This is a genomic window from Vibrio sp. SG41-7 (assembly GCF_014164465.1).
Taxonomy (GTDB): domain Bacteria; phylum Pseudomonadota; class Gammaproteobacteria; order Enterobacterales; family Vibrionaceae; genus Vibrio; species Vibrio splendidus.
Window position 1 is genome coordinate 1 of record NZ_JACJFF010000031.1, and the last position, 48,548, is coordinate 48,548.

Sequence of the window (48,548 nt, forward strand, 5' to 3'; positions counted from 1 at the left end):
AGCTGGTATCGATATCTACAACCTAACTAAGTACACGCGTTCGAACCAAAACACATGTATTAACCAACGTCCAACTGTACTTCCTGGTGAACCAGTTGCACGCGGTGATGTTCTTGCTGATGGTCCTTCAACTGACCTTGGTGAACTTGCTCTTGGCCAAAACATGCGTATCGCATTCATGCCTTGGAACGGTTACAACTTCGAAGACTCGATCTTAGTATCTGAGCGCGTAGTTCAAGAAGACCGTTTCACGACAATCCACATTCAAGAACTATCTTGTGTGGCTCGTGATACTAAGCTGGGTTCTGAAGAGATCACAGCTGATATTCCAAACGTAGGTGAGTCTGCTCTGTCTAAACTAGACGAGTCAGGTATCGTTTACATTGGTGCTGAAGTTAAGGGTGGCGACATCCTAGTTGGTAAAGTAACCCCTAAAGGTGAAACTCAACTGACTCCTGAAGAGAAGCTACTACGTGCTATCTTCGGTGAGAAAGCATCTGATGTTAAAGATACTTCTCTACGTGTACCAAACTCTGTTTCGGGTACTATCATCGATGTACAAGTCTTCACTCGCGATGGCGTAGAGAAAGACAAACGTGCACTTGAAATCGAACAGATGCAGCTTAAAGAAGCTAAGAAAGATCTAACTGAAGAGTTCCAAATTCTTGAGGGTGGCCTTCTTAACCGTGTTAAAGCTGTACTTCTGTCTGGTGGTTACTCTGAAGCTAAGCTTGATACTATCGGTCGTAAGCAATGGCTAGAGCAAGTTCTAGAAGACGATGCGCTACAAACACAGCTTGAGCAACTTGCTGAGCAGTGGGATGAGCTAAAAGCAGACTTCGATAAGAAGTTTGAAACTAAGCGTCGTAAAATCACTCAAGGTGATGATCTAGCGCCTGGCGTTCTTAAGATTGTTAAAGTTTACCTAGCTGTTAAACGTCGTATCCAGCCTGGTGATAAGATGGCCGGTCGTCACGGTAACAAAGGTGTAATCTCTAAGATTAACCCTGTTGAAGACATGCCATACGATGAGAAAGGTCAGCCTGTAGACATCGTACTTAACCCGCTGGGTGTACCATCGCGTATGAACATCGGTCAGATCCTAGAAGTTCACTTAGGTTTGGCTGCGAAAGGTATCGGTGACAAGATCAACCAAATGGTTAAGGAACAACAAGAACTGCATAAGTTCCGTGAGTTCCTACAAAAGGTTTATGATCTTGGTGATACTCGTCAGAAAGTTGATATTGCTGAACTGTCTGATGATCAAGTTCGTACACTGATTAAGAACCTACGTGGCGGTCTACCGATTGCTACTCCTGTGTTCGACGGTGCTTCTGAGTCTCTAATCAAAGAACTACTTAAACTGGGTGATCTGCCAGAATCTGGTCAGCTTAAACTGTTTGATGGTCGTACTGGTGATTCGTTTGAGCGTCCTGTAACTGTTGGTTACATGTACATGCTGAAACTGAACCACTTGGTTGATGACAAGATGCATGCTCGTTCAACTGGTTCTTACAGCCTAGTAACTCAGCAACCACTTGGTGGTAAAGCTCAGTTCGGTGGTCAGCGTTTCGGTGAGATGGAAGTATGGGCACTAGAAGCATACGGTGCTGCATATACTCTACAAGAAATGCTAACAGTTAAGTCGGATGACGTTAACGGCCGTACTAAGATGTATAAGAACATCGTAGATGGCAACCATAGCATGGAACCTGGCATGCCAGAGTCGTTCAACGTACTGTTGAAAGAGATTCGCTCGCTAGGTATCAACATCGAGCTAGAAGACGAAGAGTAATCCCTCTTTTTTATAAAGAAGATTGGATTACTTGGTAAAGGGGGCTCACTTTAGTCGGTGAGCTCCTTTAACTCCTTACAGGAGCTGAACGTGAAAGACTTATTAAACTTTCTAAAAGCACAGCATAAGACCGAAGAATTTGATGCAATCAAAATCGGTCTATCTTCACCAGACACGATCCGTTCGTGGTCTTTTGGTGAAGTTAAAAAGCCAGAAACAATTAACTATCGTACGTTCAAACCTGAACGTGATGGTCTGTTCTGTGCACGTATTTTTGGTCCAGTTAAAGACTACGAATGTCTTTGTGGCAAATACAAGCGCCTGAAGCACCGTGGTGTTATCTGTGAGAAGTGTGGCGTTGAAGTTACACAAACTAAAGTTCGTCGTGACCGTATGGGCCACATCGAGCTTGCTTCACCAGTTGCTCACATCTGGTTCCTAAAATCACTACCGTCTCGTATCGGTCTACTAATGGATATCCCTCTGCGTGATATCGAACGTGTTCTTTACTTCGAAATGTACGTAGTAACTGAACCGGGTATGACTGATCTAGAAAAATCTCAGATGCTTACTGAAGAAGAGTATCTGGATCGTCTAGAAGAGTGGGGTGACGAATTCACTGCTAAGATGGGTGCTGAAGCGATCAAAGATCTGCTTTCAACAATGGACCTTCATCAAGAAGTGGAAGAAATGCGCGAAGAGTTGGAAACAACTAACTCTGAAACTAAGCGTAAGAAAGTTACTAAGCGTTTGAAGCTAGTTGAAGCGTTCATCTCGTCAGGCAACAAGCCTGAGTGGATGATCCTAACTGTACTTCCAGTGCTACCGCCAGATCTTCGTCCTCTAGTACCTCTAGATGGCGGTCGTTTTGCGACTTCAGATCTGAACGACCTTTACCGTCGTGTGATCAACCGTAACAACCGTTTGAAGCGTCTTCTAGAGCTAGCGGCTCCAGACATCATCGTACGTAACGAAAAGCGTATGTTGCAAGAGTCTGTTGATGCCCTTCTAGATAACGGTCGTCGCGGTCGTGCGATCACAGGTTCTAACAAGCGTCCTCTGAAATCTCTTGCTGATATGATCAAGGGTAAACAAGGTCGTTTCCGTCAGAACCTTCTAGGTAAGCGTGTAGACTACTCTGGCCGTTCTGTAATCACAGTAGGTCCATACCTTCGTCTACATCAGTGTGGTCTTCCTAAGAAGATGGCACTTGAGCTATTTAAGCCGTTCATCTACAGCAAGCTAGAGACTCGTGGCATGGCTACGACAATCAAAGCTGCTAAGAAAATGGTAGAGCGCGAAGAAGCGATTGTTTGGGATATCCTAGACGAAGTTATCCGTGAACACCCAGTACTGCTTAACCGTGCGCCTACACTTCACCGTCTAGGTATCCAAGCGTTTGAACCAGTACTAATCGAAGGTAAAGCGATTCAGCTTCACCCACTAGTGTGTGCGGCATACAACGCCGACTTCGATGGTGACCAAATGGCTGTACACGTGCCTCTAACTCTAGAAGCACAGCTTGAAGCTCGTACCCTAATGATGTCGACGAATAACATTCTGTCGCCAGCATCAGGTGATCCGATCATCGTACCTTCTCAGGACGTTGTATTGGGTCTTTACTACATGACACGTGACAAGATCAACGTGAAAGGTGAAGGTATGTACCTTGCTGGCCCTGCTGAGGCTGAAAAGGCATACCGTACTAAGACTGCTGAGCTACATGCTCGCGTTAAAGTACGTATCACTGAAACAGTAGTAGATGAAGACGGCAATAGCACAACGAATACTGGCCTAGTAGATACGACTGTAGGTCGTGCAATGCTATGGCAGATCGTTCCTAAAGGCCTTCCGTACAGCATCGTTAACCAAAAGTTAGGTAAGAAGCAGATCTCTACTCTTCTTAACGAGTGTTACCGTAAGCTTGGTCTAAAAGATACAGTAGTATTTGCTGACCAAATCATGTACGCAGGTTTCGCATACGCGGCTCTTTCTGGTGTTTCTGTAGGTATCAACGATATGGTTGTTCCTCAAGCGAAATACGACGAGATTGAATCTGCTGAAGAAGAAGTTCGCGAAATCCAAGAGCAATTCCAATCTGGTCTTGTTACTGCGGGTGAGCGTTACAACAAAGTTATCGATATCTGGGCATCTACGAATGACCGCGTTGCGAAAGCAATGATGGATAACCTATCTTCTGAAACAGTTATTAACCGTGACGGCGAAGAAGAACAGCAAGAATCGTTCAACAGCATCTACATGATGGCCGACTCGGGCGCACGTGGTTCTGCAGCTCAGATTCGTCAGCTAGCAGGTATGCGTGGTCTGATGGCGCGTCCAGATGGTTCAATCATCGAAACGCCGATCACTGCGAACTTTAAAGAAGGTCTAAACGTCCTTCAGTACTTTATCTCAACGCACGGTGCTCGTAAGGGTCTTGCGGATACAGCACTGAAAACAGCAAACTCGGGTTACCTAACTCGTCGTCTAGTAGACGTTGCTCAAGACGTTGTAGTACACGAACATGACTGTGGCACGCATGAAGGTATCGACATGATGCCTCACATCGAAGGTGGTGACGTTAAAGTTGCACTTTCTGAGCTTGCTCTTGGTCGTGTTGTTGCTGAAGATGTTCTTAAGCCTGGTACTGAAGATGTACTGATTCCACGTAATACTCTGATTGATGAGAAGTGGTGTCAAATCATGGAAGACAACTCAGTAGATAGCATGAAAGTGCGCTCTGTTGTTACCTGTGATGCAGACTTCGGTTGTTGTGCACAGTGTTACGGTCGTGACCTAGCACGTGGTCACCTAGTGAACCAAGGTGAAGCAGTTGGTGTTATCGCTGCACAATCTATCGGTGAACCGGGTACACAGCTAACGATGCGTACGTTCCACATCGGTGGTGCGGCATCTACTGCAGCAGCAGAGAACAGCATCCAAGCTAAGACAACTGGTACTGTGAAGCTTCACAATGCTAAGTTCGTAACTAACAAAGATAAGAAACTGGTTATCACTTCTCGTGCATCTGAGATGACGATTATTGATGAGTTCGGCCGTACTAAAGAGAAGCACAAACTTCCTTACGGTTCGATGCTAACCAAAGGCGACAACGCAGCAGTTACTGCTGGTGAAGTTGTAGCTAACTGGGAAGCGCATACCATGCCAATCATCACTGAAGTGGCAGGTCGTATCCAATTCGTAGATATGATCGATGGTATTACAGTTTCTCGTAACACTGACGATCTAACGGGTCTTTCTTCAAGTGAAGTTACAGACGCAGCAGCTCGCCCAGCAGCAGGTAAAGATATGCGTCCAGCTATCAAACTTGTTGATGAGCAAGGTAACGACGTAATGATCCCTGGTACTGATATGCCAGCTCACTACTTCCTACCTGGCAAAGCGATTGTAAACATCGAAGATGGCGCTGAAGTTGGCATTGGTGACACACTATCTCGTATCCCTCAAAAATCGAGCGGAAACAAAGATATCACCGGTGGTCTACCACGCGTAGCTGACCTATTCGAAGCTCGTAAGCCTAAAGAGCCTGCGATCCTTGCTGAGCACACAGGTACTGTGTCTTTCGGTAAAGAAACGAAAGGTAAGCGTCGTCTAGTAATCACTCGTGAAGGCGGTGACGCTTACGAAGAGATGATTCCTAAGCATCGTCAATTGAACGTGTTCGAAGGTGAGAAGATTGAACGTGGTGATGTAATCGCCGACGGTCCTGAAACTCCACACGATATCCTGCGTCTACGTGGTATCCACGCAGTAACTCAGTACATCGCGAACGAAGTTCAAGAAGTTTACCGCTTACAAGGCGTAAAGATTAACGATAAGCACATTGAGACTATCGTTCGTCAAATGCTACGTAAGTGTACAATCACTCATTCTGGTGACTCTCCGTTCCTACCTGGCGAACAAGTTGAGTACCACAATGTTAAGATTGCTAACCGTAAGCTAGAAGCTGAAGGTAAAGAACTAGTACGTTTCGAACGTGATCTACTAGGTATTACTAAAGCATCTCTTGCAACTGAGTCATTCATCTCAGCTGCATCGTTCCAAGAAACGACTCGCGTACTAACAGAAGCTGCGGTTTCTGGTAAGCGTGATGACCTTCGCGGTCTGAAAGAGAACGTAATTGTTGGTCGTCTGATCCCTGCTGGTACTGGTTTCGCATACCACCAAGAGCGTCAAAAGCAACGTGAAGAAGAGCAAGAAGGTCCTTCAGCTGAACAAGCTACTGACAATCTAGCAGCACTTCTAAACGCTGGTTTCTCTTCAGAAGAGTAAGCTCTACGAGTAGTCTCTAAGAGATAAGAAAAGGCACCTTCGGGTGCCTTTTTTGTATCTGGCGTATAGGTGTTTAACGAGAGGTTTATAGATTAGAAGTTGATAGGTATGCTTGCTTACAGATTGCTTGGCTGGTGGACTTAGTCGATAGTACTTTCTCGAAGGCAGCTTGCGTGTTAACAGGGAGGCAGTTTAAGTGTTTACAGGAAGGCGCTGAGGATGAAACCGGTGAGAAGTGTTACGTCGGGTTATCTCAAAACATCAGGGTAGGGACGAACCAATAGGCTCTGGTAGAAGAGTTGGGTGTAACGCTACAGACAAAACAAAAAGCTTGCACAGAGGCAAGCTTAGAAGATGTTAAGCCATTAAGCTCCTGGTGGAACCGCTAGGCTGTCGGCAATTTGTTGTATCAGTTGGTCTTCAACCGCAAACCTAGCCTCAAGAATCTCACCTACGAGTGACAGTTCACTATCAAAGCTTTCTAATGTATCACTAGCTTCAATGGCGGCGTACTTGTCGGTGAAGTTGAGCAGAGGGTCCGTGGTAAGGACGATATGACCATAAGACTGGTTGATTTCGTCTGTTGCTTTGAAGCCAGTAGACTGCCATCTGTCCATCACCATGTCATAGATTTTGAAATGACCTTCGGAGATGTAATCAACAAGATGTTGGCTGAATTTTTGGAGTTCTTCTGGAGAAGGCAGTTCAGTGATTGCAGTTGCTTTCGACGATGAAGGCTGTAGAGCGGCAAGCTTACAATACTCAACGATTAGAGACTGTCGAGTTTCGAGCCAATGATCGATGACCTCATTAGAGCCACCCCATTGTTCTTGTATTTGTTTGAATTTATTTAGCATGACCATGTCCTCATGATCTGATCACAACCTTGTGATCAAGTAATTGCCTAAGCAAGGTCCATTTATTGGTATCTACTAAAAGTAATAGTTTGAATTATTCTCTGCTACAACTCTAGTATGAAATTAGATTGCCAGTAAAATGAACGAACTGCAAGCAATGAGGCATAGGGATGTTAAAAAAAAGTGATAACAAAATGACAGAGCAAGCTTATTGGTGCGTCGTTTCAGGTAGTGATATTTGGGTTAATAATGATCAGTTTCCTTATGGCTCAGCTGAAGAGCTAGGGCTGAGTGTCGAGCATGCAATCTGTATTGGTCAGCATCAAGGTCGTAAGGTGTATTGGCTCAACGATTGTGATGTTGAGAGTGAACTGACCATGATAAACCTACGTGAGTTATTGCACTGGCCTGAATCGAGTTTTCTGACAGCAAGCAAAGCCATCCAGTATGGGCACATGACGCAAAGTATGCGTTTTTGTCCTCAGTGTGGCGGTCGTAATCACCTCAACCATAATCAGGTGGCGATGCAATGCGGAGACTGCCGAACACTTCATTATCCTCGCATCTTCCCGTGCATCATTGTCGCTGTACGAAACGACAACAAGATATTGCTTGCACAGCATCCAAGACATAAAACAGGTATGTATACCGTGATAGCGGGCTTCCTAGAGGTTGGAGAGACCTTAGAGCAGTGCGTGGCAAGAGAAGTCAAAGAAGAGACAGGCATCGATGTCAGTAATATTCGTTACTTTGGCAGCCAGCCATGGGCGTTTCCGTCGAGTATGATGATGGCCTTTCTGGCAGATTATGCTGGTGGTACGCTTAAACCCGATTACAGTGAACTGTCGGATGCCCAATGGTTTGATGTAACAAGCCTGCCTGATGTAGCTCCAGTAGGAACGATTGCGAGACAATTGATTGAGAAAACTGTGGGTGACGTGATGAAAGATGGTGTGACGGAGCAGACGATAGAGTACTAATTTACCTATGATAGTATTTGGCCTATAGGTGGTCAAAAGCTAAAAAAAACCCTCCACAAGTGGAGGGGGTAAGTAAGATGTCGTTATGAGATGCTGAGTAGTGACTACTCAGATGTTATAATTGTAATTTTCGCTAGCGAACAAATTTTTAACATGCTCCTGCAATTGGGTGCAAATTAAGCATTGATTTAAAAGTTAATAACTTGATCTAGGTTGCAAAGCACACAGCTTTTACCCTTCAATCAGTGTTAGAATACTTGCCATCAAAACTAGACAAGATTGAATTGGAATTTACGGAATGACCGAATTAAAAAACGATCGCTATTTACGCGCACTTTTAAAACAGCCTGTTGATTACACACCAGTATGGATGATGCGCCAAGCTGGCCGCTATCTTCCAGAGTACAAAGCAACGCGCGCTGAAGCGGGCGATTTCATGTCTTTGTGCAAAAACGCTGAACTGGCATCAGAAGTAACACTTCAACCTTTACGTCGTTTCCCGCTTGATGCGGCAATCTTGTTCTCTGACATCCTAACTATCCCTGATGCAATGGGCTTAGGCTTGTACTTTGAAACTGGTGAAGGTCCTAAGTTTGAACGTCCTATCACATGTAAAGCTGACGTAGAGAAGATTGGCCTACCTGATCCAGAAGGCGAGCTTCAATACGTAATGAATGCTGTTCGTCAGATCCGTAAAGATCTGAAAGGCGAAGTGCCATTGATTGGTTTCTCTGGTAGCCCTTGGACACTGGCAACTTACATGGTTGAAGGCAGCAGCTCGAAGGCGTTTACTAAGATCAAGAAGATGATGTACGCAGAGCCACAAACACTGCATTTACTTCTAGATAAGCTGGCTGACACCGTTATTGAATACCTGAACGCGCAAATTAAAGCGGGTGCACAATCGGTAATGGTATTCGACACATGGGGTGGTGTACTTACTCCGCGTGACTACAACCTGTTCTCACTACAGTACATGCACAAAATTGTCGATGGCCTAATCCGTGAAAACGAAGGTCGCCGTGTACCGGTTACTCTGTTCACTAAGAACGGTGGCATGTGGCTAGAATCTATCGCAGCGACTGGCTGTGATGCGGTGGGCCTAGACTGGACAATCAATATTGCGGATGCAAAAGCGCGTATTGGCGATAAAGTGGCTCTACAAGGCAACATGGACCCATCAGTGCTTTACGCACAACCTGAGCGTATTCGTGAAGAAGTCGGCACTATCCTTGAAGGTTTTGGTGACGGCGGTACTGGTCACGTATTTAACCTTGGCCATGGTATTCACCTAGATGTGCCACCAGAGAATGCTGGTGTATTTGTGGACGCAGTTCATGACCTATCTAAGCCATACCATAAGTAATTAAGATATGTTTTCAAAGCCCCTAGATATGTTAACTAGGGGCTTTTTTGTTTGTGCTGTTGGCATTTTATTCTTATCGTTAGTTAGTTTTCTACTATGCTGAACATAACAACCTCTAACGGAAAGTTTTATGTTTAGACTTAGGTATTTATTCTTTACGCTATTGTTGCTCTTACTTGGCTGTGCTTCCGACGTTTCTACTGATTATGATTCGTCAGTCAGCTTCGCAGGCTTTAAAACTTATCAATATGATGAACCCAAGCAATCACCTTTAACACTTGATGCTGCTCGAATTAAAAAAGCCGTAGATGAAGAAATGAAGTTCCGAGGAATCAGTTTCTTAGAGAGTGATGCACAACTTACGGTTTATTACGAAATTCTTGAGGAATCCGAGTTACTTGCTGATGGGCCTACTTTTAGCTTTGGTTTCGGAACTGGGAGTATCAACAACGTCTATGGAGCAGGAGTTAGCACCCCCACTCGTGTTAAAGAGAAAAAGTATGGAAAACTGAGTATTAGCATAGTTGAAACTCAGTCCAACGATGTGATTTGGCGTTCCATATCTCAAAGACAACTCACGGAGACAATGGACACGGAAGACCGGAATGAGTTTATCTTAGATCAAGTGAAACAAATGTTCGAAGACTATCCCGTTCCTTCTTCGAATGTCGAATAACAAGGCTAATAGCCTTTATCAAAATCGATGACATGGTTCAGTTTAAAGCCATCTCGCCACTGTTGGTAATTCTCGGCGAAGATCTCTACCGCCTGCCTTGGCTCACTCAGCGCTGCAATGTGCGGGGTGATGGTCACTTGCGGTAATGTCCAGAAAGGGTGCTCCTGCGAGAGGGGCTCACTTTCAAACACATCCAAGAAAGCATGCTCAACCCACTTATTCTTAATCGCAAGCAGCAAGGCTTTGTTATCTAAGCTCTCTCCTCTTCCAACATTAAACAGCAGCACATTCGAGCAGTAACCTAAGGTCGTTTGATTGAGTAATTGATAGGTTTCAGTTGTTGATGGCAAGGTGTTGACCACAATATCCGCTTGCTTAAGGGCAGCCTCTATCTCATTGATGTGGAAAGTGTCTTTAAAGGTCTCTTGCTTTGATGGGATGCCGGTACGGTTGACTCCAATGGTATGAATACCAAAGGCAGCTGCGGTTTTCGCTAAATGACTTCCGATTGAACCGGTTCCTAAAATCACCATGGTTTTGTCAGTTAGGCTAGCATATAGCTGTGGCTGCCAGCTTCGTTGTGCTTGTTGCTGGTGGTAGTGAGGGAAGTGTCTACAGTGGCTGATCGTGTAACCTAACACGTATTCAGCAATCGCAGGGCCGAAGATGCCTTTGACGTTGGTCAGCGTATAATCTTGACGAAGATCCGGCTGAGTGAGTTTATTGATTCCTGCGTAGGTACTTTGCACCCAGTCTAGATGTTTAAACTCATTAAGTCGCTCCGCGATTAAAGGAGGAGAAGCCAGCACGATCTCAGCTAATTCGGGGTTTTGAGTGATTTCGAGGTCAGGTAACCCTTGGTTTAGAATCAGTTGCGTATAAGTATCGTCATGCTCAGTAAGAATATAGAGCTTATTCGTAAAATTGTTCATCGGCCTACCTTTTCCATCCTAGGTTTATCAAGTACACTTTCGCTGTCTTTTTCTGCAATTATTGAGTGACTATGCTTCAGAATCCACTGCAGGTTCGTCTAGAAAAGTTAGAACCTTGGCAACAAATTACCTTTATGGCGTGTCTATGTGAGCGTATGTACCCTAACTATGCCATGTTTTGTGAGAATACAGAATTTGCGGAAGCTCGAATCTATCGTGATGTTTTGGATAGCATTTGGGAAATCTTAACCGTTAAAACGGCAAAGGTGAATTTTGAGCGTCAGCTTGAGAAAGTCGAAGAGCTATTCCCAAGTGGAGATGATTTTGATTTCTACGGTGTTTACCCTGCGATGGACGCGTGCCAAGGCTTAGCAACGTTAATCCATGGCTTACTTGACCGTGAGCATCTGCTTGAAACTGTAATTAAAGTGAGTCAACAATCGGTGAAGACGGTTGCTGAGCTTGAGTTTGCTCAAGGCGCTGAAGAAGTGACAAACGAAAACCAGAAAGAAAACGAAGCGGTGTGTGAAGAGTGGGACGTTCAGTGGGCCATCTTCCGACCTCTACGTGAAACGACTGAGCGTGACCTAGAGCTGATCAAAGATCTACGCCACGAACTGCGTGAAGACCCAGTAAGTAACATTGGTGTAGCGTTATAATTCGCTATCGCATCAAAGTACGAATAAAAACAAAGGCTCCCTAGGGAGCCTTTGTTGTATCTGACGTTATCAAATTGAGATTAAGCGTCTTTTTTGTCTTCTTTTTGAACCCTGTCTTCATCCGCTGACTTTGAGTCTGAGGTGTCGTTGTCTGTTAGAGTTTTTTCCTCTAGCTCGTCCTCTTCATCGCGGTTTTCGATAACACCGTGTGTTTCTTTCCACTGTTCCCAACGCTGAAATGCCAGTTCTTGCATGTCAGTCGTCTTATCTGCCTCGTCGACGATCTCTTCGCCCACTAGGTGCTCAAAGATATCTTCTAGGGTGATGATGCCCTGAATCGTACCGTACTCGTCAACTACTAAGGAAAGCTGCAGGCGGTTTGCCATCATTTGGTCAAAGGCTTTAGCCAAGCCCATGTTGTTCAGCAACACGTGGATAGGGCGCATTACTTCACCCAGAGCTTTCTCGCCACAACCCGCCTGTTGCAATCTAAACAGCTCTAGACGGTGTACAAAACCAATGATGTTGTCAGTTTGCTCGCTGTAAACTAATGGGCGCGAGAATGGTGTGTCTTTGTGCTGCTCTAGGAACGTATTCACGCTCATTTCGGCATCGACGCGGAATACAACAGGGCGCGGTGTCATCACCTGCGTCACAGGCACATCTTGAATGCCTAATAGGTTGCTCAGAATTTTTGATTCGCCTTCAGCAAACTCACCACTCTCTTTTGCCAAAATAGCCATTGCAGACAGCTCATCACGCATTTTTGGTGCTTGGTGGCCACGAGCAAGACGTTTGGTGATCTGTTCTGAGAACCAGACAAACGGTGTTAGAAAGAAAACCATCCAGCGAAGTACGTTTGATGATGCTGGAGCCAGTTGACGCCAGTAGGTTGCACCAATAGTTTTTGGAACAATCTCAGACAAAACCAAAATACCCAAAGTCAGTACGGCAGAGAATACACCTAACCATTGGCTACCAAAAACCACAGCCGCTTGTGCACCTGCCGTCGCAGCACCGATTGTGTGCGCGATGGTGTTGAGCGTTAAAATTGACGCGAGCGGGCGGTCAATGTCTGTTTTCAGTTTGTCTAAAGACTCTGCTGCAGGGTGCCCATTTTGTTTTAGTTGAGCAATGTAGCTCGGACTAATACTCAAAAGTACAGCTTCTAAAACAGAACAAATGAAAGAAACTCCAATAGCAATGGAGACGTAAATAGTTAGCAGCAGCATGTTTGCCCTTAAATTAAATTGTACGCTTTAACAGCGATTCAGCGTGGATTATAGAGATAAAGTAGTGGCTAGGTCATCATTAATTTGCCTCTCAGCCCCTTTTAAACAAGGGCTTACTCAATAAAATCAGTAACAAATTGTGAGTTATTACTCATATTATGGCTAAAACTACGGCATTAGAGCTAAAGATCGACGACAAACCTTTGCCAGATGGGGCATTTATGTTTTAGAGTAAATTGAATTCAAAAATACAAAGAAGGGAAACCTAAAATGAACAAGACTCAATTAATCGACTTTATTGCTGAAAAAGCGGACCTTTCTAAAGCACAAGCTAAAGCTGCTCTAGAAGCGACTCTTGGTGGTGTTACAGATGCTCTTAAAGATGGCGATCAAGTTCAGCTAATTGGTTTTGGTACTTTTAAAGTAAACCACCGTGCAGCTCGCACTGGTCGTAACCCAAAAACTGGTGATGAGATCCAAATCGCTGCTGCAAATGTTCCAGCATTTGTTGCAGGTAAAGCGCTGAAAGATTCAGTGAAATAATCTAACCTGTACCGAGGTAGTCGTATTCCACCTCGGTACAGGTTTTTATGAAAAAAGCATTTCTTCTCGTTTCACTATTATCTACATTCCTCATTGGCTGTTCATCGACCAGTCCCAGCAAAAACCTAGAGCAATTTGAAACTCACACCGGCGGCCAAGTCATGGGCGACGCGACAAGTTTTTACTGGGTTACTAATAAACTAACACAACCTCATTCTTCAGCTGACTATGTCACTGTCGGCGATTACGGCTGGTACCAAACTGACTATGCTTGGTCGGAAGGTATACTTCGTGAATTCGTTCGTGAAGGCGAACAGCGTAATTCATCGAATAAGTTGGTGCCTTATCGTGTTCATGTGCGTTTCAACAAGTCAGGCGAGGCTGTGTATCAGCAGTATCGTATTGACAGCAAAATCTTACCTATCCAAGCCAAGCAGCTTGAAAACTATCAGAAAGAAGCGACGTCGGTTCTAGAGACCACAACGAAGCAGCATGATGAAGGGCTTAGGCTGATTCAGGGTTACTGGAATGGCAGCTCTTTTAAAACGTGCGCTGGTGGTGAGTTTGATCGCATTGAATTTAACCAGACCTTACCAGGCTTCGTGATTGACCGATTGGCGTCTGTGGAAAGCTATGCGGCGTTTCTTGGCAGTGACTTACTCGGTAAGATGAGCGTAGAAGAATTACTGATGCTGGCTGAAGACAGTCATGATTGTGTCGTAAGGCCATCGTTGCTGAAAGAATAGAAAGCAATCAAAGAATCAAGAGTATTTGGCCTACTGTAGGCTAAGTGCTTATTTGCCTGTACAAATACAGTTTCTTGTATAGATGAGATAATAAAAAGGCGCCTATTGAGGCGCCTTTTTCTGTTATTCACTTGCTGTCATTTGCTTACTGTTATTGGAAAGTAAGCGAGCAACAAGATTGTTTACTGCTCTTGTTCGCGCGCAATCGCACGGTAACCAATGTCATTGCGGTGGAGCATACCATTCCAGCTAACTTGCTTCGTCAACGCGTAAGCGCGCTCTTGAGCCTCAGAAACCGTATTGCCCAGTGCTGTTGCACAAAGTACACGACCGCCGTTTGTCACAACATCACCAGTTTCGTTATTTGTCGTACCCGCGTGGAAAACCTTTTGGCCTTCAACTTCGCTGGTTGGTAGTGAAATAACGTCACCTTTTGCGTAGTCAGCAGGGTAACCGCCAGCTGCAAGAACAACGCCGATAGAAGCGCGTGGATCCCACTTCGATTCTGCTTCGTCGAGCTTCTCGTCGATAGCCATTAGGCAAAGTTCAACAAGGTCTGACTCCATACGCATCATGATAGGTTGCGTTTCAGGGTCGCCGAAGCGGCAGTTGTATTCGATAACTTTAGGTGTGCCGTCAGCATCGATCATTAGGCCAGCGTAAAGGAAACCTGTGTAAGGTGCACCTTCCGCGTCCATGCCACGTACCGTTGGGTAGATAACTTCTTCAAGGATACGGTTGTGGATTTCTGGAGTTACAACCGGCGCAGGAGAGTAAGCACCCATGCCGCCCGTGTTAGGCCCTGTGTCTTTGTCGCCAACACGTTTGTGATCTTGGCTGGTGGCCATAGGAAGTACGCTAGAACCGTCAACCATTACGATGAAGCTTGCTTCTTCGCCTTCAAGGAACTCTTCGATAACCACGCGGCTGCCTGCTTCGCCAAAGGCGTTGCCCGCTAGCATATCTTTGATTGCGTCTTCTGCTTCTTCAAGGGTCATCGCAACGATAACGCCTTTACCCGCGGCAAGACCGTCAGCTTTCACTACGATTGGAGCACCTTGCTCGCGAACATAAGCGATAGCGGGCTCAATCTCAGTGAAGTTTGAGTAGTAACCCGTTGGGATATCATGACGAGCTAGGAAGTCTTTGGTGAATGCTTTAGAGCCTTCAAGCTGTGCTGCCGCTTGAGTTGGGCCAAAGATTGGTAGGCCAACTTCACGGAATACATCAACCACACCGATAACCAATGGTGCTTCAGGGCCCACGATAGTCAGTTCGATTTTTTTATCTTGAGCAAACGCGACTAAACCAGCGATGTCTTCAACGCCGATGTTTACGTTCTCTAGTTTCGGCTCAAGTGCAGTACCTGCGTTACCTGGAGCAATGAATACTGTTTCAACGTTTGGGTTTTGTGCCGCTTTCCAACCAAGTGCATGCTCACGACCGCCGGCACCAATAATAAGTACATTCATTTTATTTATCCTTTGATAGCTGCGCCATATTGTTAATCTCTGCGTCGAGCTTGCTCATTTATAGTTATAAACTCCGCGAGCTCTCCTTGACCTTATCAATATGGCTTTGCTCTAAAATGAAAAATTTCTAAAACTAAGAGTATTTCAAATTAGCTAAATTAAATAAGTTTTGCTCAAAGTAGTTGGTGATGTGGCTAGGCAGCAATTGAGCCCATCCCCGGGAGCATAACTCGCTATGTGACCGGGGTGGGCGAAAGCAGCTAACGACGCCACAGTGCCAAATACGAAGAGGAAATTAGTGGCGGAAGTGACGCATGCCCGTAAAGATCATCGCCATGCCGTGTTCGTCTGCTGCAGCGATAACTTCGTCATCACGCATAGAGCCGCCCGGTTGGATAACACACTTGATACCAGCTTCTGCTGCCGCGTCGATACCGTCACGGAATGGGAAGAATGCATCTGATGCCATCACACAACCTTCAACCTGTAGACCTTCGTCTGCCGCTTTAATGCCTGCGATCTTCGCTGAGTAAACGCGGCTCATTTGGCCAGCGCCAACACCAACCGTCATGTCACCCTTAGAGTAAACGATCGCGTTAGATTTAACGTACTTCGCTACTTTCCAGCAGAATAGAGCATCTTTTAGCTCTTCAGCCGTTGGTTGACGCTTAGAAACTACTTTTAGGTCGTCTTCAGAAACCATGCCTTGGTCGCGGTCTTGCACTAGTAAACCGCCGTTAACGCGTTTCACGTCAAAACCAGTTGTCTTCGTTGTCCACTCACCACACTCAAGCAGGCGAAGGTTTTTCTTAGCCGCTACGATTGCTACTGCTTCAGCAGAAACAGATGGTGCAATGATAACTTCAACGAATTGACGCTCAGTGATAGCCGTTGCTGTTGCCGCGTCTAGTTCACGGTTGAATGCGATGATGCCGCCAAATGCAGATGTTGGGTCTGTTTTGAATGCGCGGTCGTAAGCTTCTAGGATGTCTTCACCTAGTGCAACACCACATGGGTTAGCGTGCTTAACAATCACACATGCTGGCTGGTCGAACTCTTTCACACATTCAAGAGCTGCGTCAGTGTCAGCGATGTTGTTGTAAGAAAGTGCTTTGCCTTGGATTTGGCGAGCCGTTGAAACTGACGCTTCTTCAGGGTTTGCTTCAACGTAGAATGCTGCTGCTTGGTGGCTGTTTTCACCGTAGCGCATGTCTTGCTTCTTCTCGAACTGTTGGTTGAATGTGCGAGGGAATTTAGACTCTTCGTCGCCTTCCTTGTTCTCACCGTAGCTAGGAACCATAGTACCGAAGTAGTTTGCGATCATGCCGTCGTAAGAAGCCGTGTGTTCGAATGCTGCTATAGCGAGGTCGAAGCGAGTCTCTAGAGTTAGAGATTTCTCGTTCGCGTCCATTTCAGCCACAACACGCTCGTAGTCGTGTGCGTTTACAACGATCGTTACGTCTTTGTGGTTTTTAGCGGCAGAGCGAACCATTGTAGGGCCACCGATGTCGATATTCTCAACAGCGTCAGCAAGGGTACAACCTTCTTTAGCAACGGTTTCTGCGAATGGGTATAGGTTTACAACAACCATATCGATAGGGTTGATACAGTGAGTTTCCATCACGTCATCATCTTGGCCACGACGGCCTAGAACACCACCATGAACTTTTGGGTGCAGAGTCTTAACACGGCCATCCATCATTTCTGGGAAACCAGTGTAGTCAGATACTTCTGTAACAGAGATGCCTTTTTCAGCAAGCAGGCGAGCAGTGCCACCGGTAGATAGGATATCTACACCACGGTTAGCAAGAGCTTGTGCAAATTCAACGATACCAGTTTTGTCTGATACGCTGATGAGAGCGCGGCGAATTGGACGAGCGTTATTCATGCTTCCATCTTCCTCAAATTCATGGGGTTAAAATAAAGATATTTGCCAAAAAAGAACTTGTTTCTATCTTCTTAGCGTGGATTATCTTAGATACCAGTAAGAGATAAAATATTGGCCAGTTTTGGTAAAGACCTTTTGGGTTAGTCTTATGATTAAGCTATAAGATAACCAACTCCAAATTTGATGGCGCAGATTCTAACTAATTTATTACAAAAAAGCTCGCGCAATCGTTTGGCATCTCAAAATTAATTATGAAAAGTGCCATTTCAGCCTGAAAAGTAACGATAAGGTTAATTGTGGAATGGACGGAACAGTAGGAAAAAACATGTTTCAGATCGGTGAATTAGCGAAACGATGCGGTGTGACAGCCGATACCTTACGATTTTATGAGAAGAATAACCTGATCGCGCCAGCCAGTCGCAGTGAGTCGGGTTATCGCCTATATGATGAAAATAACCAGAAACAGGTGACGTTTATTCTCAAATCTAAAGCGTTGGGACTGAGTCTGGACGAGATTAAAGAATTGCTTGAGATTCGTCTCGAAGCCACACAGCACAGTTGCGCTGAAGTGAAATCAATTACCTCAGCAAAACTAGAGATGATCGATGAGAAGATTTCCGAGTTAACCAAGATTCGCACTGCACTTAAAAAGATCAATGATGCGTGTTGTGGCCACGTAGACGACGATGCAAGCCATTGTTCTATTCTGGCAGCCTTGGATTCAGCAAACGTTGATAAAGAGCGCTGCTGTCGCACTGGAGAGTAATTAGCCACCTGTCACGGATCGACAAGCCAAAAAAAAGCCAAACTCAAAAAATGAGCTTGGCTTTCCATTCAATAAATTACGAAAGAACGATTAGTTCATGCCGTATTTTTTAAGTTTCTTGCGAAGAGTACCGCGGTTAATACCCATCATGGTTGCTGCGCGAGTTTGGTTACCGCGAGTGTACTGCATGATAGTGTCTAGTAGTGGCTGTTCAACTTCAGCTAATACTAATTCGTATAACTCGCTGACTTCTTGACCGTTTAATTGAGCAAGGTAATTTTTCAATGATGCTTTAACTGAGTCACGTAGTGGTTTCTGCGTGATTTGGTCTTGTGATGTAACTGTAGTTACTGTCAATGCTTCTGAAGTCAGATTTTGTTCGAACATATTCGGTCTAGCTCTTCTCGTAATTATGGTGCAACGTTATCAAAAAAACCTTCTAGCGCTTCAAGCTGCAGATCACCTGCTTCGAATGCGTTGAAGGTACGGCGAAACTCACTCGCTTGTTCATGTTCTTTTAGGTACCAACCCACATGCTTACGAGCAATTCGGGGGCCTAAAAACTCGCCATAAAACTCATGTAGAGCGTTCACATGACCAAGCATGATGTCTTTCACTTCCGAAATCGGGAGCGGGTCCATCGTGGTGCCGTTTTCCAAATAGTGTAGGATTTCGTTAAAAATCCAAGGACGTCCTTGGGCAGGTCGACCTATCATTAAAGCATCAGCACCGGTGTACTCCAGCACAAACTTCGCTTTTTCCGGGCTATCGATATCACCGTTAGCGATAACCGGAATAGATACTGCTTGTTTCGCTGCTTTAATGTGTTTGTATTCTGCCTCACCTTTGTACATACAAGCGCGAGTTCTCCCATGAAGGGCAAGAGCTTGTATGCCGCAGTCTTCGGCTATTTTCGCGATTTGAACACAGTTTCTGTTGTCTGTGTCCCAGCCTGTGCGCGTTTTCAACGTTACTGGAACGTCGACAGCATTTACCACCGCTTTCAGAATATCTTCAATGAGTTCTGGATGCTGCAGTAGGGCTGAGCCCGCAAGCTTCTTATTTACTTTTTTGGCTGGACACCCCATGTTGATATCGATGATTTGCGCACCGTTATCGACATTAAATTGAGCAGCCTCGGCCATAAGCTGTGGATCTGCACCAGCGATTTGTACTGAACGAATGCCCGATTCGCCTTCATGTACCATACGCTGCTGAGACTTTGACGTTTTCCAAACTTTAGGATTGGAGGACATCATTTCACTGACTGCCATCCCCGCACCGTAACGAAGACACAACTCACGGAATGGTCTATCCGTTACGCCAGCCATAGGAGCGACGATTAGATTGTTCTTAAGTTGATAATTTCCGATTTTCAAAAATGTCATCACAGTTCTGTACCAGCAAGGGCGCGCATTTTACGCATTTTTTCGCTGCGTGAAAAGACTAATATTTGAGCATTTACAATTTGTTTTTGTAATTTGTTTAAATTTCAGTCAATTAGCGCTCAAAGTCTTACCTAGCCTTGCTTCTGACCTGAGATTCGACACCATTCTTGTTGTTCAATGATCGGATCAATGTGAAGCTCATCACGATAATAAGTCGCAACATCTTCCGCTTGTGTATCTAAAACACCCGACATCGCAAGTACACCATTTGGCTTAACTAGGCCTTTAATGATGCCAGAAAGGTCGCGTAATGGACCTGCAAGGATGTTGGCAACAACAACGTCGGCAAGCAAACCTTCCGGTTGATCTTGTGGTAAGAACACTTCTAGTTGCTCTGCCACGCCATTGCGTTGTGCGTTGTCTTTTGATGCAAGCAGGGCTTGAGGATCAATGTCGATCCCGATAACTTTTGCCGCGCCAAGTTTGATCGCAGCGATCGCTAGGATGCCTGAACCACAACCGAAATCGATCACGGTTTTGCCTGTAAGGTCTAAGCCTTCAAGCCACTCAAGACACAATGCCGTTGTCGGGTGAGTACCAGTACCAAATGCAAGACCGGGATCCAGCATTACGTTTACAGCGTCAGGTTCAGGGATATCGCGCCAGCTCGGGCAGATCCATAAACGCTCACCAAACTTCATTGGGTGGAAGTTGTCCATCCATTCACGTTCCCAATCCTTGTCTTCAATTTGCTCTACTTTATGAGCAAAGTCTGCAGGGAACATGTTGCTTGCTTTAATCTGCGCTAGAACGACACCAGTATCAGTCTCAGCGTCGTAAAGCGCGAGAATGTCAGTATCACCCCAAAGGCGAGTTTCACCCGGCAGAGGCTCAAATACAGGAGTATCTTGTGCATCCAGGAAAGTTACGGAAAGAGCACCAGTCTCTTCCATTAACATGTCGCCGATTTGTTCGGCATTTTCATTGGTCGCATTAAGCTTGATTTGAATCCAAGGCATGGCTGCATCTTCTATATGAGAAAAATTGGATGGGGAGTCTAGCAGAAAATATGAGCAAATTCATCAAAACACCGCGGATTATAAGAGGGATTATTGATTGATTTTTGCGAGTGTTTAAAAACAAAAATGCCCACCGAAGTGAGCATTTATTACTGTTCTACAGAGAACGTATTATGGAAGACCTGCTTCTGTTGCAGACCAAGCTTCTATTGCAGACCAAGCTTCTTCTCAAGGTAGTGGATGTTTGCACCACCGTGTTGGAAGTTTTCGTCGTTCATAATCGCTAATTGCAGCTCAGTATTGACGTTGATACCTTCAACAATCATTTCTGCTAGTGCGTTCTTCATACGTGCAATCGCTACGTCACGGTTCTCACCGTAAGTGATCAGCTTGCCGATCATTGAATCGTAATGCGGTGGTACTGTGTAGCCAGTATAGATGTGAGATTCCCAACGAACACCCATACCACCTGGAGCATGGAAGCGCGTGATCTTACCTGGAGATGGTAGGAAACGAACTGGATCTTCAGCATTGATACGACATTCGATTGAGTGGCCGCGCAGCTTAATATCATCCTGTGTGAATGATAGAGGCTGACCAGCAGCAATGCGAAGTTGCTCTTTCACTAGATCGATACCCGTTACCATTTCAGTAATCGTGTGCTCAACCTGAATACGAGTGTTCATTTCGATGAAGTAGAACTCACCGTTCTCGTATAGGAATTCAAATGTACCTGCGCCGCGGTAACCAATCTCAAGACATGCACGAGTACAACGGTCGCCGATGTATTTACGCATTTCTTCAGTGATACCAGGTGCTGGCGCTTCTTCCACAACTTTCTGGTGACGACGCTGCATTGAACAGTCACGCTCACCTAGGTGGATAGCATTACCTTGGCCATCTGCAAGCACTTGTACTTCAATGTGACGTGGGTTTTCTAGGAATTTTTCCATGTAAACCATGTCGTTATTGAAACATGCTTTTGCTTCAGCACGCGTCATCGCGATAGCTTCTGTTAGTTCTGCTTCAGAACGAACAACACGCATACCACGACCGCCGCCGCCGCCAGATGCCTTGATGATAACTGGGAAGCCAATGCGCTTAGCGTGCGCTTTGTTTTTCGCTTCGTCGTCGTCAAGAGGGCCGTCAGAACCTGGTACACAAGGTACGCCAGCTTTCTTCATTGACGTGATAGCTGACACTTTGTCACCCATCATGCGAATGGTTTCAGCTTTAGGGCCAACAAAGATAAAGCCACTGCGCTCTACCTGTTCTGCAAAGTCTGCATTTTCAGATAGGAAGCCGTAGCCAGGGTGAACAGCTACTGCACCGGTAACTTCAGCTGCGCTGATGATACGAGGGATGTTCAGGTAGCTATCGATACCGCGAGCTGGACCAATACAAATGGTTTCGTCAGCAAGAAGTACGTGCTTAAGATCACGGTCAGCGGTTGAGTGAACCGCTACCGTTTTGATGCCAAGCTCTTTACATGCTCGCAGAATACGCAGTGCAATTTCACCACGGTTCGCGATTACTAATTTATCTAACATAATAAGTGCTCTCTATTATTCGATAATTACTAGAGCTTGGTCGAATTCTACTGGTTGACCGTCTTCAACTAGGATTGCTGTTACAACACCAGACTTATCAGCTTCGATTTGGTTCATCATTTTCATTGCTTCAACGATACATAGAGTTTCGCCAGCAGTTACAGATTGACCAACCTTAACGAATGGTTTTGCATCTGGGCTTGGAGCGCCGTAGAAAGTACCAACCATTGGAGAAAGAACTTGGTGACCAGCTGGAACTGCAGGAGCTGCTGCTGCTTCTGCTGCTACAGGTGCCGCCGCAGGTGCTGCTGCCGCTACAGGAGCTGGAGCCGCTGCATATTGAATAGGCGCTGCAGATACAGGGCTGTTACGACTGATTCGTACTGACTCTTCACCTTCAGAGATTTCTAGCTCAGAAATACCAGACTCTTCAACCAATTCGATTAGCTTTTTGATTTTGCGAATATCCATTGTTTCTTTCTCTTTATCTGTTGATTGAACTTACTCTTTGACTGAGTAGGTTAGTAATAGTTCGTTGTTTTTATTTACTTTGCGTTGAGCTTGTTGAGCGCAGCCGTCAAAGCAAATTGATAACCTTGGGCACCTAAGCCACAAATCACACCTTCTGCTTTATCAGATAGGTAAGAGTGGTGACGGAATGGTTCACGTGCGTGAACATTCGATAGGTGAACCTCAATAAATGGGATAGCAACACCAAGTAGTGCATCACGCAACGCCACACTGGTATGTGTAAAGGCCGCTGGGTTGATAATAATGAAATCAACATTTTGATAAGCACTATGGATAGCTTCAATCAGTTCATACTCACGATTTGACTGTAAGTGAGACAGCTCAACATCTTGTGTTTTCGCTTGCTCGGTCAATGAGCTAATAATCTGGTCAAGTGTTTGAGAACCGTAGTGTGCAGGCTCTCTAAGGCCTAACAGGTTAAGGTTTGGGCCATTTAAAACTAGAATGCGAAACTTTGTAGACATTGTGGGGCTATCTTCCTTTATCGTGTTTACGAATGTGAATGTTGCCATTTTATTGAAAATTTGGGGTTAATTTCCAGTAAGAAAAACCCAAATTTAAAAATTAGAACCAGATTATAGCTAATTCAGCGCAAATCGCAGCAATTTACTGGTCTAATCTCCTATAAGTACAGCATGGAATTGTTATCAACTTAACAAAAAACCACGATTGCTTTAATTTTATCGAAGATATTTGAGATCAAGATCGGCCATAAAAAAACCGCCACATAGGTGACGGTTTCGTTATGGCCTGTTTCAAACAGTGACTAGCTAATGTGACGGGTTGCTTATGCCAGTTCTGCTTTCTCTGCAATCAGTTTATCAACCACGCTTGGGTCGGCCAGTGTCGAGGTATCACCTAGATTTCCAGTATCGCCGGTGGCAATTTTACGCAGGATACGACGCATGATCTTACCCGAACGAGTTTTTGGCAGAGAGTCTGTCCAATGCAGGACATCTGGCGTTGCAATAGGACCAATCTCTTTACGTACCCAGTCTTTGACTTCTTTATGAAGCTCTGCGGTTGGGAACTCACCATCATTCAACGTGATGTAAGCGTAAATGGCTTGGCCTTTAATATCATGAGGAATACCGACAATCGCGGCCTCAGCAATTTTATCAAACGCCACTAGAGCGGATTCAATCTCAGCGGTACCCATACGGTGACCAGATACGTTAAGCACGTCATCAACACGGCCAGTAATCCAGTAGTAACCGTCTTCATCACGGCGAGCACCATCACTAGTGAAGTACATGCCTTTAAAGGTCGAGAAGTAAGTTTGTTCGAAGCGGTCATGATCGCCATGTACGGTACGCATTTGTCCCGGCCAAGAGTCAAGAATCACAAGGTTGCCGTCTGTTGCACCCTCAATGATGTTACCCATGTTATCAACCAGCGCGGGCTGTACACCGAAGAATGGGCGAGTCGCTGACCCCGGTTTTAGGTCTGTTGCGCCCGGCAGTGGTGAGATTAAGATACCGCCCGTTTCTGTTTGCCACCATGTATCGACAATCGGAGACTGCTCATTACCAATTGTTTTGTAGTACCACTCCCACGCTTCTGGGTTGATAGGTTCACCTACCGAGCCCATGACTCTTAGGCTGTCACGAGAAGTACCTTCAACCGCTTCATTGCCTTTCGCCATCAAAGCGCGAATCGCTGTTGGTGCAGTATAAAGAATATTAACTTGATGCTTATCGACCACTTCACTCATGCGGCTGGTGTTCGGGTAATTAGGCACGCCTTCGAATAGGATTGTTTTTGCGCCATTGGCAAGCGGCCCGTAAACAAGGTAAGTGTGACCGGTAATCCAGCCTACATCCGCTGTACACCAGAAGGTTTCGCCTTCTTGGTAATCGAATACGTATTTGAAGGTCATGGCTGCATAAACAAGGTAACCACCTGTGGTGTGCATAACACCTTTAGGTTTGCCCGTTGAGCCTGATGTATAAAGAATGAATAGTGGATCTTCCGCATTCATCTCTTCTGGTGGGCAATCTGCCGATACATTAGCAATAGCATCATGCCACCAAACATCACGGTGTTCGTGCCAAGCAACATCGCCGCCAGTGCGTTTGAATACGACAACCTTCTCGATGTTCTTCACTTCAGGGTTAGTCAGTGCTTCATCGACGTTTTTCTTCAGTGGAACAGCACGGCCGCCACGCACGCCTTCATCGGCAGTGATAACGACTTTAGAATTTGAATCGATAATACGACCAGACAGAGCTTCTGGTGAGAAACCACCAAATACGACTGTGTGGACTGCACCGATACGGGTACATGCCAGCATGGCAACAGCAGCTTCTGGAACCATTGGCATGTATAAACAAACCACATCGCCTTTACGTACGCCTTGCTCTTTCAGAGCATTAGAAAACAGGCACACTTCTTTGTGTAGTTCGTTAAAGGTTAGGGTTTTATCATCAGCAGGGTCATCGCCTTCCCAGATGATAGCGACTTCATCACCACGCTCAGCAAGGTGGCGGTCGATACAGTTAGCCGAAACGTTAAGCGTGCCATCTTCAAACCAGCGAATATCAATGTGGCCTGGGTCGAAAGAAGTATTTTTTACCTGTGTGAAAGGTTTAATCCAATCAACGATTTTTCCGTGTTCACCCCAAAAGCCTTCAGGGTCAGAAACAGATTGCTGGTACATGGCTAGGTAAGTGTCATTATCCGCGTGTGTGGTTGATTTAATATTTTCTTTTACCGGATAAACGTGGGCTTCACTCATTGCATCTCTCCTTGTGCCTACATTCTTAATGAACTGGCAACTTCCTTTGTGTTCAGTTTCTAAGTCTATTACAGGACCGTCGTTGTGCTATCACTCTCGGCTAGGACGGCGATTTCCACAATTAGACTTTAGGATGAGACGCCGCTTTTCACTTACAGAATAGCGAGTTAAGTTCATTTTTGCGATATTGCTCTCTATGTAGAGAGGCAATGGTTGAATTAAGAATAAGAAGAGTTGAAACGAGGTAAATCACCGTGTTTAAGGCGAACAAAGATCAGGGCGGCGGAGATAGCATCTTGTAATGCATCATGTTTATTGACCGGGATAGGTAGATCCAGCTGGCGACAGATGGCGTCCATACTGAGATCGAAATAGGCATTGGGTAGCTGTCTTTCGAGTTTTTCTTGATAGAGCTGGCTCACTTCGACTAACCGGTTAGGCAGTGGAAATCCGAGTTGTTTTAAACAGGCGCGGTCGAGAATTTTCTTGTCATAGCGGATGTGATAGCCAACTAAAGGGCGATTTCCGATGAAGTTCAGTAGCTCAATTAGGGCTTGTTTCTCTTCTATACCGTGCTTTAGATCTTGATGGCGAATGCGGTGGATTTTGATGGAATTGCAATCGAGCGACTGAGGTGCTCTGAGTCGAACTTCAAAAGGTTGGCTGGTAATGATTCGGTTACCGATGATCTTTGTCGCGGCAATAGTGACTAATTCCGCCTGATTAGGGTCGAGGCTGGTGGTTTCACAATCGAGCGATACATATTCATTATGTGTAGGCGTAGCAAACAGAGGCTGATAAGCAGAGCCTTTGAGCTTGTGACGCCAGTAATAACGAACCAATCTATTCATCGTTCAGCCGCCTAATCTCTTATCTGATAGTGGTAACCTAGCCATTGCTTGAATTTCTTCACCACATGTAGGCTATGACGAAGCAGATCTCTGTCTGCTCGCTCCATCAGTTTGACGTTGATCTTGTTGCTGCTGTGCTGCTGAGAAAGCCTTTGGGCTAAGCGCCACTTAAAGAATTGCTTGAGTGCTTCACTGAGATTGTCTGCGGTGCTTTGCTCTAATACCTTCTTGCTGACCAACTGCTCAATGCGTTCGAAGGTGTTGTTGACCGTGACACCATGCTCAAGACAAAGCGCTCTCACACCATGCACGATAGGGAAAATACCGCCTTGTTTGATATCGAGCCCTGATTTGGATTTTTTTACATTGCCAAACAGGGTGAGAGGAACCGAGAAGTTCAGAGCAGGGCGGCAGAATTCAGTCAGAATCAATTCCTGTCCGAGCATCAAATCACTGAGGTGTTGTTTTACTGGTTTTAATAACTCTCTGTTACCCGCAACGGCGTGTGCATCCGCCATGATAGCAATATCCATTACAGTGTCTGGCGTGGCTTTTTTTACCCAACGGGTGAGCGTTTGTTTCCACTCTTTTTCTGAATGTACCCATTTCGGGTTGTTGACCATCACATTGCCCGGGCACAGTGGATAGCCCAATTGCTGCAGTGTGTGGGTGAGATCGTTCATGGCACTTTGGCATTGATGCCACTCCAAGCCATCTTGAATTATTAGCGCGTTGTCTTGATCGGTTTTGAGAATTTGTTCTCCACGGCCTTCGGAACCCAACACGATTAGGCAGCAATGATTATGCAGTGCAGGTGGGATCACCAACTCAAAAGCTTTCTCTATGATCTGTTCATTAACCGCAGAAATCAGCTCCATGATAAAGCGTGTGCGAATCCCGTTACTGAGCAAGCTCTCGACCAGCTGACGCTGTTTGTTAGAAGCCATTGCCAATTCTTCAACGCTGGTGGCGCGAGCAATACGCAAAGTAAGAACGTGAGAATGAGTAGAGAATGCACTGAGGATCTGTGTCATATCCACCATACCAACCGCATTTGGACCATCACAAACCATCAACCTTTTTACTCGATTTCTGGTCATGGTGATCATGGCGTTAAACAAGAAGTCCCCTTGATTAACGTGCAGTACCGGGAACGTTGCGATCTTGCCGACGGGCGCATCCAGTGGGAAATTATCGAGCATCACAGCATGCAATAAATTGGTTCGAGTGACGATTCCATACGGTAAGGAACATGATGATCCAAAAGCTTTTGGATCATCATGTTCCAAATGAACGAGCGCTGAGTCCAACCCTCGTTCTTTAAGGGTTTGAGTGACTTGGTTGATAGGTTGGTTCGGTTCAAGTATCAGTGGTGGGTGGTAGATAGAGTCATCCACTTTGGTCAATATGAACTCGGCTAGATTCTGCTGCTGTTGGGCGGCTTCGATCAGTGCTTTACGTGTTGATAGGTTGCTATCAAAGTAGGCGGCGAATTGGCCATTAGCGTGGTAAAGCTCGAGAAAAATATCGGTGGGCAGCAGATAACTTAATGTATCTTCGAGTGCGATGTATTGGTGTTTGGTGTGAGGTTCAAACTGGCTTCGGACATCAAAAATATCGTCATTGGCATAGTGTGCGTAAATCTCGCCATCACTGCTCGCGCGCTCTTCAACAGCCCCTTTGATCAAAATGTGCAGGTGTCGGCTCGGCCTATCGGCTTCCAGTATTACTTCTTGAGAGCGGTAATACACCACGTCTAATGAAGAGCGCAGCTTCAACTGTTCGGTGTCGGACAGGCTATCGAAGGGTGGGTGCTGCATATTAAATTTGTCAGGCATAAGCATCACAAGAAGAAATGGGAGTCTTTAATCAGTCTGACAAAATACCAGCGAAGCTCCAGACGACTTTAGTCTAAATGAGAGTATGGGTATCGATGAGCCTGAGATATCTCGTTGAAATGCGATATCCAAGTAAATTGAATATAGGAATACCATCCCAGTAATAATTCCCTTTTTCATCGTATGCGAGATAGGCATAATTGGTGCTGCCTTTTTCCGCACACTTTATAGGTTATTTATGTTTAGCCCTTCACCCTATGGCTGGATCTCTCAGTATTTTCTTGGTTTCTTTTTTGCGTATGGCGTGTACTTGCCATTTTGGGCGTTGTGGTTTGAAGACCAAGGCGTTTCTGCAGGGGACATTGGCGTATTGATTGGTGTGGGTTTGGCTACGCGTTGTGTTGCCAACTTTGTGATAACACCGCGTATCCATAAAGTTGAGCATTTAATACCAGCATTGCGTTGCCTCAGTTTTGTCGCGCTATTATTTGTTGGTTTCCATTTCTTTACTGGTGGTAGCTTTTTATTGATGTTGCTAGCAACGGTAATGTTCAACCTCTGCTATGGACCGATTATTCCGCTTTCTGATGCAATGGCGAACCATTACAGCCGTCTCAAGATGCTCGATTACGGACGTACACGTTTGTGGGGTTCAGTGGCATTTATTGCTGGTTCAACCGTGGTTGGTTATCTGGTGGCTGAATTTGGCACGGATATGATTTTGTATACTGCGCTGGCAGGAGTTTTGGTTTCTCTGTTGTTCGCGATGAGAAACCCGAACGTAATGCCGGTGACAGAATCAGAGCAAGTCACTGAAAGACCTAAACTTGGTCAACTATTACGTGAATCGTCGGTAGTGAAGTTTCTTGCATTGATGGCACTGCTTCAAGGAAGCCACGCCGCGTATTACAGCTTTAGTGCGATTTATTGGAAAGAGGCGGGTCATTCTGAAGCGATCATCGGTTACTTGTGGAGTTTAGGTGTTCTCGCTGAGGTGGCCGTGTTTGCTTTAAGTAAACGCTTGTTCTCTGGTTGGTCACTGCGCACGCTGTTCGTGGTAGCGGCAATTGGGGTGATGGCTCGTTGGGGTATTACCGCTTCTACCACAGCGATTTTCGCACTGGTTATGGTGCAACTGCTGCATGGTGTGACGTTTGCTATGGCACACATCGCAGCGATTCAATACATCCAATCTGAAGAACAGAACAAGATGGTTGCGCTACAAGCTCTCTATAATGCGATTCCATTGGGTGCATTTATTGCACTGATGACCACCTTAAGTGGTTGGGGATATGAGCTTTGGGGTGCCAATATCTTCTGGGGTATGGCCGCAATGGGAGCACTTGCCTTGTTTATTAAGGTCGATGAAAGAAGCTCAGTGGTTGAGGTTAATCAAACAGCCTCAGCTCAATCTGATGCTCAGAATTAAAGCCTAAAGCACAGAATTTAAGCGATGCGATTGAGTTAAACGCACTTCCCTAGTTAAATGAAACCTCTCCCTTATGGAGAGGTTTTTTTATGGATGAAAAAGGGTTTTTAATGCAAGGATGGATAGTAATTCCAGTCTCTTTAGCCTATTTGGGCGTGTTGTTTTTGATCGCTTGGTATGGAGACAGGCAAGTTCGTTGGCTATCACGCTGGCGTCCATGGATCTATAGCCTTTCTATTGCGGTGTATTGTACCTCTTGGACCTTTTATGGAACGGTCGGGCAGGCGAGCAATAACCCATGGTCCTTCTTGCCCATCTACCTCGCCCCTATTTTAGTTTTCACGTTGGGATGGCGGATCTTAGCTCGGCTGATCCTCATCGCGAAGCGTGAACACATCACCTCTATTGCTGACTTTATCGCGGCTCGTTATGGAAAATCTCAAGGCTTAGCGGTGGCGGTGACCATTATCGCTGTGGTTGGTATTCTTCCCTATATCGCGCTGCAATTGCGCGGTATTACCATGGGCTTAGATATTGTTGCGCCAAACTTAGCCACTGATTTTGGTTATCAGGACTATCACGTCTCTTGGTTTGTGGTCGGTGCATTGGCCATTTTTACGATGTTGTTTGGCACGCGACACATCGATAACACGGAACATCACCGCGGCATGATGATGGCTGTAGCGTTTGAATCCATCGTTAAGCTTGCGGCATTTTTGATTGTTGGCTTGTTCATCATGTACCTGGCGGTGAGCAGTGACAAAATCGACTTACTTGATGTAGCGGCTTCCACCTATGAATCGCCGAATATTCCGACCTTAATTATTCATACCGTTCTTACCATGTTGGCGATTGTCTGTCTGCCGCGCCAATTCCACACCATGGTGGTTGAGAACGAACGTCCTCAAGATTTGCATACGGCTCGCTGGCTTTTTCCGCTTTATCTGATTTTGATGGGACTGTTCGTGCTGCCAATTGCTTGGGCAGGACAAGGGTTGCTCACCGACATGCCAGCTGATACTTACGTTATCAGTGTGCCAATGGCAGAAGGTGCGAATCACATTGCTTTGTTAGCTTTCCTCGGAGGTACTTCGGCAGCGAGTGGCATGGTGATTGTATCGACCATCGCATTAGCGATCATGGTATCGAATGATTTAGTGATGCCATTGCTGCTGCGCCGTATGCGTCTAACCCAAAGAACACATCGACATTTTTCTGGCCTGTTACTGGTGATTCGACGCGGGTTAATTTTGCTGCTGTTACTTGGTGCTTGGTTGTTTTACCAGGCCCTCGATACTATCCATTCATTGTCGGCGATTGGCTTTCTTTCTTTTGCTGCGATTGCTCAGTTCGCTCCTGCATTAATTGGTGGATTGTACTGGCGTCCCGGAAACCGAAAGGGTGTCTATGTCGGTTTGCTTGTCGGTTCGGTGATCTGGCTGATTACCCTGATGAGTCAAACCAGCATGCTAGCGGGCGATAGCGAAAGTAACTTACTGCTGTGGATTATCACGCCGCCAGAACTGCTGAGAAGTTGGGATGTTAGCAGCTCAAACTGGGGCATAGTGCTGAGTATTTTACTCAATACCTTGTGCTATGCAGTGGTCTCAATGACGACCAGACCAAGCCTAAGTGAGCGCTTACAATCGGCAGCATTTGTTGGTACACCACTGCCTGAAAATGAGAATATCAGCCTCTATCAAAACCGTGTGACAGTCGCTGAATTAGAGATGTTGGCATCGCGTTTTGTGGGTCGCAAGCGAGCGAAAAGCGCCTTACATAGCTATTGGCAGCAGCACGGTCAGCCGTTACTTCCTAATCAACAAGCGCCCGCAAGCCTGATTAGACATGCAGAGCGCGTGCTTGCTGGGGTGTTCGGTGCTTCGTCTGCTAAGTTAGTACTCACTTCTGCTTTACAAGGCAGAAACATGCAGCTTGAAGAGGTTGCAACGATCGTTGATGAAGCCTCGGAATTGTACGACTTCAGCCGTGGTTTACTGCAAGGTGCGATTGAACATATTGGCCAAGGTATTGCAGTAATCGACAAACAAATGAGGCTGGTGGCGTGGAATCAACGTTACTTAGAACTGTTTGAGTTCCCTGCTGGCTTGATTCAGGTTGGTCGACCCATCTCAGATGTTATTCGCCATAATGCTGAGCAAGGTTTGTGTGGTCCTGGCGACCCGGAAGATCACGTTCGCCGCCGTGTTTATCACCTTGAACAAGGCACCCGACATACTTCTTCTCGTATTCGTCCTGATGGTCGAGTCATTGAAGTGCAAGGTAACCCGATGCCAAGCGGTGGATTCGTAATGAGCTTTACCGACATCACGGTATTCAGACAAGCAGAGCAAGCGCTAAAAGATGCTAACGAAAGCTTGGAATCGAGAGTGCATGAGCGAACTCAAGAACTCGAGAAGCTTAACCATCGCTTGGTAAAGGCGACGCAAATCTCTGATCAAGAATCACAATCCAAGAGTCGTTTTCTTGCGGCTGTGAGTCACGATTTGATGCAGCCATTAAATGCTGCTCGCTTGTTTGCTTCTTCGCTATCTGAGGTGGCAAAAGAACAAGAGGTCAAACAGCTTTCATCCCACATCGAGAGTGCCCTTGGTGCGGCTGAAGATCTGATTGGTGATTTGTTGGATATCTCGCGCTTGGAATCCGGCAAGTTAGAAACCAACATTCATGCGATTGCCGTGCATGATGTACTAACCAATTTGAATGCGGAATTTAGCGCTTTAGCGATACAACAAAAAATCCAGTTTCAAATGATCCCATCGTCATTGTTCATTCATTCTGACCCTAAATTATTAAGACGCGTGATTCAGAACTTTTTGACCAATGCGTTTCGTTACAACCCGGAAGGGAAAGTGGTACTGGGTGCGAGACGAGTGAATGGTCAGGTTAGAATTGATGTGTGGGATAACGGAACCGGTATCGATGAAGACAAGCAACAAGAGATCTTCGAAGAATTTACTCGTGGTAGCCAAGTGCGTGCTGATCAGGGGTTAGGGCTAGGATTAGCCATCTCCAAAGGTATTGCCCATGTGCTTGGTCATCAAATATCGATGCGCTCATGGCCGGGGCAAGGTAGCGTCTTTTCTATCACCTTGGCTCGGGCGGAAAAAGTGGCTCCGGTTGTGCAAGCTTCGACGCCAATGGCGACCAGTGATATCGAGCACTTGAAAATATTGTGTGTCGATAATGAACGAGAGATTTTAGTCGGTATGGAGAACTTGATTGGTCGTTGGGGTTGTGAGGTTAAGACAGCCGTTGATCTAGTTGAAAGCTTGAAGTGCCTAGATGATGGTTGGCAGCCGGATGTGATTTTCTCTGATTACCGTTTGGATAATGGCCGAACCGGACTTGAAGTCCTGCAGCTGTGTCGTTTACGTCTTGGGGACTCTTTTGAGGGTGTCATTATCAGTGCTGATAGAACCGATGACATGTTGGCAGCGATAAAGGCCAATAGTTTTAGTTTTATAGCCAAGCCAGTGAAACCGCTAAAACTGAGAGCGGTATTGAATCGAGTGAGTTAACTTGAATTAACAGGTTCGGATTAGCACGTTCGGACTTGTGAGCGGATAGTGGAAAGGCCTCGTATGAGGCCTTTTTTGTTTCGGTAAGGAGCGTTAATTCTTGTTCGCTTTTTAACTAACTAGATAACTAGCTAGCTAACCTGCAATACCACCCTGTGTCAGTGTGGTTGGATTGAGCAGTTTGCTGAGTTCTGCTCGGCTAAGATCGGTTTCTCTTTCTGCCACATCAAGAATCGGTAAGCCTTCTTTGTAGGCCTTCTTGGCAATATCTGCTGCTTTTAGGTAGCCAATCACAGGGTTGAGCGCTGTCACCAGAATTGGGTTCTTTGACAGTGCCAAATCGAGATTGTCTTGGCGCACGGTGAAGGTAGCTATCGCTTTATCAGCCAGTGCGACTGAGCTGTTTGCCAACAACTCTATGCTTTCTAGAACGTTATGAGCAATAACCGGCAGCATCACATTCAATTGGAAGTTACCCGATTGGCCAGCAATCGTGATCGTGGTGTCATTACCAATCACTTGCGCAGCTGCCATGGCTGCAGCCTCTGGAATCACAGGGTTGACCTTTCCTGGCATGATAGACGAGCCCGGTTGCAGCGCTTGTAACTCAATTTCCCCTAAGCCAGCCAGCGGGCCTGAGTTCATCCAGCGAAGATCGTTTGAGATCTTGAGGATCGCAACTGCTGCAGTTTTAAGCTGACCAGAAAACGCAACGATCGCGTCTTGGCTGCTGAGGTTAAAAAAGAAGTTTTCACTCGAGGTAAAACTGATCTTTGTTGATTGAGACAGGTTACTTGCAAATTTATCGGCAAAGCGTGGGTCGGCATTGATCCCCGTACCTACCGCTGTGCCACCTTGAGCAAGCGCCTTGATTGCTGGCAAGCTGCTTTCAATGGCTTGCTTAGCGTGTTCAATCTGGAACTTCCAACCACCAAGCTCTTGAGCAAAGGTAATCGGCATCGCATCCATTAGGTGAGTACGACCTGTTTTTACTACCTCAGCAAGCTCTTGCTGTTTAACGGTAAGTGCTGCGGAAAGGTGAGTTAATGCAGGCAACAATTTGTTTTCTGTCATCAAAGCAACGCTTACTTGGATCGCCGTTGGCACGACATCGTTACTGCTTTGACCCATGTTGACGTGATCATTGGGGTTCACGTCGCCTTGCAGGCTTCTTGAAGCGAGTGTCGCAATCACTTCGTTAGCATTCATGTTAGAGCTGGTGCCAGAGCCCGTCTGATAGACATCAATAGGGAATTGCTCGAGGTGTTTACCCTCAATGATCTCTTGGCTGGCTTCGGCAATTGCGTTCGCAATATCACCTTCTAATAAGCCTAATTGAGCGTTGGTATCGGCGGCGGCTTGCTTAATTAACGCCAGTGCTTGAATAAAGCTGGTTGGCATCTTGTGCGAGCTAAACGCGAAGTTATCCGCGGCACGTTGAGTTTGTGCTTGGTATAGCGCATCGGCAGGAACTTTCACTTCGCCCATGCTGTCTTTTTCTATCCGAAATTGTAGGGTCATGTTCTATCCTTGTTAGCCAAGTGGGGCTTGGACTTGTTGTAGTATCTGGCTGATATTCAAAAAACGCGCTTGGCCGTGCGGTTGCTGGCGGTAGTGGCGTTTTAAATAAAATAGTGGCGAGTGAATAGAGTCTAGGCAGATATGACGAAAGGCGAAACTGTGGTCCGGAGACTCAATCGCTTCAATTAAGTGAAAGAAAACTTGGCGCAGGTACAGTTCACACAACAAGATATTTTCTTGAGCGGCATGCTTTTCATAGTAAGCCGACAGCGTGAGTGCGCATTCGATATAGTCTCGAATCACAAACGGTTCGTTACCTTGAACTTGCTCTAATGAAGCAAAGCGATCCTGCGCTTTGTAAAATCTTGAATAGAGAACCTGCTGCTCTTTCATCATCATTTGCATCTCTTTAATGGATGTTAATGATAATTATTATCAAATGAGGGTTTAAAAACAACCCTTTCTTTAGTCTTTTTATAAAATGGCAGGGAAAAAGAAAAAGCCGATACATAAAGTATCGGCTTTCTTGAGTCAGTACCTAATCCCTACAATGTAAGTACTGATTCATTTTCTAAGTGCTTATTATCCTAGTCACTAAGTCGCGAGCTTCTTAGTGGTCGTGAGCTTCACCAGCACCTTTAGGATAACGGATAGATTCAACCATCTCTTGTACATCTTCAGGAACTTCAGCGGTCACTTTGTTTACTGCAATTGATACTACAAAGTTTAGACACATACCTAGCGTACCGATGCCTTCTGGGCTGATACCAAACCACCAATTTTCCGGTGTGCTTGCTGCTGGGTTAATGAACTTGAAGTAGATGATGTAGCTTGCTGTGAAGGCAATACCTGACAACATACCTGCAATAGCGCCTTCCTTGTTCATCTTCTTGTAGAAGATACCTAGGATGATGGCAGGGAAGAAGGATGCTGCGGCTAAGCCGAAGGCAAACGCTACTACCTGAGCTACGAAACCTGGTGGATTAATACCTAAGTAACCAGCACCGACAATCGCGACCATGGCTGCCAAACGAGCGGCTAATAGCTCCTGCTTGTCGGTCATGTTTGGTCTGAAGCCTTTCTTCAACAAGTCATGTGAAATCGACGTTGAGATGACCAATAGTAGACCTGCGGCTGTTGATAGTGCGGCTGCTAGGCCACCGGCTGCAAGTAGTGCTACAACCCAGTTAGGTAGTTTTGCTAGCTCAGGAGAAGCCAGTACGATGATGTCACGGTTAATCTTCATCTCGTTGCGTTCATCGCCCGAGTAGAACATTTTGCCATCGCCGTTCTTATCTTCCCAACCTACTAGGCCAGTGCTTTCCCAGTTTTTATACCAGCTTGGTGCGTCTACTGCTGCGACACCTTGCATGTCAGGACCGTTAATCGTTTCAATCATGTTCACACGAGCGAACGCTGCAACGCCGGGTGCTGTTGTGTATAGCAATGAGATGAACAGTAGTGCCCAACCCGCTGAGATACGAGCATCACGTACTTTTGGTACTGTGAAGAAGCGAATGATTACGTGTGGAAGACCCGCAGTACCGACCATTAGAGCTGCACAGATAAAGAATACATCCACCATGCTCTTGTTACCTTCGGTATAGGCGGTAAATCCGAGCTCTTCGGTTAGGCCATCCAGTTTATCAAGAAGGTAAACATCCGTGCCTGATAGCGTTGAACCCATACCAACTTGTGGAAGTGGGTTACCCGTCATCATGATTGAGGTAAAGATTGCTGGAACAAGGAAGGCGAAAATGAGGACACAGAATTGAGCTACCTGTGTATAAGTGATGCCTTTCATGCCACCAAGCACTGCGTAGAAGAACACAATACCCATACCAATGATGATGCCTAGGTTAATATCAACTTCTAGGAAACGAGAGAATACAACGCCAACACCACGCATCTGGCCTGCAACGTACGTAAATGATACGAAGATTGCACAGAATACCGCTACCATACGTGCTGTTTTCGAGTAGTAACGTTCACCGATGAAATCAGGAACCGTAAACTGACCGAACTTACGTAGGTAAGGTGCTAAACATAGCGCAAGTAGTACGTAACCACCTGTCCAACCCATTAGGTAAACCGCACCGTCGTAGCCAACGAATGAGATGATACCTGCCATTGAGATGAATGATGCTGCCGACATCCAGTCAGCGGCTGTTGCCATGCCGTTTGCTACTGGGTGTACACCGCCGCCAGCAACGTAGAATTCACTAGTTGTTCCAGCGCGAGCCCAGATTGCGATGCCGATATAGACTGCGAAAGTAATACCGACGAGAATAAACGTCCAAGTTTGAATATCCATGTTCTAGCCTCTAGTCTTCCTGTACGTTGTATTTTTTGTCCAGCTTATTCATGCGAACAACGTAAATAAATATCAACGCCACGAAGGTATAAATTGAACCTTGTTGAGCGAACCAAAAACCTAGCTTAAATCCGCCAAATTGAATGGTATTTAGGACATCCACAAATAAGATGCCAGCGCCATAAGACACCACAAACCAGACTGCGAGTAGTGTTCCCATTATTCCCAAGTTTTCCTTCCAGTAGGCTTGAGCATGTTCCGTAGATTCGAACGCCATTGCCTTCTCCTTTAATTCCGTTTTCGTAGAAACCGTTTTGTGAAACCGTTTTTGTAAAATAGCGTGTTAACGTAATGTTACGATTTAGAATGTAGCAAGGATAAGTCAAGGGATCTGTGCAACTTTAGTCGGGACGCTATTAGCGCTAATGTACTGAAATATGGGAGCTAGGAGGCATAATCATAGAAAAACGTGATGTTACAATGATGTTAAATTAGCCAAAGGTCTAACAAAAAGGGATGAATTAGAGTGCGAGTCATAAAATTTAACAACTAAATGACTGAGAAACGGTATTTAGTCCTGCCTATGACACGAAGCGAAACATAAGTTTGTTATAGTCACTACGGTACTTTCACCGACCGTGCCTTGCTAAACGGCAGAAGATCAACAAGCTAGTGGCAAAAGATCAACAGGCTTAAAGCTCGAGTTTTATTCTTTGGGGGAACGAATTGGACGCAATAACCATTAATCACTTATTTTTAACTGGTGCGGTACTCATCGCCATCAGTGTACTTTTCTCACAAGTGTCCTCTCGATTGGGCGTTCCGATTCTTTTAATCTTTTTGTTCGTTGGTATGTTGGCGGGCGAAGATGGACCCGGTAATATTCATTTCGATGATTACTCACTGACCTACTTGGTGAGTAACCTTGCGCTTGCCGTGATTCTGTTGGATGGCGGTATGCGAACCAAGGTGGCGAGCTTCAAGGTCGCTTTCTGGCCTTCGCTCTCGCTGGCGACGATAGGTGTCGCATGTACAGCAACCTTAACCGGATTAATGGCGGCTTGGCTGTTTGACTTGTCATTAATGCAGGGCATCTTGGTTGGGGCGATTGTTGGTTCAACCGATGCGGCAGCGGTATTCTCTTTGCTGAAAGGGCAGAGTCTCAATGAGCGTGTAGGTTCAACTCTAGAGATCGAATCGGGCACTAACGACCCAATGGCGGTTTTCCTGACGGTGACCTTAATTGCGCTGTTAGGTAACCCTGACGCTGAGATGGGAATGAACTTCCTACTGCAAAGTTTTGCGATGCAGTTTGGTATCGGTACTCTTGTTGGTATTGGCGGCGGCTGGGTTCTATGGAGCTTAATCAATCGAGTACAATTGGCTGATGGCCTTTATTCCATTCTGGTACTCAGTGGGGGCGTGGCTCTGTTTGCGTTCTCTAACATGCTTGGCGGCAGCGGCATATTATCGATTTACCTAGTCGGTCTGTTCATTGGTAATCGTCCAACGCGTTCTCGACACTCTATTCTTAATGTTCTTGATGGTATGACGTGGCTAAGTCAGATCGTGATGTTCTTGGTGTTGGGTTTATTGGTGACACCATCAACCTTAATGGACATTGCACTTCCTGCGTTAGCACTGGCTTTCGGTATGATTTTGTTTGCTCGTCCAGTGTCGGTTTGGTTGGGTTTGCTGCCGTTCAGAAGCTTTACCACCAAGGAGCGATGGTTTGTCTCTTGGGTCGGTTTACGTGGTGCAGTTCCGATCATTTTGGCGGTTTTCCCGATGATGGCTGGTCTGCCAAATGCTCAGCTGTATTTCAATATCGCCTTCTTCGTGGTTATGGTTTCGTTGATTGTTCAAGGCGGCAGCTTAATGAAAGTCGCAAGACTCGCTAAAGTGACTCTACCGCCAACGCCAACACCGATTTCTCGCACCGGTATCGAGATTTATCCGACCAGTGAATGGGAGATGTTTGTCTACAAGCTGAAAGAGGAAAAGTGGTGTGTCGGTGAACCGCTCAAGCGTTTATCGATGCCTGAAGGGACGCGCATCACCGCACTGTTTCGACAAGATGCCTTGCTTCACCCATCGGGCAGTACCATATTAGAGGCGAACGATATTCTCTGTGTACTTGGTCAAGATAAAGACCTAGGTAGCCTAAGTGAGCTCTTCAGTGAGGCACCTTTGGCAGAAGAAGCCGCTCGATTCTTTGGTGACTTCTTCTTAGATGTTGGGTTATCGGTCGCTGCGGTAAGCGATTGTTATGGTATTGAACTTGGCTCGGAAGAAGAGCGAGAAATGACGCTAAAACAATTGGTTGATCAAGAGCTTGGGGTACACCCCGTCTTAGGCGACAGCTTCGAGTGGCATGACATCACTTGGGTGGTTGCAGAGATAGATGATCACAAAGTCGTCAAGCTGGGTTTATGTTTGCCTAAGACGACTTTAGAAGAGGATGTAAACGAAGCTTAGTTGTGGATTTCTTGTAGCAAGATAACTGCTTGAGTTCGGTTTTTCACATCCAGTTTACGGAAGATGGCTGTCATATGCGCCTTGATGGTCGCTTCCGAAACATTCAATTCATACGCGATTTGCTTGTTCAGCAGGCCGTCCGATAGCATTCCTAACACTTTGTATTGTTGAGGCGTCAATGTGGAAAGCTTTTCCGCAAGGTCGCTACAGGCTGCATTGTTGGTGATCAGCCCTTCAGGGAAGAACGGGTCGCCATTCAGCACTTGATTGAGTGCGCTGACCAATTCACGCATATCACTCGACTTAGGAATAAAGCCAAAGGCACCGTGGCTCTTCACCTGAGTGACAACGCTGGCATCCTCGCTGGCAGAGATCACCACAATTGGTAAATCTGGGTATTCAGCACGCAGTTGAATTAGGCCAGACATCCCGTTTGCTCCCGGCATTTTAAGGTCGAGAAGCAACAGGTCTGGTTCATCTTCTTTTTTTAGCAGAGTCAGTAAGGCATCGAGGGAATCAGCCTCAAGCAGGTTCGCACCACTGATCGCCATATGAACTGACTGAAACAGGGCGTTGCGAAAAAGAGGATGGTCATCAGCAATGATGATGGTATAGGTCGAGTCCATGACGTTCATACTTTTAACAATTTAGTTAATATTTATTATCATCCTGATTGAGTATGTGGACAATATTTATGCATTAAAAGTCTGAACCATATCGACTTTTATCCCCGGAATAAGAAAGCGTTACTCTGAATAGCAAAAAAGCCGCACTGCCATCTCGTTACTGAGGGGCGGTGCGGCTTTCGTTTAGGCGGATATTTCGGTGAATATTGCCGTTATAGCTGGTGGTCTTGCATGTGTTTCAAGAATACATCGGCAGCCATAAAACCCGTTACACGAGCATTTGGAACATGGTTACCCTCGCCATCCCAGAACTCTATGGTTGGTAAACCGAGTACCTGTAATTGTTTAAGTAGCTCAATGTCTTGAGGCATGTTTCTCGTTACGTCAGCCTGAAGCAGGACGAAATCAGAAAGCTTGTTCTCAACATCAGCTTGGTGGAAGGTGTACTTCTCAAACTCTTTACAGGCCACACACCAATCAGCGTAGAAGTCGAGCATCACTGGCTTGCCGAGTTTCTTCGCTTCGATGAGCTGGATTTCTAACTCTTCAACCGTGTTGACGCGGGCAAATTGGATTTGCTGTTCAACCACCACGCTCTTTTCTGCGAACCAGTAATTGAGTGCCGGTTGCGCTGAAGCGAACAGACCGAGCATCGCGATGATACCCACTGCGCTCTGTTTCCAGCCGCCGAATGGCAGTGCATTCTTGCTGTGGTAAAGCCAACCAAAGGCGATGAAGCCTAATCCAGACCAAAGCACGGTTGCCCATAATTCAGGAATAATTCGCTCTAGCAGGAAGATAGGCGCTGCCAGCAAGATAAAGCCGAATACGATCTTCACCTTGTCCATCCAGCTGCCTGCTTTTGGCAGCAGCTTATTACCAAATACCGCAACTAAGATCAGCGGGATACCCATACCCATCGCTAACGCATACAGAGCAATCGCACCCGTTAATAGGTCACCACTTTGAGCGACATACAGCAGCGCACCTGACAGTGGCGCGGTGGTACAAGGTGAACACACCAAGCCCGAGATAGCGCCCATCGCGAACACGCCCAAGGTATTGCCACCTTGTTGTTTGTTGCTTTGATTGTTGAGCCAGGTTTGGATACTGCTTGGTAGTTGTAGGTTATAAACGCCGAACATCGACATCGCCAACGTCACGAACAGAACACTCAGTGCGATCAGTACGTAAGGGTGTTGCATGGCCGCTTGGAACTGCATGCCTGCTGAAGCAACCACTAAGCCTAATAAGGTGTAGGTTAACGCCATGCCTTGCACATAAATGAACGACAGCATTAACGCGCGGCCTTGGCTGAGCTTGCCGCCACCCAATACGATACCCGTCAGAATCGGATACATAGGCAGAACACACGGCGTAAAGGCTAAGCCAACACCGAGTGCTAAGAATAATAATGGAGTCCACCAACTGTCACCGAGCTTATCGGCTAAGCCTGCTTCTTTTGAAACGGGAGCATTGGTTTGTTGAGTGGTATTACTTGCTGTGTCAGCTGTAGGAGAAGAGGGTTGTACTGAATTGTCCGCTTCACCAGCTGCAGTAGATGAACCTTGTGAGGCACCGCTGTTTTGCACATCACTGCTTTTTATATCCCCAGGATTCGTCGCAGTAAACGGTTCAATGTCGATTACTCGAGTTTCTGGTGGGTAGCAGAAACCAGCATCTGCACAACCTTGATACTTAACGATCAGCTGTGAGCCATCTTGGTAGCTCTGTAGCGGAACTTGCACGAATAACGGCTGAGTATAAATGCTCACCTCACCGAAGAATTCATCTTGGTGTGGTTGGCCATCTTCCATTTCAACATTGCCGATAGCGAGATTTTGGCCAGTGAACGAGAGGCTATGTTGATAGAGGTAGTAGCCTTCTTTTACTTGCCAGTCGAGAAGGACCTTGCCGTCTTGCTGGTAGTAATTGAAAGGGAAAGCTTGGTCTACAGGGACAAAACCGTTGTTATTGCCTCCGAAGCTTGGCTCGGCGTTGTCGTTTCCAAAAAGCGCCCACGCAGGCTGGGTGAACAAGGAAACACAAACAAAAAGTAATGTGGCAAGTCGTCGCATACTATTTAGTCATCAAAATGGAGTTGAAGGTATCTTAACTCAATCAGACCGTAATAGTTTGTGATTAGTTTCATCGACCAGCAAATATCCGCTAGGGCGGGTGAGCCACTTTCTTAGGCAATCGAGAGAGGGTTAGCAGCGCAACTGCAGTGAACTGCCCTTGCCAATAAGACATTTAGGCAACACCCAAGCGTGCTCTTACTACTTGTTCGCAAGCATCAATGTTCATCGTGTCTTTCGGGATAATTAGCACGGTGTCATTGCCGCCAACCGTACCGATAATCTCGGTATGTGGGTCGATATCGACTAATCTTGCGACCAACTGTGCGCAACCAGGGTTTGTTTTTACGATCACCATCGCTTGGTTGTGAGTAATTAATTCGATTTGTGATGAGATTGAGGCATCGACACGCACAGGTGCGCTTTCAACCGTGATGCAGTAAACCTTTTTACCACAGGCATTCTGAATTTTGACAACGCCAAGCTGTGACAAAATGCGAGAGACAGTCGATTGGCTGATACCTGTATAGCCAATGTCGACGAGTTTCTCGCGCAGTTGATTCTGGGTCGAGAAGCTTTGTTGTTGTAGTAAGCGTTTGCACGCGGCAGTCAGTGTTTTATCTTCAGCTGAATACAAGCAACCGTGCTCAGTGATTTGGTTCATGAACAACTCCTTAGGGTCAACGTGTTGATATCGCTTGTCCATAGCGCAGAACGCACTCCCAAAGCCGTAGAGTACGATTGTTAATTAGGGCTTACCGATGAACCCCGAAATAAGAGGGAGGGTATGCGAGATGTATGATCATCTATTCATTGAGTCTAACACTAAAGGATAGTTATCTTTTTGAAGGTGATCACCAAACAAAATTCTGGTTAATTGCTTTTATTGCGGAGTTTTATTCTTTGGTTAAATGGATATTTATTCCGTGTTGGGAATAAATATCCATAAACTATAAAGGGTTTTTGTTGCGGAGGTAATAGCGCTAAGGGTTAGCGAATTTCACTCATGATCTCGCGAGAGAATACTTTTTCACAGTAGTGACATTTTAGTTGTACGTTTTCGTGTTTTAGCTGCACTTTAAAGCTACTTTCTACAGGTTCACCGTGCGAAATACAGTTGCTATTTGGGCAGGCGAACACACTGTTGATTTGTTCTGGCAGCACAAGTGTTAGCTTGTTGACCACTTTGTACTCTTCAATCTGATTCACTGTCGCTTGTGGAGCGTATAGAGCCAATTGGTTGGCTTGTTCCTTGGTCAGAAAGATGTTCTCAATCTTGATCAGATCTTTATGACCAAGCGCAGATGATGGCAGATTCAATCCCATGGTGATGCGTTGTTCTGTTTTATGCAGCTTGAACAGTTTGAGAATTTTAATCCCAAGATGAGCAGGGATGTGGTCAATGACGCTGCCATTACGGATCGCTTCTACTTGTAGCTGAGTTTGTTTAACCATGACTGTATCTCCTGCTTATAAAGTGTCATTTAGAACTAGGGCTAATAAAGCTTCACGTGCATACACACCGTTTTCGGCTTGTTCGAAGTAGTAAGCGTGTGGCGTTTTATCGACGTCGGTGGTGATTTCGTCGACGCGTGGCAGTGGGTGAAGTACCTTCATGTTTTGGCGAGCGTCTTTCAGCGTATCGGCCGTCAGAATGTAAGCCGATTTCATGTGTGCGTATTCTGACGCATCAAAGCGCTCTTTCTGTACGCGAGTCATGTACAGCACATCCAGTTCAGGCACCACTTCTTCAATGCTGCTGTGGGTGCTGTATTGGATACCCATCTCTTCCAGTTCTTCACAGATGTAATCTGGCATCTCTAACACTTCTGGCGCGATAAAGAAGAAACGCACGTTATTAAATTTTGATAGTGCTTGCGTCAATGAGTGCACGGTGCGGCCATATTTTAGGTCGCCAACAAATGCCACATTGAGGTTGTCGAGTGTGCCTTGCGTTTCGTAAATCGAGAATAGATCCAACAAGGTCTGCGTTGGGTGTTGGTTCGCACCGTCGCCACCATTCACAATTGGCACACCGTTAGAAAATTCAGAGGCTAAACGTGCTGCGCCTTCTTGTGGGTGACGCATCACAAAGGCATCAACGTAAGAAGAAATGACCTGCACCGAATCGGCAAGTGTTTCGCCTTTCTTAGCCAGCGATGTGTTTCCGCCATTATCAAAACCGATGACGGTGCCGCCAAGACGCTGAACCGCGGTTTCAAATGAAAGGCGAGTTCGAGTTGAAGGTTCAAAGAAGCAGCTCGCGACAACCTTATTTTTCAGCAGCTCTGGATTTGGCTCTGCTTTGAGTCTTGCGGCAGTATCGACGATAAGCTCCAGTTCATCACGAGAGAGCTCTGGAATGGAGATGATGTGCTTGTTAAATAACGAATGCGCCATAACGGGTCTTCCTTTTTCTATGCATACAGTCAAATTGCGGACAAAAAAAAGCCCCCTAAAAATAGGAGGCTTCGAAACGATCAATAGAGCAAAATAAAAATGACACCAACGCCACTCTAAGGCGTATTGGTTGACAATCATGTGCGACAAAATTGCGGTTCATTTTTTGCTCTCTTAAGACAAATTGCGGAGGATTATACTCAGATAAAAAGGTCATGCAATACTTTCTGTAAAGTATTCATTTAATGGATTTTTATGCGAAATAACGTCCGTTTTAAGCTTCCACTTAAGCCTTTGTTGGAACTGAGAATCTCAGGCTTTTTTAAGTGATAATCTATTCAACTACATGAAAAAAAATGCGAGCTTTATCCAAGGTCAAAATCCCAAGAACGCCACCCGCATTTCCCTGTCATTGCACATAACTTATTAACGTCTTGCGAACAAGTGAGTGCTTAGCTTCTTAATTTTTAACGTCTTAACTGGTTAGTTTCTTAGGTAATTAGCTGCCTAATGTCGCAACCATGACTGCTTTGATGGTGTGCATGCGGTTTTCTGCTTCATCGAACACGATAGAGAATTCAGACTCGACCACTTCATCTGTCACTTCTACGCCATCTTTAAGCTGCGGATATTCAGCAGCAAGCTGTTTGCCTACTGTGGTATCTTCGCCGTGGAAAGCCGGTAGGCAGTGCATGAACTTCACATGTGGGTTGCCTGTTGCCTTGATCATGTCCATGTTGACTTGGTAAGGCATCATTAGGTTAATACGCTCAGCCCATGCTTCTTTTGCTTCGCCCATTGATACCCAAACATCGGTGTATAGGAAGTCACAACCTTGCACGCCTTCTTGAACATCTTCTGTTAGCGTGATTTTGCCGCCCGTGTGTTCTGCGATTTCACGACATTGAGCCAATAGCTCTTCTTGTGGCCAGAATTGTTTTGGAGCAACAAGGCGAATGTCCATGCCCATTTTCGCAGCGCCAACCATCAGAGAGTTACCCATGTTGTTGCGAGCATCACCTAGGTAAGCAAAGCTGATTTCATGCAATTGTTTACCACGGCCGTATTCCGTCATGGTTAGGAAGTCAGCAAGGATCTGTGTTGGGTGGAATTCGTCAGTCAGACCATTCCATACCGGTACACCTGCGTAAGCGCCTAGCTCTTCAACGATTTCTTGACCGAAGCCGCGGTATTCAATGCCATCGTACATACGGCCAAGAACGCGAGCGGTATCTTTCATTGATTCTTTGTGGCCAATTTGAGAGCCAGATGGGCCTAAGTAAGACACTCGAGCACCTTGGTCGAATGCGGCAACTTCAAATGCACAGCGAGTACGAGTTGATGTTTTCTCAAAGATAAGCGCAATGTTTTTGCCAGTCAGTGTTGGCTGTTCGTAACCGTTGTACTTCGCTTTTTTTAGCTCCATAGAAAGATCTAACAAGTGTTGAATTTCGCGTGGAGTGAAATCTAGTAGTTTTAGGAAGTTACGATTGCGTAGGTTAAAAGCCATGATGTATTCCTTCTTAGATTTAGGCGCTTTCTTGTTACAGGGAAAGAAAATTCAAGAAAGCGCGATTCAATTTTTTAGTTAAATTTGTTCGGTTCTGTTTGTTTCGTTTAATTCTGTTTTCGCAAGCTTTAAAAGCTCTTAAGGTTTCAGCTTCTTAAGCTTTAAGGTTCTCAAGCTTTAAGTTTTTCAAGATGATAAAGCTCGCTAGTGCGTTAACCTTTGGTGATATTGGTGCCCGCTTGGCCTTGCAGGATTTGCAAACCATCTTCGAGTGCACCGATACCCACTACTTTTCCGCCTTGCTGAATGAATTCGCACGATGCTTCAATTTTTGGCCCCATTGAGCCTGCATCAAATGTAAACTTCGCCAATTCGCTTGGTGTGGTGCTGCGCAGTGCATGTTGAGTTGGTTTGCCCCAATCAAGGTACACAGCTTCAGCATCGGTCAAAATAAGCAGCGCATCCGCATCCAGTTGTTTCGCTAAGAAAGCCGCTGACATGTCTTTGTCGATAACCGCTTCAACACCCACTAATTTGCCATTCTCTTTTTTCACTGGGATGCCACCACCGCCAGTACAAATCACTAGGTGGCCTGCATCGATAAGTTGGGTGATCGCTTCGTGCTCAACAATGCCGGTAGGGCGTGGACTTGGTACCACGCGACGGAAATGTTGGCCGTCAGGTTTTACTATCCAGTGGAATTTCTCCGCCAACTCACGCGCTTCTGCTTCTTCGTAGATCGGGCCAATCGGCTTCGTTGGATCCGCAAATGCTGGATCGTTTGGATCAACCGTCATTTGCGTCAACATGCACGAGATGTTGCGGTCAGGCAGGTAGTTCTTGAACTCTTGCATCAGCATGTAGCCGATCATGCCTTGAGTTTCACTGCCCAATACATCCAGCGGATACGGGTTTACTTTTTTGTATTCCAAACCTTGCAGAGCAAGTAGGCCAACTTGTGGGCCATTACCGTGTACTAGAACCACGTTGTACACTTTCGCGATTTCAGAGATGGTTTTAACCGCGGTTTCAATATTACGGCGTTGAACATCGGCTTCTAACGGCTCACCGCGACGAAGTAGGGCGTTACCGCCGAGTGCAACAACAACAGTTTGCTTGGTCATAATTGTGTTCTCTCATTCTGGCCAAGCTGAGATTATTTAAGATCGTTCAACTTGGCCGTTTTCGTCTTAGTGATTAGATACCATCACGCTCAATTGGGCAGCTCATGCAGCGTGCGCCACCGCGACCGCGACCAAGTTCGTCTCCTGGAATCGGAAGAACCGTGATGCCTGCTTTGTCGTATTTTTCGTTGGTGTAGGTGTTGCCTTCGTAGCCAATAACGACGCCAGGTTTAACCGTTAGCACGTTGTTTGCATCGTTCCACTGTTCACGTTCTGCATGGAAGTTGTCGCCACCGGTTGTGATTAGGTTTAGCTTGTCTACGCCAAGTGCTTTTTCGATAGCCGTTACGAAGTAGCCTTCTTCTTTCACTTTTACAGCGCCAGACTCATCGCCAGTTAGGTTCCAGCACTGCACGTCTTTACTTACCACTTCAGGGTAAACAGAGAACGTATCTTCGTTCATGTGAGTCATTACTGTGTCTAAGTGCATGCAAGAACGGTGTTTTGGTAGCTGCATTGCGATAACTTGTGTCGCTTGACCGTGTTTGAATAGGCTAGATGCTAAGTGTTCAACACCTTGTGCTGTTGTACGTTCAGACATACCGATAAGAACCGCGCCACGACCAAGTACAAGAACGTCACCACCTTCAATCGTAGAGTTGTCGTAATTGATTTTTTCTTCATCGCCGAAGTATTTAATGAAGTCTTGGCCTGCGAATGTTGGGTGCCAGCGGTAAATAGCACGAACGTGGTTTGTTTCACGTTGACGAGCTGGTTTCGCCATTGGGTTGATAGATACACCGCCGTATACCCAGCAAGATGTGTCGCGAGTAAATAGGTGGTTTGGTAGTGGCTCGATAATGAAGTCGGTTGGTGCGTGCATGCCTTGCATCATTGAAGATGATTTCATTGGCATCTCAGCGTAAGACAAACCGCCTGTTAGGATTTTTGCTAGCTCTAGGTTTGGTAAGTCGCCCAAGTAGCAGCGCACATCATTGGCGAATGTTTTACCCAAACGGTAATCAGATACTTGGCAGCTTAGTAGCCAATCTTTCGCTTCTGGCACGGCTAGTGTGTCGGCTAGCAAGTCAGTAAGAAGAAGAACCTCAACACCTTGATCACGTAGCGTTTGAGTAAATGCGTCATGCTCTTTACCTGCACGCTCAACAGCCAGTACGTCATCAAATAGCAAATCGTGACAGTTAGAGGGTGTTAGGTGAGTCAGTGCGCGTCTTGGGCGGTGAACTAGAACGCGGCGTAATTGACCTATTTCAGAACCTACATATACCCAATCAACTTGAAGATGCAGGCTTAAACACCTGAAAATTGTCATTGATTCGAGACGTCAACGAACCTGCAATCTCTGGAAGAGTTACAGTAAAAAATTGGTCTATGGCTTCCTTGAAG

At 45.9% G+C, this 48,548-nt stretch carries 38 protein-coding genes and 1 pseudogene; 12 read left to right on the forward strand and 27 right to left on the reverse strand.

Going from position 1 to position 48,548, the window contains the following annotated elements; translation table 11 throughout:
* Nucleotides 1-1,795: DNA-directed RNA polymerase subunit beta (rpoB, locus tag H5300_RS10685; protein WP_182795956.1), on the forward strand; the 1,795-nt coding region annotated here is incomplete at its 5' end.
* A gap of 90 nt (nt 1,796-1,885) precedes the next feature.
* Entirely contained in the window at nt 1,886-6,088 is a 4,203-nt protein-coding gene (gene rpoC, locus H5300_RS10690; protein ID WP_004729767.1) for a DNA-directed RNA polymerase subunit beta', read from the forward strand.
* Between the two features lie 365 nt (nt 6,089-6,453).
* Here the strand turns inward: rpoC and rsd are convergent, their stop codons facing one another.
* Nucleotides 6,454-6,951: a sigma D regulator gene (gene rsd, locus H5300_RS10695; protein ID WP_182795957.1), complete on the reverse strand. Its 498-nt coding sequence runs from the start codon at nt 6,949-6,951 to the stop codon at nt 6,454-6,456.
* 164 nt (nt 6,952-7,115) lie between these two features.
* Between rsd and nudC the strand changes: the two genes are divergently transcribed.
* The 3 genes from nudC (at nt 7,116) to H5300_RS10710 (ending at nt 9,967) form a co-directional block, all read left to right on the forward strand.
* Entirely contained in the window at nt 7,116-7,925 is an 810-nt protein-coding gene (gene nudC, locus H5300_RS10700) for an NAD(+) diphosphatase (protein ID WP_102534882.1), read from the forward strand.
* A gap of 298 nt (nt 7,926-8,223) precedes the next feature.
* Nucleotides 8,224-9,291, forward strand: coding sequence for a uroporphyrinogen decarboxylase (hemE, locus tag H5300_RS10705; protein WP_004729761.1), 1,068 nt, complete (start codon nt 8,224-8,226; stop codon nt 9,289-9,291).
* A gap of 130 nt (nt 9,292-9,421) precedes the next feature.
* A complete protein-coding gene (locus H5300_RS10710; protein ID WP_065682711.1) occupies nt 9,422-9,967 on the forward strand; it encodes a DUF4136 domain-containing protein in 546 nt (181 codons plus the stop codon).
* Between the two features lie 5 nt (nt 9,968-9,972).
* Here H5300_RS10710 and H5300_RS10715 read toward each other — a convergent pair whose 3' ends face one another.
* Nucleotides 9,973-10,899 (reverse strand): D-2-hydroxyacid dehydrogenase, encoded by a 927-nt coding sequence (locus tag H5300_RS10715; RefSeq protein ID WP_182795958.1) that lies wholly within the window; start codon nt 10,897-10,899, stop codon nt 9,973-9,975.
* 71 nt (nt 10,900-10,970) lie between these two features.
* Here H5300_RS10715 and H5300_RS10720 point away from each other — a divergent pair, with 71 nt between their 5' ends.
* Entirely contained in the window at nt 10,971-11,558 is a 588-nt protein-coding gene (locus H5300_RS10720) for a YjaG family protein (RefSeq protein WP_004729756.1), read from the forward strand.
* 80 nt (nt 11,559-11,638) lie between these two features.
* Here H5300_RS10720 and H5300_RS10725 read toward each other — a convergent pair whose 3' ends face one another.
* A complete protein-coding gene (locus tag H5300_RS10725; RefSeq protein WP_108086623.1) occupies nt 11,639-12,790 on the reverse strand; it encodes a CNNM domain-containing protein in 1,152 nt (383 codons plus the stop codon).
* Nucleotides 12,791-13,060: 270 nt separating this feature from the next.
* On the opposite strand from H5300_RS10725, the gene hupA reads away from it, so the two are divergent.
* Both hupA and H5300_RS10735 read left to right on the forward strand, forming a co-directional pair.
* Nucleotides 13,061-13,333 carry a nucleoid-associated protein HU-alpha gene (gene hupA, locus H5300_RS10730; protein ID WP_004729753.1) on the forward strand — a complete coding sequence of 91 codons (273 nt, stop codon included), beginning with the start codon at nt 13,061-13,063 and terminating at the stop codon, nt 13,331-13,333.
* A 47-nt stretch (nt 13,334-13,380) separates the two neighbouring features.
* Complete coding sequence (locus H5300_RS10735) at nt 13,381-14,079, forward strand: DUF1481 domain-containing protein (RefSeq protein WP_004729751.1); 699 nt, start codon at nt 13,381-13,383, stop codon at nt 14,077-14,079.
* A gap of 182 nt (nt 14,080-14,261) precedes the next feature.
* On the opposite strand, the gene purD is transcribed toward H5300_RS10735, so the two are convergent.
* Nucleotides 14,262-15,551, reverse strand: a complete 1,290-nt coding sequence (purD, locus tag H5300_RS10740) for a phosphoribosylamine--glycine ligase (RefSeq protein ID WP_182795959.1) — start codon at nt 15,549-15,551, stop codon at nt 14,262-14,264.
* 295 nt (nt 15,552-15,846) lie between these two features.
* Entirely contained in the window at nt 15,847-17,439 is a 1,593-nt protein-coding gene (purH, locus tag H5300_RS10745) for a bifunctional phosphoribosylaminoimidazolecarboxamide formyltransferase/IMP cyclohydrolase (protein ID WP_182795960.1), read from the reverse strand.
* Nucleotides 17,440-17,764: 325 nt separating this feature from the next.
* Here purH and zntR point away from each other — a divergent pair, with 325 nt between their 5' ends.
* Complete coding sequence (gene zntR / locus H5300_RS10750) at nt 17,765-18,205, forward strand: Zn(2+)-responsive transcriptional regulator (RefSeq protein WP_171308893.1); 441 nt, start codon at nt 17,765-17,767, stop codon at nt 18,203-18,205.
* Nucleotides 18,206-18,295: 90 nt separating this feature from the next.
* Here zntR and fis read toward each other — a convergent pair whose 3' ends face one another.
* The 9 genes from fis to H5300_RS10795 form a co-directional block, all read right to left on the reverse strand.
* Complete coding sequence (gene fis, locus H5300_RS10755) at nt 18,296-18,592, reverse strand: DNA-binding transcriptional regulator Fis (protein WP_004729744.1); 297 nt, start codon at nt 18,590-18,592, stop codon at nt 18,296-18,298.
* Nucleotides 18,593-18,615: 23 nt separating this feature from the next.
* A complete protein-coding gene (dusB, locus tag H5300_RS10760) occupies nt 18,616-19,584 on the reverse strand; it encodes a tRNA dihydrouridine synthase DusB (protein WP_004729742.1) in 969 nt (322 codons plus the stop codon).
* Between the two features lie 140 nt (nt 19,585-19,724).
* Nucleotides 19,725-20,612, reverse strand: a complete 888-nt coding sequence (gene prmA / locus H5300_RS10765; RefSeq protein WP_017083825.1) for a 50S ribosomal protein L11 methyltransferase — start codon at nt 20,610-20,612, stop codon at nt 19,725-19,727.
* A 206-nt stretch (nt 20,613-20,818) separates the two neighbouring features.
* Entirely contained in the window at nt 20,819-22,162 is a 1,344-nt protein-coding gene (gene accC / locus H5300_RS10770) for an acetyl-CoA carboxylase biotin carboxylase subunit (protein WP_182795961.1), read from the reverse strand.
* Between the two features lie 15 nt (nt 22,163-22,177).
* Nucleotides 22,178-22,633: an acetyl-CoA carboxylase biotin carboxyl carrier protein gene (gene accB, locus H5300_RS10775; protein ID WP_108152077.1), complete on the reverse strand. Its 456-nt coding sequence runs from the start codon at nt 22,631-22,633 to the stop codon at nt 22,178-22,180.
* A gap of 74 nt (nt 22,634-22,707) precedes the next feature.
* Nucleotides 22,708-23,157, reverse strand: a complete 450-nt coding sequence (gene aroQ, locus H5300_RS10780) for a type II 3-dehydroquinate dehydratase (RefSeq protein WP_004729735.1) — start codon at nt 23,155-23,157, stop codon at nt 22,708-22,710.
* Nucleotides 23,158-23,480: 323 nt separating this feature from the next.
* Nucleotides 23,481-25,430: an acetate--CoA ligase gene (gene acs / locus H5300_RS10785; RefSeq protein ID WP_004729734.1), complete on the reverse strand. Its 1,950-nt coding sequence runs from the start codon at nt 25,428-25,430 to the stop codon at nt 23,481-23,483.
* Nucleotides 25,431-25,648: 218 nt separating this feature from the next.
* Nucleotides 25,649-26,281 (reverse strand): 3'-5' exonuclease, encoded by a 633-nt coding sequence (locus H5300_RS10790; RefSeq protein WP_182795962.1) that lies wholly within the window; start codon nt 26,279-26,281, stop codon nt 25,649-25,651.
* Nucleotides 26,282-26,292: 11 nt separating this feature from the next.
* Complete coding sequence (locus H5300_RS10795) at nt 26,293-28,125, reverse strand: DUF294 nucleotidyltransferase-like domain-containing protein (protein WP_182795969.1); 1,833 nt, start codon at nt 28,123-28,125, stop codon at nt 26,293-26,295.
* Between the two features lie 232 nt (nt 28,126-28,357).
* On the opposite strand from H5300_RS10795, the gene H5300_RS10800 reads away from it, so the two are divergent.
* Together H5300_RS10800 and H5300_RS10805 are read left to right on the forward strand one after the other, a co-directional pair.
* Entirely contained in the window at nt 28,358-29,548 is a 1,191-nt protein-coding gene (locus H5300_RS10800) for a 3-phenylpropionate MFS transporter (RefSeq protein WP_182795963.1), read from the forward strand.
* 110 nt (nt 29,549-29,658) lie between these two features.
* Nucleotides 29,659-33,090, forward strand: a complete 3,432-nt coding sequence (locus H5300_RS10805) for a PAS domain-containing hybrid sensor histidine kinase/response regulator (RefSeq protein WP_259397677.1) — start codon at nt 29,659-29,661, stop codon at nt 33,088-33,090.
* Nucleotides 33,091-33,225: 135 nt separating this feature from the next.
* On the opposite strand, the gene H5300_RS10810 is transcribed toward H5300_RS10805, so the two are convergent.
* From H5300_RS10810 to H5300_RS10825, 4 genes are all read right to left on the reverse strand, one after another.
* The gene (locus H5300_RS10810; RefSeq protein ID WP_182795965.1) at nt 33,226-34,611 is read right to left on the reverse strand and encodes a lyase family protein; all 1,386 of its coding nucleotides are present in this window, start codon (nt 34,609-34,611) and stop codon (nt 33,226-33,228) included.
* A gap of 12 nt (nt 34,612-34,623) precedes the next feature.
* Entirely contained in the window at nt 34,624-35,010 is a 387-nt protein-coding gene (locus H5300_RS10815; RefSeq protein WP_102445196.1) for a hypothetical protein, read from the reverse strand.
* 211 nt (nt 35,011-35,221) lie between these two features.
* On the reverse strand, nt 35,222-36,925 hold the full coding sequence (locus H5300_RS10820; RefSeq protein ID WP_004729727.1) for a sodium:solute symporter family protein: 1,704 nt from the start codon (nt 36,923-36,925) through the stop codon (nt 35,222-35,224).
* A gap of 10 nt (nt 36,926-36,935) precedes the next feature.
* On the reverse strand, nt 36,936-37,202 hold the full coding sequence (locus H5300_RS10825) for a DUF4212 domain-containing protein (RefSeq protein ID WP_009844701.1): 267 nt from the start codon (nt 37,200-37,202) through the stop codon (nt 36,936-36,938).
* Between the two features lie 449 nt (nt 37,203-37,651).
* Between H5300_RS10825 and H5300_RS10830 the strand changes: the two genes are divergently transcribed.
* On the forward strand, nt 37,652-39,403 hold the full coding sequence (locus H5300_RS10830) for a potassium/proton antiporter (RefSeq protein ID WP_182795966.1): 1,752 nt from the start codon (nt 37,652-37,654) through the stop codon (nt 39,401-39,403).
* Here the strand turns inward: H5300_RS10830 and H5300_RS10835 are convergent.
* From H5300_RS10835 to H5300_RS10875, 9 genes and pseudogenes are all read right to left on the reverse strand, one after another.
* Nucleotides 39,400-40,029, reverse strand: coding sequence for a response regulator transcription factor (locus tag H5300_RS10835; RefSeq protein ID WP_004729724.1), 630 nt, complete (start codon nt 40,027-40,029; stop codon nt 39,400-39,402). The two genes, H5300_RS10830 and H5300_RS10835, sit on opposite strands and share 4 nt — an antisense overlap.
* Before the next feature lie 212 nt (nt 40,030-40,241).
* The gene (locus tag H5300_RS10840) at nt 40,242-42,107 is read right to left on the reverse strand and encodes a protein-disulfide reductase DsbD (protein ID WP_182795967.1); all 1,866 of its coding nucleotides are present in this window, start codon (nt 42,105-42,107) and stop codon (nt 40,242-40,244) included.
* Between the two features lie 175 nt (nt 42,108-42,282).
* Nucleotides 42,283-42,771, reverse strand: coding sequence for an arginine repressor (locus H5300_RS10845; protein WP_004729722.1), 489 nt, complete (start codon nt 42,769-42,771; stop codon nt 42,283-42,285).
* A 326-nt stretch (nt 42,772-43,097) separates the two neighbouring features.
* On the reverse strand, nt 43,098-43,562 hold the full coding sequence (pyrI, locus tag H5300_RS10850) for an aspartate carbamoyltransferase regulatory subunit (protein ID WP_017091570.1): 465 nt from the start codon (nt 43,560-43,562) through the stop codon (nt 43,098-43,100).
* Between the two features lie 15 nt (nt 43,563-43,577).
* Nucleotides 43,578-44,507, reverse strand: a complete 930-nt coding sequence (gene pyrB / locus H5300_RS10855) for an aspartate carbamoyltransferase (RefSeq protein WP_017083816.1) — start codon at nt 44,505-44,507, stop codon at nt 43,578-43,580.
* A 499-nt stretch (nt 44,508-45,006) separates the two neighbouring features.
* Entirely contained in the window at nt 45,007-46,017 is a 1,011-nt protein-coding gene (locus H5300_RS10860) for an ornithine carbamoyltransferase (protein ID WP_017094773.1), read from the reverse strand.
* A 212-nt stretch (nt 46,018-46,229) separates the two neighbouring features.
* Nucleotides 46,230-47,141 carry a carbamate kinase gene (gene arcC / locus H5300_RS10865; protein ID WP_004729718.1) on the reverse strand — a complete coding sequence of 304 codons (912 nt, stop codon included), beginning with the start codon at nt 47,139-47,141 and terminating at the stop codon, nt 46,230-46,232.
* Between the two features lie 73 nt (nt 47,142-47,214).
* Complete coding sequence (arcA, locus tag H5300_RS10870; protein ID WP_182795968.1) at nt 47,215-48,474, reverse strand: arginine deiminase; 1,260 nt, start codon at nt 48,472-48,474, stop codon at nt 47,215-47,217.
* Nucleotides 48,434-48,548, reverse strand: a pseudogene (locus H5300_RS10875) (IS630 family transposase); the annotation flags it as partial. The gene arcA and the pseudogene H5300_RS10875, both read right to left, overlap by 41 nt.

Coding starts and splice junctions, on each gene's coding strand:
- arcC (WP_004729718.1), bottom strand. CDS start 47,141: ATGACCAAGCAAACTGTTGTTGTTGCACTCGGCGGTAACGCCCTACTT.
- H5300_RS10790 (WP_182795962.1), bottom strand. CDS start 26,281: ATGAATAGATTGGTTCGTTATTACTGGCGTCACAAGCTCAAAGGCTCT.
- H5300_RS10800 (WP_182795963.1), top strand. CDS start 28,358: ATGTTTAGCCCTTCACCCTATGGCTGGATCTCTCAGTATTTTCTTGGT.
- rsd (WP_182795957.1), bottom strand. CDS start 6,951: ATGGTCATGCTAAATAAATTCAAACAAATACAAGAACAATGGGGTGGC.
- H5300_RS10845 (WP_004729722.1), bottom strand. CDS start 42,771: ATGAACCAAATCACTGAGCACGGTTGCTTGTATTCAGCTGAAGATAAA.
- purD (WP_182795959.1), bottom strand. CDS start 15,551: ATGAATGTACTTATTATTGGTGCCGGCGGTCGTGAGCATGCACTTGGT.
- H5300_RS10720 (WP_004729756.1), top strand. CDS start 10,971: ATGCTTCAGAATCCACTGCAGGTTCGTCTAGAAAAGTTAGAACCTTGG.
- fis (WP_004729744.1), bottom strand. CDS start 18,592: ATGTTCGAACAAAATCTGACTTCAGAAGCATTGACAGTAACTACAGTT.
- hupA (WP_004729753.1), top strand. CDS start 13,061: ATGAACAAGACTCAATTAATCGACTTTATTGCTGAAAAAGCGGACCTT.
- pyrI (WP_017091570.1), bottom strand. CDS start 43,562: ATGGTTAAACAAACTCAGCTACAAGTAGAAGCGATCCGTAATGGCAGC.
- H5300_RS10735 (WP_004729751.1), top strand. CDS start 13,381: ATGAAAAAAGCATTTCTTCTCGTTTCACTATTATCTACATTCCTCATT.
- H5300_RS10840 (WP_182795967.1), bottom strand. CDS start 42,107: ATGCGACGACTTGCCACATTACTTTTTGTTTGTGTTTCCTTGTTCACC.
- H5300_RS10825 (WP_009844701.1), bottom strand. CDS start 37,202: ATGGCGTTCGAATCTACGGAACATGCTCAAGCCTACTGGAAGGAAAAC.
- zntR (WP_171308893.1), top strand. CDS start 17,765: ATGTTTCAGATCGGTGAATTAGCGAAACGATGCGGTGTGACAGCCGAT.
- nudC (WP_102534882.1), top strand. CDS start 7,116: ATGTTAAAAAAAAGTGATAACAAAATGACAGAGCAAGCTTATTGGTGC.
- prmA (WP_017083825.1), bottom strand. CDS start 20,612: ATGCCTTGGATTCAAATCAAGCTTAATGCGACCAATGAAAATGCCGAA.
- H5300_RS10805 (WP_259397677.1), top strand. CDS start 29,659: ATGCAAGGATGGATAGTAATTCCAGTCTCTTTAGCCTATTTGGGCGTG.
- H5300_RS10715 (WP_182795958.1), bottom strand. CDS start 10,899: ATGAACAATTTTACGAATAAGCTCTATATTCTTACTGAGCATGACGAT.
- accB (WP_108152077.1), bottom strand. CDS start 22,633: ATGGATATTCGCAAAATCAAAAAGCTAATCGAATTGGTTGAAGAGTCT.
- hemE (WP_004729761.1), top strand. CDS start 8,224: ATGACCGAATTAAAAAACGATCGCTATTTACGCGCACTTTTAAAACAG.
- aroQ (WP_004729735.1), bottom strand. CDS start 23,157: ATGTCTACAAAGTTTCGCATTCTAGTTTTAAATGGCCCAAACCTTAAC.
- H5300_RS10710 (WP_065682711.1), top strand. CDS start 9,422: ATGTTTAGACTTAGGTATTTATTCTTTACGCTATTGTTGCTCTTACTT.
- arcA (WP_182795968.1), bottom strand. CDS start 48,474: ATGACAATTTTCAGGTGTTTAAGCCTGCATCTTCAAGTTGATTGGGTA.
- purH (WP_182795960.1), bottom strand. CDS start 17,439: ATGAATAACGCTCGTCCAATTCGCCGCGCTCTCATCAGCGTATCAGAC.
- H5300_RS10835 (WP_004729724.1), bottom strand. CDS start 40,029: ATGGACTCGACCTATACCATCATCATTGCTGATGACCATCCTCTTTTT.
- H5300_RS10795 (WP_182795969.1), bottom strand. CDS start 28,125: ATGCTTATGCCTGACAAATTTAATATGCAGCACCCACCCTTCGATAGC.
- H5300_RS10725 (WP_108086623.1), bottom strand. CDS start 12,790: ATGCTGCTGCTAACTATTTACGTCTCCATTGCTATTGGAGTTTCTTTC.
- H5300_RS10860 (WP_017094773.1), bottom strand. CDS start 46,017: ATGGCTTTTAACCTACGCAATCGTAACTTCCTAAAACTACTAGATTTC.
- accC (WP_182795961.1), bottom strand. CDS start 22,162: ATGTTAGATAAATTAGTAATCGCGAACCGTGGTGAAATTGCACTGCGT.
- H5300_RS10810 (WP_182795965.1), bottom strand. CDS start 34,611: ATGACCCTACAATTTCGGATAGAAAAAGACAGCATGGGCGAAGTGAAA.
- H5300_RS10815 (WP_102445196.1), bottom strand. CDS start 35,010: ATGATGATGAAAGAGCAGCAGGTTCTCTATTCAAGATTTTACAAAGCG.
- acs (WP_004729734.1), bottom strand. CDS start 25,430: ATGAGTGAAGCCCACGTTTATCCGGTAAAAGAAAATATTAAATCAACC.
- H5300_RS10820 (WP_004729727.1), bottom strand. CDS start 36,925: ATGGATATTCAAACTTGGACGTTTATTCTCGTCGGTATTACTTTCGCA.
- pyrB (WP_017083816.1), bottom strand. CDS start 44,507: ATGGCGCATTCGTTATTTAACAAGCACATCATCTCCATTCCAGAGCTC.